Origin of the sequence: Thiomicrospira microaerophila (assembly GCF_000934765.1) — a bacterium.
Classification (GTDB): domain Bacteria; phylum Pseudomonadota; class Gammaproteobacteria; order Thiomicrospirales; family Thiomicrospiraceae; genus Thiomicrospira; species Thiomicrospira microaerophila.
This window is the reverse complement of sequence record NZ_JYNN01000009.1, coordinates 1-57,671: the sequence shown is the minus strand read 5'-3', so window position 1 is coordinate 57,671 and position 57,671 is coordinate 1. Positions and strand designations below refer to the sequence as shown.

Sequence of the window (57,671 nt, the reverse complement as noted above, 5' to 3'; positions counted from 1 at the left end):
GCTAATCGTTGACTTGATGTACGAAGGCGGTATTGCCAACATGAACTACTCTATCTCGAACAACGCCGAGTATGGTGAGTATGTCACTGGCCCACAGGTTATCAACGAAGAAAGCCGCATGGCAATGCGTGAAGCGCTATACAACATCCAAAACGGTGAGTACGCTAAACGCTTTATCCTAGAAGGCATGACTAACTACCCAGAGATGACTGCTAAGCGTCGTATCAACGCTGAGCACCCAATCGAAGTCGTTGGTGAGCAGCTACGTTCAATGATGCCTTGGATTCAAGCGAACAAAATCATTGATAAAGACAAAAACTAAGAGACAAAAACGACCTCTTAGTCTTTTGCTTAGATTGTTGATAAACCCAGCTTCGGCTGGGTTTTTTGTTTAAACCGACGGTGAATAAAGTGATGGACAACAAACTTCAACAAGCGATTGACCAATTACCCGAAATTCTTAAACGTGATTTAGATGAGAACCTGTGTGTTTGTAATCAAATACCCAAAATCAAGGTCATCGAAGCGATTGTGAATGGTGCCGACGCACTGGAGAAGGTAAGACAACAAACCTTTGCTTCCGATGGCAATGGTTGCTGTAAACTGCAAATTAAACACCTGCTGAATGCACTGGTGGATAAACACTAAAAAGGCGAGCAAGCCATTAGCTTACCCGCCTTATCAATAATCACACAGCAAATCAAGCTTAAGAAGGTTATTACAAGCGATTAAACGCGCTCTTGATATCTATCTTCGCTTGCGCTTTAATCGCGGCTAAGCGTGCTTCGATTTCAGCTGTAAGATAGATGCCGGTTAAGGCTTGCTCTAGCTCAGCAACTTGCGAGCGACGCGACTCATCCTCAACCACATCTACCTGACTGACACGCACCAATACCGTGTCACCCATTGGGGTTTGGGCACGCGCCCAGGTTACTTGGTCTAGTTGAGGCTTTTTCGCTTTAAACGCGGCCGCGCTAATTTGAGGCAACAACGTGTCTGTTTGACGTTCTATCCAGCCAACAGTATGCCACTCTACACCTTTGCGATCAATTTTAGATGGATCTGCGCCCGCTTCAATCTCCGCCATCACTTGATCCGCGAGTTCGGCTGATTTTGCCACCGCCGCTTCACGCATCAGACGCGTAGCAATTTGCGGCTCAACCGATTCAAATGTATCTAAAAACGCTGGATTATATTCATTGATACGCACCACCATCGCGGTACCCGAATCAAGTTCAATCACCGCCGAATTTAACCGTGCGTTTAATACATCATCAGAAAAAACCGCATCCAATACTCGGCGTTGGCTAAACCAACTTGGCCCACCATCGCGACCAAACGCGGCTGATGTTTGAATTTCTCCTGTCACTAAACGCACAAGTGGCTCTAGGCTGTCGGGCTGCTCATAAGCCAGTGTATTCACCGATTCAACCAGATTATAGTATTCCGCCTCGGCTTTTTCTAAGCGTAACTGACTAGCGACTTCGGACTCAACATCCTCATACGCTAATATTTGAGGTTGACGAATATCCGTTAAATGAATCAAGTGCCAACCAAAGTCAGTTTGAATCACATCACTGATTTGATTTTTCGCCATAGAGAACACCGCTTGATCAAATTCAGGCACCATCATCCCCGTTTCAAAATAATCTAAATCGCCACCATTCATGGCCGAACCGGGGTCTTGCGAATATTCTTGAGCCAACGCAGCAAACGCTACCCCTTCGGCAAGCTTCGCTTGGATTTCAGCTATTTTTGCCAGGGCTTCATCTTGTTCACCACGAATTAATATATGACTCGCACGACGCATTTCAGGTTGCGTAAACTGCCCGATGTTGAGCTGATAAAAATCACGCTTTTGCGTTTCTGTCACCTCAATATCACCGACCAAATCGCGTACAGAGAAGGTAAGGTAGTCGACCACCACTTTCTCTGGCACCAAAAATAGTTCTTGATTTTTTTGATAAAAATCACGCTTTTGTGCTTCGTCAATCTCGATTTGATCATTAAAAATACGTTGATCTAAACGCAGATAATCCACATAGCGACGTTGGTTTTGCAGCTGATACAAGGTTTCCAGCTCACCTGCGGTAACAAACATGGAGCCTGCTGTTAAATTACGATATTGCTCCTCAAGGAGAAACTGGCGCTGCTCTGTTTCAAACCCTGCAATAGATAACCCATTGCGCATTAACAGCTCTTCATAAACCCTTTGCGAAAAACGGCCATCCTCATAAAACACATCGGCGTTTTGAATTACAGCCGCAAGCTGACCATCTGAAATAATAAGGCCGTTTTTTTGCGCCCATTGTTTAATAATCCGACTTTCAATCAGCGCATCAAGCACTTGCTTGCGAAGCACATCATCTTCAACGATTTGATCAAACATATCACCAAACTGTTGCTGCATTCGCATTCTTTGGCGGTTGTACATTTGCATAAACTCAGTCGCGCTAATCGCCTCGCCATTTACCTCCGCAACGACGACAGTTCGATCACCGGTTGCATACTGATCAATACCCCAAAGTGCAAACGGTACAATTAATACAATAACAATCGCCCATGCCACCCAGCCCTGAACCTTTTCACGAATAGCTAATAACATTCAATACCCTTTTATCAAAATTATTTAATCGCGTTATGATACCAAGCTGTTAGAACGAATGCAGAAATTTTTAATTTAGTTCAAGAAATAGACCCAAATTCGCTTAAAATAAGTCAACTTATTTCTAATTAAATTGAGTAAAATGATGAAAAAAATTCTCTATGTAGATGATGCTAACTCACTTAGACAGCTTGTCGAGATGGTATTAGGCAAGACTTATGCCTTGCAAATCACTGAAAACGGCGCACTTGGTCTTGAAAGGGCGAAAGCAGAACAGTTTGATTTAATTATCTCAGATGTCAATATGCCTGTAATGAATGGCCTTGAAATGCTCGAGGCCATTCGAGGGTTGGACAACTATAGATACACGCCAGTGCTGATGCTTACCACCGAAGCCAGCACGGAAATGAAAGAAAAAGGCAAGGCATTAGGTGCAACAGGCTGGATCATAAAGCCATTTGATCCAGACAAACTAACAAAGCTAGTTGAGCGCGTACTCGGCTAGACAACTAGACGTATCCTACCAGGCCTGGTTGATTGTGTCTTAACAAGAAAATCAGGGCAAGGTGGATACGCACAGCGCTCCAGCTTGCTACATCGTCATAAGTTATGCAAATGGGTCTTGTAACACGAGTGTTTCAGCACGATCGGGTCCAGTTGACAGGATAGCCACAGGTACACCAACCCACTTTTCAATATACTGAATATACGCCTTCGCATTCTCAGGTAACTTTTCCCAACTATCTGCACCGACTGTTGAAGACTGCCAACCGGGTAGTGTTTCGTATACAGGAACACACTGCGCATACTCATCCGCACTGGCTGGCGGCAAATCGATAATTTGACCTTGATACTGATAACCGGTACAGACTTTAATCTCGGCGAGTTCATCCATGACATCAAGCTTGGTCAAGCACAAGCCTGTCAAACTGTTGATTTGCGCCGCACGGCGCATGGCGACAGTGTCAAACCAGCCACAACGACGCTGGCGTCCAGTGGTGGCACCAAATTCAAAACCACGTTGACCCAACTCCTTACCAATCGGATCTCCCTCATCCTCCGCTACACTATAAACCAGCTCGGTTGGGAAAGGCCCCCCGCCTACTCGCGTAGTATAGGCCTTGGTAATACCGAGCACATAATCCAAGTGACAAGGTCCAATACCTGCGCCTGAAGACGCCCCACCTGCGGTCGTGTTGGACGAGGTAACATACGGATAAGTACCGTGATCTATATCAAGCAAAGTACCTTGCGCGCCTTCAAACAAAATACTTTTTCCTTCGCGATTATACTGGGAAATCAATGCAGGAATATCGGCTAACATCGGCACAATTAACTTTGCATAATCCTGACATTTTTGCCAAAGCTGATCAAAATCAACAGGCTCAACCTTATAATAATGTGTTAGAAAATAATTATGATATTCCAATGTTTCAGCGAGAGTTTGCTTGAATTGCACAAGATTTTTTAAGTCACCGGCGCGTAATCCGCGACGCGCGACCTTATCTTCATAAGCCGGCCCGATACCACGTCCGGTGGTACCAATCGCTTTATTACCTCGTGCTATTTCACGCGCTTGATCCAGTGCAACATGGTAATCAAGGATGAGTGGGCAGGCTTCGCTAATTTTTAAACGCGATTGAACAGATACACCATTCGCTTCTAACTGCATCACTTCTTTTTGCAATGCATCCGGCGCTAACACGACACCATTCCCAATAAAACATTCGACATGATCACGTAAAATACCCGAAGGAATTAAATGCAAAACTGTTTTTTTCCCTTCAATCACTAGCGTATGACCCGCATTGTGTCCGCCTTGAAAGCGCACCACGGCCGCGACACGATCGGTCAACAAATCCACAATTTTACCTTTACCCTCATCACCCCATTGAGAGCCTACCACCACAAGATTACGTTTAGACATATTATTTTCTTCTTTGACTTAGTGAGTTTTAACTGTCCAACAGCCGTTTTGTTCGATTAAAACCGCTGCATTAGCTGGTAACGTTTCACCCTCGTAAAAACGCACCACTTGCAAACCTTCTACTCTTAGTTTGTTTATTGTTTCATAGAGTGCCGCGTCTTGGTTCATTGGTGCAAAAACACGACGCAATGCGACACCAGAGAGCGACAAATGATCTAATAAACTACGCAAATCAATGCTAAAACCCGTTGCAGGATGCGCTTCTCCAAAAGCCGCACAGACCTGATCATAACGGCCGCCTTTTGCAATGATCACAGCCGTATCTGTTACGGTATAGCAAGCAAAAATAACTCCGGTATGGTATTGAAAACCACGCAGATCACTTAAATCTAAATGCGGTTCAATCTGCTGCGTGGTCATTAAATAAGCCGTCAGGGTTTCCAGGTTGGTTAGCGCCTGTTCAAGCTCGCTATTAAGCCCACTAAACAGTGGCTTGGCCTTGGTAATGACTTGCTCAGCAGATCCACACAATTCAGGCAGTACTTGAAACGCATTTAAGAATTGACCAAGCTTATCCCCTTGACCCTCTAACCAAGACTGATACTCTGGCAAGGCTTTGCGTTTGAGAATATCAACCAATTCAAGCTGTTCAGCGTCTGATAAACTCGCCAATGTCATCAATTGCTGAACAATTCCTACATGGCCTAAGCTCATTTGCAAGTTAGGGAGATTCATCAGTCGTGCGCAATTGAGCATCATGTCGATAATTTCAATGTCACTCTCAACACCGCTGTGACCAAATAACTCGGCCCCTAACTGTATGGGGCTTCGCGAACCTTTTGCCTTATTGTTACGCGACTTTAAGACCTCGCCGACATAGCATAGACGCAAAATACCGGTTGGTTTAATGCGATTACTGACAATCCGCGCTACCTGAGGCGTCATGTCGGCACGCACGCCCATCATTCGCCCAGTTTCATAATCGGTAAAACGACAGGTATCTAACGCTAACTTACGACCGGTACCGGTTAATAACGAATCAGTAAACTCAGCAATCGGCGGCAATACTTGCTGATAGCCTGATAGCTTAAGTGCATTGAGTAAGCCTTGGCGATAAAATTCAAGCTTTTCAGCTTGCTCAGGAAGAAGGTCTTCAATACCTTCAGGTGTAAACCATATGTCTTGTTGCATTACACTCATCTTTTTGTCAAAGAGCCTTGGGACTAAGCCCAAAGCCATAGGATAATCAGACCTATCATCAAGCTCGCTAATCCGGTTAATCGTAAATGATTTTCTGGGAGTTGGCTGGCTTGTGACATGATCCTTTGCCAAAATTTAGGAAATAAAAACGGCAAAAGGCCTTCAAAAATAAAGACCAATGCAATCGCTGTAATCAGTACCGTTTCCAATCGTGTTTATCTTTTCCAAATTTACCATAAAAAAGGTGGGTTGCCCCACCTTTGATTCAAAACCCAATTAACGCGTTGGATTAAAGTGTTTAAAGAAGTCTGTGTTTGGATCAAGGATAATCATATCAGACTTACTTGAAAACGATTGCTGATAAGCATTTAAACTTTGATAAAAAGAAAAGAACTCTTTATCTACATTATAAGCTTCAGCGAAGATGCTGGCGGCTTGAGCATCGCCCTGACCGCGCGTTTCTTCTGCTTCACGGAAAGCATTTGCAATCGTGACGGTACGCTGTCTATCCGCATCGGCACGGATACGCTCTGCTGCTTCCCCGCCTAATGAGCGTAAATCAGAAGCAACACGTTGACGCTCTGCTTCCATACGACGATAAACCGATTCACTGATATCACGTGGAAGGTCAATTCGCTTCAAACGCACATCCACAATTTCAATACCAAACTGCGCCGCTTCGCGCCCAGCTTGACGAGTTATAATCTGTGCCACTTCTACACGATCACCTGAAATAACATCCTCAACGGTACGACTACCGAACTGTGAACGTAAGCCATCTTTGATGATTTGCGATAAACGTTGGTTGGCTAGATTGTAATCCCCCCCCATCGATGTATAGAAACGTTCGGCGTTTTGTACGCGCCATTTTACATACGAATCGACTTCAAGGTTTTTCAGCTCACCGGTTAGGTATCTTTCTGGCGTCGCATCCATCGTTTGAATACGTTGATCAAACATTCTGACATTGTTGATAAACGGTGTTTTTAAATGCAGGCCTGGTTGTAAATCTGACTTTACAATTTCCCCTAAACGAAACACCACCCCTGTTTCAGCCTCTTTCACTACAAACAATGAGTTTGTGCCGATAAACAGCACGGCGGCTACAAATATTCCTATAAACGCTTTCATATTAACGTATCTCCCTATTGCTTAAGAAGTCGCGAATGTTAGTTTGTGGTTGTGACCCGTCTGCCGGTGCCACTCTGGATGTTGAAGCACCACTATTCACTCTTGACCCTGTCGCCGATGGTGCCGGTGTTTGACCCAGATTAGCATTGAACGGTACATTGGCTTGTGCCCCACCCATCATCTTATCCAAAGGTAAGTACATCAGATTGTTTGAATTTTCAGCCCCCATTAAAACTTTACTGGTATTCGAAAGCACATTGGTCATCGCCTCAAGATACAAGCGTTCACGCATGATTTCAGGTGCTTTTTGATACTCGGTCACCACACTGGTAAAACGGCTAGCTTGACCTTGTGCTTGGGCAACCACTTGATCACGATAAGCGCGCGCTTCTTCTACAATACGTGCGGCTTGACCACGGGCTTCCGGCAAAATACGGTTAGAGTAGGCTTCGGCTTCATTGATTAAACGCTCTCTATCCTCACGCGCCTTGACCACATCGGCAAATGCAGACTGTACCTGCTCAGGTGGCTGAGCATCCTGCAGGTTCACGGTGGTAATAAACAAACCCGCCTGATAGGAATCAAGATTTTTCTGTGTAAGCTCACGCACCATGGCAACCACTTCGTTACGCCCCTGGGTTAACACATAATCCATTGTGTTTTTACCGACAATCTCACGAATCGCACTTTCTGATGCCATTCTTAAGGTGGCATCCGGGTCGCGCACATTAAACAAATACTCTGCCGCTGAGCTAACTCGATATTGAACCGCAATACGGATATCAACAATATTCTCGTCACGCGTCAACATCAACGATTCGGCTAGCACACTGCCTGAACGATTTTGTGCATCGGAACGATAACCAATTTCAGCGGTACGAATCCGATCCACATTAACTTTTTGTACGGATTCAATCGGATAAGGTATATGCCAATGTGGCCCTGGGCCCGTTTCTTGCACATAACCCCCAAAGCGGGTCACGACACCACGCTCAGCGGTATCCACAATATAAATACCGGATAACAACCAAACCACTAGCACAATCAAAAATATTGCGCCTATGCCCTTGTTGCCAATCCCACCACTAAATTTATTGCCCGCACCGCCAAACATTTGCTGCGCTTTTTGCAACAACTCGTCTAAATCTTGATCCTTGCGTTTCTTTGGTCCTCTTGGGCCTCTCGGCTCGCTTGGTCCATCGTTGCGTCCAGAATTCCCACCAGAGCCATTTCCCCATGGGTCTTGTCCAGGTTTTCCCGGTTCATTCCAAGCCATATTTATCTCCAAATAATAAGGTCGAACTATTTTAGGGTGTTAGACTTTAATTGTCATCCCTATTAATTAATTTTATAGCGTTGTACTGCTCTAACTGCAGATTAATTGTGCAGTTAGTCCGCTATAAGGATTCAATACTGATCAACTCAGGCCAGGCTTTCACCTGCTCCCACTGTTGCCGTGTTAATGTCATTTTTACAAGCATGTGTCCTTGCTCATCAAAGGTTTCTTCATCGACTTTACCTAACGCATAAAGCTGCGCACGCTGCTGCCCTGCACTTGAGGGTAGCCCAACGCTTGCCTTAACAAACTGACCCTTAAAAAAAGAGGCCATCGCATCTTTTAACTCATCAATACCCTGGTTTAACTTCGCAGACAACCAAACGCGTTGTGGTATACCTTGATCATCAAAATCGACTTTAGATTCAATTGCAGGATCCAGGCAGTCAATTTTGTTGAACACCAAAAGTTGCGGCACATCTTGCGCCCCGACTTCTTCGATAACCTTTTGCACTTCAAACATCTTCTCTTCACGCAAGGGATCACTCGCATCTACGAGATGAATCAATAATTGCGCTTCACTGGTTTCTTCAAGCGTTGAACGGAAGGCGACAACTAAATCATGTGGAATATGGCGAATAAATCCAACGGTATCAGCCAATATGACCTTGCCCGCGCCAGGCAAATGTACACTGCGCAGAGTCGCATCTAGAGTGGCGAACAACCGGTCTTCGGCATACACCTCCGCTGTTGTCATTTGATTAAATAGCGTGGACTTACCCGCGTTAGTGTAACCTACAATCGTGACCGTTGGCACATCCGATTTTTTTCGACTTCTGCGCCCTAGCGCACGTTGCTGGCGTACTTTATCAATACGTTTAAGCAATTGCTTGATACGCTCTTGAAGTAAGCGACGATCGGACTCGAGTTGGGTTTCGCCCGGTCCACGCATACCAATCCCGCCCTTTTGACGCTCAAGATGGGTCCAGCCGCGAACGAGTCGTGTTGACATGTGACGCAACTGGGCAAGTTCAACCTGTAACTTGCCCTCGTGCGAACGCGCACGCTGAGCAAAGATATCGAGAATTAAACCTACTCGGTCAATCACACGACACTGGGCCAGACGCTCAAGGTTGCGCTCTTGTGCCGGCGTCAGTGCGTGATTAACAATCACCACATCCGCTTGGTGCAACTTAACAGCATCGGCAATATCCTGTGCCTTACCACTGCCGACAAAGTACTTGGCATCAGGACTACTGCGTTTAGTCGTAATCAGTTCACCAATTTCTGCACCCGCTGAATCGACTAATTCATAAAACTCCGCTAAATCTTCACGATTATCTTCACTTTCAAAATCAACGTGTACCAATACCGCACGGTCAAGCGCTTTACGCTCGATACGACCAAATAATTCCATGAATTCAATACGCCTAAAATTTAATCACTGTCTTTTTCTGTGTCAGACGCGCCAAATTCAAATGCTTTTGGATCACGCATCGGCACGATTGTTGAAATAGCATGCTTGTAAACCATTTGCGTGACGTTGCTGCGTAAAAGCACAACAAATTGATCAAATGAGTCCACACGACCTTGTAGCTTAACACCATTTACTAAATAGATGGATACATTAATACGCTCTTTGCGCAGGGCGTTTAAATAGGGGTCTTGAATTGGCAGCGCCTTTGCTGGTTTGGCTTTTTCCATTTTACTTTCCTTATTATTCTAATGGTATTTTATAGCGAAAGATGGTGGGGCAAAGCCCACGAAGTCAAAAGCATAACATAGCCATGATTTTGATGTTTAATATTTTTTCTACTCCCCTAGGTTTAACAGGGATTCGATTGTTGCGAGTTGCTGGGCTTGTGACAATACAAACGGGTCAATGACCACGACATCTTGCTCTTTTCTTAACCAGGTCAACTGACGTTTAGCTAATTGACGCGTAGCAACCAGTGACTTCTCGAAGGCCGTGCGCTGATCATACTCACCCCTTAAATAGTCCCACACTTGACGGTAACCAACGCAACGAATAGAAGGCAAGTCGGCATGCAAACCAGGCTGGCTGTACAACAACGCGACCTCATTAATAAAGTCCTGCGCAAACATCTGCTCAAGGCGCTGAGCGATTCGCTGATGCAAACGCTGACGGTCCTGCGGAATCAATGCCAGCTTACAAAGCTTCACATCCCAGCCCGCTTTAACCTGCCTAGCTTGCAGGACAGACAGCGGCTCACCGGTCAGGTGATAGATCTCCAATGCTCGAATCAAACGCTGTGGGTCATTTGCATGAATACGCTGCGCCGATTGCGGATCAACGCATGCAAGGCGATCATGCATCGCTTGTGAATCCCGCTGATAATCCAACATCAACCTCGCCCGAAGCGCATCATCGGCTGAAGGCAAATCCGCCAGCCCCTGTTGCAAAGCGTGAAAGTACATCATCGTCCCACCCACCAAGACAGGCAAACGCCCGCGCTGATGAATCTGTGCGACCAACGCTTTACAATCAGCCACAAAATCAGCGGCCGAGTAACGTTGATCCGGATCAAGGATATCGATCAAATGGTGCGGCACTTGCACTAACTCTTGCTCACTCGGCTTCGCCGTGCCGATATCCATTCCTCGATAAATCAGCGCCGAATCGACACTGATTATTTCTAGGGGATAACGTTGCGCCAATGCCAACGCCAAACCCGTTTTACCACTCGCTGTTGGCCCCATAATAGCCAACACCTTTTTATCCTTGACCCACTGAGAAAAATCCACTTTATTGCCCTCGCATGAATAAGCTATCTAACTGCTTCATCGACAAGCCGACCCAGGTCGGTCGACCATGATTACATTGCGACGAAGCAGGCGTTTGCTCCATATCACGTAATAGTTGATTCATCTCAGCCAAACTTAGTTGACGATGAGCGCGCACAGCACCATGACATGCCATTGTTGAAAGCCGCGCGTTGATCTGTGATTCAATCCGCTCACTGTCTTGATGCTGTCGCCAATCTGCCAATACGTCTTTAATTAATTGTGCAATATCGGCCTTAGCCAATAAGGTAGGCACAGCGCTGACTTTTAACTGCTGTGGGCCAAGTGCTTCCAGCTCAAACCCGAGCTTTTCCAACCAGGCCTGATGCGTTTCCCAGGCGCGCATATCGGCGAGGTCAAGTGTTAAACTAATTGGCACCAACAAAGGTTGCGCAATCAAACGCTGATTTTGCCATTGTGTTTTCATACGCTCATACACGATACGCTCATGTGCGGCATGCATATCAACCAACACCAAGCCCTGCTCATTTTCAGCCAGAATATACACACCATGCAGTTGCATCTTTGCAAAACCTAATGGCGGAATAGCATTTGATGTTGACGCTAAGCGCGTATCCGAGCCATCCGCATACGCCTGCAACAAAGGCTCATTAATGCTTGGCACATCGGACAAGGGTAGTTCAACGGGCTGCTGAAAGGCAAAAAATGCCTGAGACTCACGCGGTGATGGCTTATGCGGCGCCAGAAACGAGGTCGAAACCGACTTACCCTGCCTATGTTGATCCGGCCGTTCAAACACCGATGCCGGGCTTTCACGCATGGCATCGGCTTGTGTAATTGGGCGCGCGACCACATCGCGCACCGAACGACGAATAAAGTCATACACAAAGCGACTATCCGCAAAGCGCACTTCATATTTTGCAGGATGTACGTTCACATCCACCTTCTCAAAGGGTAAACTCAAAAACAGCACATAGGCGGGATGGCGTCCATTATAGAGCACATCGGCATAGGCTTGCTTTAAAGCATGGAATAATAAGCGATCTCGTACAATCCGCCCATTCACAAAGATATATTGCATATCGTTTTGCGAGCGATTAAACGTCGGTAACGCTAACCAGCCTTCCAGCTTTACATCTTGCGCCTCAAACTCAACATGCATACTCTGTGTAACAAAATCATCACCCAGCAATCGCCCCAGTCTTTTTATCTGCGCCTCACGGGTGACCGCCGCCTCAACCTGACGCACCGTTTTATGATTATGCACCAACTGTATAGCAACTTCCATTCGACTCAACATCGCACGCCTAACCAGCTCATCAATATGATTAAACTCGGTGCGCGGCGCACGCAAAAACTTTTTACGTGCTGGTGTGTTAAAAAAGAGATCGTCGACTTTGACGCGTGTACCGAGTTTACCCGCAACAGGTTCTAAGGCTGACCAGCGCTCACCACTATCAGACTTAATGCGCCAAGCATTCGCACTCACATCTTGACGACTGATTAATTCAAAACGTGAAACCGAGCTAATACTGGCCAAGGCTTCGCCACGAAAGCCTAAGCTTGCCACCGCACTCAACTCTTGATAACAAGTGATCTTACTGGTTGCATGCCGGCTAACAGCAAGCAACATTTGATCGGCTGCAATGCCCTTGCCGTTATCGGTTACCTGGATAGACTTTTCGCCGCCCTCCTCAACCGCAATTAAAATCTCTGTTGCACCGGAGTCCAAGGCATTTTCCAACAACTCCTTAACAACAGACACAGGCCGTTCGACCACTTCACCTGCCGCAATTTGGTTAGCTAGCGCTTCGGATAAACGTTGAATAGGGCGCGTTGGTAATACAGAATTTAAAGACATAGAACCCAGCTAGTTAAAGTAAAAGAGGCGCTATTTTATCAAAGCATGTTGCTTTTGGTGAACCTAATCCCATTGATTAGCGCGCAGCAACCGTTAGCAAACTCTGTTTAACCGGTATCTTCAACTCACGTCCAACATACAACTGATTAGGATTGCGAAGATTATTCGCCTCCATTAATGCCTTCACGGAGACCTTATTCTCTAGCGCAATCGCCGATAAGGTATCACCTGGCTTGACCTTGTATATTTTTTCATACTGCACCATCATTTTCTCAGTCACCGGCACGCGCAACTGTCTACCAACGTGCAACTGATTAGGATTGGTCATATTATTGAGCCGCATTAACTCTCGCATTGACACACCATAAGACTGTGCAATATCCGACAGCGTGTCGCCGCGGCGCACATCGACATTGACATACAAGGTCTCACCCCAACGTGGTGCATGACCGGTTCGCTCAATAAATGTAGCTAACCCTTGTGTAACACTCTGCGCAAAGGTTTGATGAAACACCGGATCTTGCAAGCGTTTTTCCTCATAAGGGTTAGAGATAAACGCGGCCTCTACTAACATCGAGGGCATATCAATTGAGCGCAAAACAGCAAACTCCGCCGATTGCACCGTGGTTTTATGCAATGTCAAATTATTAGACTCCATCTGCGCTAACACTGTCGAACCAAGCTTTCGACTCGCACGCAAGTTCGCTTCACGCGTTAAATCTGTTAACACCGTTGCCACATCGACATCGCGCCCAGCAAGTTGCACTACACCCAACGCCGCGTTTTCACGTTGCGCCAATTTTCGTGCCATGACACTACTCGCGCCTCGGTTAGATAACACATAAATAGAGCCGCCTCTTGGTGAACTGCTAGAGTAGGCATCCGCATGCACTGAAATAAAAATATCAGCATTATGACGCCTTGCGATCGCAATACGTTCTTGCAAATTTAAATACACATCCGTGTCACGCGTCAAGATCGCACGCATATTGGGCTGCGCATCGATTTCTTGCTTTAATCTTTTCGATAAAGCCAATACCACGTCTTTTTCATATACACCTGTTGGGCCAATGGCACCGACATCACGCCCACCGTGTCCAGGGTCAATCGCAATAATAAAAGACTTATCGGCGATAAAATCGCGGTTTGCATCCAACATCGACTCGGTTGTTTTATTTTTTACTGACTTGGTCGGCATCACGGACGCGGGCGCAGACGCTTTAGCTTGCACCAACTCCCTAACCGGTGCGGGTGAGGAAGCAGGAGCTGGCGCAGCTGGCGCCACAGGCTCCGCGCGTGCCGTCACAACAACAGAGCGCTGTGACTTCGGTGCCGATTCGGCCGCCTGTGCAGTACGCGCCCCTTGCACTGGCGCTTGACCTGGCTGGGCTTGTGCTAACATCGGCTGTGTTAAATCAATCACTAAACGCTCTGGCCTATGGCCATTTTTAGCCAAGGTAAAATAACGGTATTGATAAGCCGCGCGCAAATCCAACACGACGCGGGTTCGATGCTGATCCGTTGACAGCCGAATACCCGCAAGACGGGGATCTTGAAAAAACTGATTTCTAAACGATACAGTGTTTCGTGCATTATAAAAATCTACCACTAATCGCTCAGGGTTAGACAAGCGCTGCACTTCAAAACGATCATTATTTTTAATTTCAAAAACAATGCGCGTTTGATCGGGTGTTTGCCCTAAGCGAATGCTTGACAACTCCGCATTAGAAGCCAATGCATACTGACCGACCAACAAGAGCAAGGCCACGGATAGAATGCGAAAATAGTGAACAAATGAAAATACGGGACTCATAGCCTGTTCCACTTTTTATAAGTGAGTTTATGACGCTGTGTATACACATACCCAGGAGCCTGTCAAACCCCGGGCCGTTACAAGCGGCTTTTGATTCAATTGTAGAACATTACCAGCCCTGTTTGCAAGAAAATTTTATTCAATCACAACAACTTGCAAAAACATTCTAGAAACTTTCTAAGCTAGATTTGTTTCAGAATGACGCGCGCCATCCACCTCTGCACAACACGTGGACAGCACCGACCCCAATGTTTTGGCATGCGCCGATAAAGCCGTCAATGTCAACACCCTTCCCGAGCCACTCGGTTCGATACATAATAAAATATCGGCCGATGGCAAAAAACCTTGAGCCTTATTTGGCCACTCAACCAATAAAAGATGCGGCGCAGACAAGAGATCACGTACCCCTAGATAGGCCAACTCTTCCGGTTCAGCTAAACGATATAAATCCAGGTGATAAATGGTCACACCCTGAGCAGGATAAGCCTCAATTAAGGTATAGGTTGGGCTTTTTACACGCTGATTTGGCAAAAATGTTTGAATAAACGCACGCGACAAACAGGTCTTCCCCATCCCTAAATTACCTTGCAAATAAACAACCAGGCCTGGCTGAAATAAAGCGAGGGTTTGAACAGCTTGCGCAAACCTTTTCCCAAATAAAATAGTTGCATCTTCATCTAGCAAGCACCAAGATTTGCTAAAATGCTGTTCATGACACATTTACCTTCTCCTTATTCCAAAAATTTGCTCAGTCAAAAAATTAAGCAATGGGCTCACACATTGGGTTTTGCCGACTGCGGCATCACACACACCGATCTCAGTGCTTATGAAGCCGGTTATTTTAACTGGCTCAGTCAAGAGTTTCACGGTGAAATGCACTATATGCAAGCGCACGGCACCAAACGTACACGGCCTAATGAGCTAATCCCTGGCACACACAGCGTGATTAGCCTTCGAATGAACTACCTAGAGCCGACAGCACACTCCCCCCTTGAGCCGCTTCATACGAACGAGAAAGCCTATATTTCAAGGTATGCACTCGGACGTGATTACCACAAGGTGATACGTCAAAACCTAAAACACCTCATCCATTCAATTCAACGTGAAGTGCCCGAGGCCACGTGCCGTGCGTTTGTCGACAGCGCACCGGTCTTAGAACGCCCACTCGCTGAGCAAGCGGGACTCGGCTTTATTGGCAAGAATAGTTTAATCATTCACCCCAGAGCAGGCTCATGGTTTTTTCTGGCAGAGATTTATACAAATCTTAAACTAGAACAAGATAGTGCATTTGAAAAACAAGGCTGCGGGCCTTGTCGCGCCTGCATTGAGGAATGCCCAACACAAGCGATTGTCGCTGACGGCATCGTCGATGCACGACGTTGCATTTCTTACTTAACAATTGAAAATAAAGGCCCGATTCCTATTGCGTTTAGACAGGCCATCGGTAATCGAATTTATGGTTGCGATGACTGTCAGTTGGTTTGCCCGTGGAATCGATTCAGTCAACCCAATCAACAACCCGACTTCAAACCCCGACATCAACTAGACAACATCAGCCTAATTGAATTATTAGACTGGAATGAAACACAGTTCAACCAACGCTTTGAAGGCTCTCCTATACGTCGAATAGGCTACCCTAGCTGGGTGAGAAACCTCGCTATCGCATTGGGCAACAGCCAAGCAGAACCAAACAAAATTAACTTACTTGAGCAAAAAAAAGGCATCAATGCCCTCGTTGACGAACACCTTGCATGGGCCATTGAGCAGCAAACACAAAAACAGCCGCCGGCCCCTATTCAGCCACGCAACCTCGCCTTTGATACGGCAACAATCAAGCCCTTCAAAGTAAAAAAATACTACCTACCCAAATCTAATCCAACGCATAGGTAACCCGGATGTTTAGCGATCTTGCGTTACAACGCGGAGGCAAACATCACATCCGCATCAACCAGCACAATGACATTATCTTGGTAATGCGCAACACCCTGAATATAAGCGGAGCGCCCCTCACGGTTTTCGGCCATCATATCCACGCAGGACTCAGGAATGTCTTTTACCTCATGTACCATGTCGACCATTAGACCTACCGAACGCTCATCATCAACTTCAATAATAACAATACGCGAATCGTCATCCACTTCTTTTGAACCCAAATTATAAATGCGTCTTGCATCCACAACCGTTACAATAACGCCGCGTACATTAATCACGCCAATGACCTGGGAGTTACACCCTGGTACTTGGCGAATTTGACCCACACGCAAGACTTCGCGTATTTTTTTACATTAATACCATAAACCTCTGTGCCTAGCTTAAAAAGCACACAGCGCACACTGGCGGCTGAATAACCATTTTCATCTAAGTCATTCATGCCACGTGAAGCAGATAGTGAACTCATCATTACTGAAACCTCTCAATCAAACCGGGCAAATCTAAAATAAGTGCAATACTCCCATTGCCCGTTATTGTTGCCCCCGCATATCCCTGAATTTTTTGCAACATGACACCCAAAGGTTTAATCACAACCTCCTCTTGACCATTGACCTGTTCAACAACAAGCCCAACACGTTGATTACCAATCGATACAATCACCACTTTATCCCCCTTGCGATTATCACGATACACGCCGGGGGTCAGCCAATCTGATAGAAAAAACAAGGGCACACTTTTTTTGCGTAATCGAACCATGGTTTGACCATCAATCGTATTGGTATTAGCCTCTTCAAAATCAAAAATTTCTTGCACACTGGTAAGAGGAATCGCATAACTATCCTTAGCAAAGGAGACCATAAGTGTTGGTAAAATGGCCAAGGTTAATGGCACGCGAATACGAATGCGTGTACCTTCGCCCACAGCAGAATCTATATCAATACTGCCATTAAGCTTGGTAATCATGTTTTTAACAACATCCATGCCTACGCCACGGCCTGACAAATCACTCACCTGCTCAGCCGTAGAAAAGCCTGCACCCATAATTAGCATGAACGCTTGTTTATCTTCAAGCTGATTGGCCGTCGCCTCATCCATCATGCCTTTTTCCACCGCCTTTCGACGCAAAACATCGGGATCCATGCCTTTACCATCATCCGTAATGGATAGCAAAATGTGATCACCCTCCTGCTCAGCCGCTAACACAATCCGTCCAACACGCGCCTTACCCTGATCGGCGCGGACATCCGGCATCTCAATACCATGATCAACGGAGTTGCGCACCAAATGGACTAGAGGGTCGGCTAAAGCTTCAACCAAGCCCTTGTCTAAATCCGTTTCTTCACCCACCAGCTCTAACTCAATATCCTTACCAAGCTTACGTGCCAGGTCTCTGACAACACGCGGGAAACGACCAAATACTTTTTTAACCGGTTGCATGCGTGTTTTCATAACCGAAGCTTGCAAATCCGTGGTAACGTGATCGAGATTGCCTACCGCATTGGCTATATCTTCTTGAGTGGCATCGGCAGAGCGCAAAGTAAGCAAACGGTTGCGCACCAACACAAGCTCACCCACCAGGTTCATAATCGCATCTAAATGACGTGTATCCACACGCACCGTTGCCTCACCAGCGGCTTTGGACGCCGCCGCAGGCGGTGTTGATTCGGGTTTGACAGACGGCGCGGGTTTAGCAGGAGCCGGTTTGGGCACCGCTACGACGTGCTCTTTTGGCGCAGGCGGCGGATCATCAGCAGGCATGGAAACCTCGCCCAGCAACATATCGCGCTGATTGAGCAAGGCTTCAAATTCATCATCACTGATCTCACCATCGGGATCCACCCCCTCAGGCAAGGTCAACACCGGCGTCTCTTCGTTTAGTGTATGCTCGCCCAACAACATGTCGCGCTGATTGAGCAAGGCTTCAAACTCATCATCACTAATTTCACCATCGGGATCCACCCCCTCAGGCAGTTGCAGTACAACCGGCGCCTCGTCCGAGGCGCCGGTTGTATCATCAGGCTCGTCTACCGGCACGGAGGTGCCTTTAACGATCGCATCCAGTTGCGCTAGCAACACAGGATCAATATCATCGAACTCGCGAATGCCATCATTAAGCTCCCCCACAATCCGACTCACCTGATCAAAAGCACGCAGAATAACGTCCGCCACATCGGCATCATAAGCAATATCTTGATTACGGATTTTATCAAACACATTCTCAGCACGATGACACACCTGCACTAATGGATTAACACCCAAAAAGCCGGCACCGCCCTTAACAGTATGGAATCCACGAAAAATAGTATTTAAAAGATTAGAATCATCTGGAGAATTTTCAAGATCGACCAGCTGTTCATTTAACTGATCAAGTAACTCGGTTGCTTCGACTAAAAAGTCCTGTAATATTTCCTCATCCACGCTGATATCCTCATGGCAAACACTAAATAATAATAGCGTTACTAAAGCAAGGCCTGTGCCAGCAACCGATTTTACCCCCGCAATAAAAGACGGAAGATTAAGTAAAAACTAGTATAAAATATTAAATAAACACATTAAAAGCCAAGGTCGGCAAGCAAATCATCTACATCATCTTGTGTTTGTGCTGTTTTATTTTTATCACGCGCCGTTGAAGCCGGCCCCACACCTTTCATATCCTCTGCCTGCTGATCGACCTGACGAGGGGGCAAGGCCTCTAAATTATGACCCGCACGCTGCACCAAGTCCAATAGGCTATGTTCAAATGCCCCCACCACGACCAACATCCGCTTTAACACTTGACCTGTTAAATCTTGAAAAGACTGGGCTTGCATAATTTCATTGAGCTGCTGACTAACAAGAGAGAGGGACTCATCCAATATCGCCGCATGCTTAGGTTTCAACTTATCTCTCAAACCCTCAAGACTATCTAAGGCTTGACCCATAGACTCAGCGGCCGTTAAGGTTGTATCAACAGCCTGTTCGGTTGAAGATAAAACATAATGAATACGTTCATTCAAGTCAGGCAAATCATGCTTAACTTGCTGCATCAGTTCCATATCATCGACTTCTTTTAACGACTCATGCAGGTTGCGCGTCATTTGCCCGAGTGACTGATAGAGCGATTGCTCATTACTCTGTGTAATTTGAGTCAGCAGCTGCGCAGCCTGCACTTCATTACCTGCTTGCAATGCCGCCAGCAGATCGGCCACATCCTGTTGTTTTATTTGACTGATTATCGACATGGACTCACCCATAGATTTGATTAATGTATTTTTACTAAATCGGCTAAGATTTAGCCACCACGCCTTTCAAAGATTTTTTGAATCTTGGCATTTAACGTCGCCGCTGTAAAGGGTTTCACGATATAACCATCCACACCCGCTTGAGCCGCCTCTAAAATCTGACTGCGCTTCGCTTCAGCGGTAATGAGTAAAAACGGAGTATCTTTTAACTTTTCATCAGCGCGCACATTTTTAAGTAACTGCAAGCCTGTCATTTGCGGCATATTCCAATCACTCACAATAAAATCATACTTGCCCGTCTGCACCATAGGCCAAGCGGTAGCACCATCATCCGCTTCATCAAAATAACTAAAACCCAACTCTTTAAGCAAGTTTTTGACTATACGACGCATAGTAGAAAAGTCATCTACCACCAAAATCTTCATATCTCTATTTATACTCATACCCTTATCCCTGAATAACATTTATCAACATAGCTTGCTATTTTAACACGTATTCTCACTTAGAAACGAAACCCTTAAGATGAAGATTACAACCAATCACTCATTCGCGCCCTAAGACGCTTAATCGCCTGGCTATGAATTTGACTGACCCGCGACTCAGACACCTCCAAGACCAAGCCTATCTCCTTAAGATTCAACTCTTCATCATAGTAAAGCGCCATAACCAGCGCCTCTTTCTCCGGCAACTCCGCAATCAATTGCGCTAAATTCTCTTTAAAACCGGCCTCGGTCAACATAGCCAAAGGCGAGGCACCATGCCCATCAATTTGCCCTTCAGAAAGAAAATCTGAATCAGGCTCATCAATCGACATAAGATGAGCACAGTTCGTATCCATCAGAATATGATGGTACTCCTCCAGGGTAAGCCCCATCGCCTCAGCTACCTCGCTATCGCGTGCCTCTCGCCCTAAACGGGATTCCACCTGGTGTATTGCTTCGCTGACCTCCCGGGACTTACGATGCACAGAACGTGGCGTCCAATCACCTTTACGAATTTCATCCAGCATCGCACCACGTATACGTATACCAGCGTAAGTCTCAAAACTAGCGCCTTGGTCAGCGCTATACTTTTGCAGTGCCTCAATCAAACCAATCACACCCGCTTGAATAAGATCTTCAACAAATACACTATCAGGCAATCGCCCCTTTAAATGGTAGGCAATTTTTTTAACCAAGGGCAAATGCTGCTCAACAGCTGAACCGGCACGATTACAATTTGATTGCACTTGGTTATATAAATGGGTGCCCCTCATTAATTATTCACTCCGCGGCTCTTTAGATCGATTAAACAACTTTTCCACAAAAAATTGTAAATAGCCATTCACGCCGGTAGGCAAAGGCCATGTTTGTAACTTTTTAGCCATCGCACCAAAGGCTTGCGCCGATGGGCTTGACGGATGCAACAAGGTGACAGGTTTTTGTTTTTGTACAGCATCGCGCAAGGCATTATCAAAAGGCACTGTGCCAAAAAAATCAATACGCACCTGTAAAAACTGCTCACACACACGCGCAAACTTTTCATACAGACGCTGACTGTGTGCCGGTGATCGACTCATGTTAGAGACCAAACGAAAACGCGTAATTTTATAATCACGACTCAATACCTTTATCAATGCATAGGCATCCGTAATGGAGGCCGGCTCATCACACACCACCACAATGACCTCCTGTGCCGCGCGACAATAACTCACCACACTATCGGCAATCCCTGCCGCCGTATCCACAATTAACACATCCAGATCATCTGATAACGCAGAGAAAGCATTAATAATGCCAGCATTCTCCAAAGCGCTTAATTGTGACATGCGTTTAACACCGGATGCCGCCGGTATAATGCGGATACCGGCAGGTCCCTCAACAATCACTTCGGCCAGTGTTTTTTCACCATCTAGCACATGTGATAAGTTATAACGCGTCTGTAAACCTAGCATAATATCCACATTCGCCAAACTCATATCGGCATCCATCAAGAGCACACGACCGCCAAGCTGGCTCAAGCAGATCGCTAAATTCACCGATAAATTCGTTTTGCCCACGCCCCCCTTTCCACTGGCCACCGTGACAACACGAACAGGTTTAGAGGCCGTATTTAGCGCTTCAGGCCGCGCTTGAGCTTGCGTAGTCGCAGACGGTTTTTTGGCACCTTGCATCGCACGTAGGCCAGCGGCTTGATCATTGACCATGTACCCACTCCTTTAACATCCCCATACGATAAAGCTGATCATCAATCGCAATCGGATTTTGCTGTCCAAGCATCACCGCGCGATCTATCAACTCTGCAGGCTGCATCTTCTGCAAGTCTTCAGGCACACGTTGCCCCACCGAAACATACACCATAGGCAAGTGCGACTCAATCAATACACTGATCACATTACCTAGCTGCAATGCTTCATCCAACTTGGTTAAAATACAGCCCTTTAATATCACTTTACCAAATGAGTTTACAATATCTCGCATCACATTCAGCTGTGTAGCGGCGGATAATACAAGATAATTTCGTACCTTATCCGCTCCAGCATGACCCGAGGTTAACTGTTGAGACAGCTGTAAGTCGCGCTGACTCATCCCCGCCGTATCAATTAATACCAAACGTTTTTTGCTCAATGCATCCAACAAGGCATAGAGTTCACCTTGCGTGTTCGCCACATAAACAGGTACACCGATTAAATCAGCAAAGGTACGCAACTGCTCTTGCGCACCAATTTTATAACAATCCGTTGTAATCAAGGCTAATTCATTCGCACCATAACGCATCACAAAGCGACTCGCGATTTTGGCAATCGTTGTGGTTTTACCAACACCTGTCGGCCCAACTAGTGCAATAATGCCGCCTGACTCTATAATATCGCGCTCGACCTTTGGGATAATACCTTCCATGTCTTGCAAAATAAATGACCAGGCCTGGTCAGCACCTTGCTCTACATTCTGTACTAGCTGTTGACACAGTTCCCAACTTAACCCCAGCCGCATTAATCTTTTTAATAAATCAACCTTATGAGGCTCTGCCAGTTCATTTTGCCCCCAGGCCAAACCCGAAAGCTGCTGCTCAAGTAATTTCTTTACCGCCTGAATCTCCGAAGACATACGCTCAAGATCAGCCTGGTGGTGATGCGCCGACGCAGCAGTTGGCGGTTCAACTGGCGGCACAAAGCGACGCGTCAATGCCGAGGCTGTCACACTATCTGCCTCTGCCGCCACCACCACTTCCACACCCTGTGCGACGGTTCTGGACGACATAATGATTGCATCTGCACCTTGTTCTTCACGCACTTTCGCCATCGCGAGCCGCATAGTAGGCGCAATATATCGTTTCATTTTCAAGCCGAAACTCCTATCGGACTAGTTATTTCCCACATTTGCCACTACACTAATTTGTCTATTTTCCGGTACTTCAGAGTAAGCCAATATATGCAGACTAGCTAAACTGTATTTAAACAATCGCGCTAACTGCGCGCGTATTTGTGGTGCCACCAACAACACCGCTGGTTGACCTTCCATTTCGAGTTTTTGGGCCTGTTCTTTTAAGGTACCATGTAAACGCTCGGCCAAACCTGGCTCAATCGCCAATTGTCCATCAGGCGCACCTTGCGTAGCCTGAATCAGCAACTGCTCCAAAGAAGGTTCGAGTGTAATCACCTTCAACTCACCATTAATACCCACAATATCTTGCACGATTGAACGACCCAAGGCCGCACGGACATGCATCACCAATTGAGCCGGGTCACGGGTTTGCGATGCCTTTTCTGATAAAGCCTCGACAATAGAGCGCATGTCACGAATAGAAACCTTTTCGTCCAATAAACTCTGCAGCACCTTTACCAGCGCCGCTAATGAGAGTTGATCAGGGATCAACTCATCCACCAATTTAGGTGATGTTTTCTTGAGTTTATCGAGCAATTGCTGGGTTTCATCAAACCCCAGTAAATCAGGCGCATAATCCTGTATCACCTGACTCACATGCGTTGCAATCACCGTGCTCGCATCAACCACCGTGTAACCTAATGCTTGGGCTTGGTCTCGATCCGTCGGATTAATCCACACTGCGTCTAAACCAAAGGTAGGGTCTTTCGTCGGTGTACCGGCAATATCGCCATATACACTCCCAGGGTTAATCGCCATTTCACGCTCGGGCGTGACTTCAGATTCACCCGAAGGCACCCCCATCAGCATGATTCTATACTGATTTGGCTTTAAGTCCAAATTATCGCGAATATGCACTGGCGGCACAAGAAAACCCAACTCCTGAGACACCTTGCGCCGCACGCCACGAATACGCTCTAGCAACTGGCCATTTTGACTGGTATCCACCATTGGAATCAAGCGATAACCGACCTCCAAACCCAATACATCGACCTGCTGAACATCGTCCCAACTCAACTCCGCCGGCTTGGTATCCTGCGGCGCATCTGGCTTAATTTGGGTCTTTTCTTTGACAGCCTGTTTTTGTTGATTTTTGAAGATAAAATAAGCACCCAACCCAGCTAAGATAGCAAAAGACAAGAAGGCTAAATTAGGCATACCCGGAATCACACCCATGACGCCTACAATCGCCGCCGTCACACCGAGTGCCTGCGGGCTAGAAAACATCTGGTTTTCTAGCTGCTGCCCCATATCCTCTTGATCACCCGATACGCGCGTCACGATAATCGCGGTGGCCGACGACAAAAGCAAGGCGGGAATTTGTGCCACCAAGCCATCCCCTATGGTTAATAGGGTATAAATTTCAACCGCCTCACCAAAACTCAAACCATGCTGACCCACACCAATCGCAAACCCACCGACAATATTAATCAGCAAAATAATAATACCGGCAATCGCATCCCCACGCACAAACTTACTGGCACCATCCATCGAACCATAAAAGTCAGCCTCCGCCGTAATTTCCTTACGTCGCTCTTGCGCCTGCTCTTGCGTAATCAGACCGGCGTTCAAATCCGCGTCTATCGCCATTTGCTTACCCGGCATCGAATCCAACGTGAAGCGCGCACTTACCTCCGCTACGCGGCCTGCGCCTTTGGTGACAACTACAAAGTTAATAATAACCAAGATAGCAAACACCACCAAACCAACCGCATAGTTGCCGCCAATAACAAATTCACCAAAGGCTTCAATCACTTTACCGGCCGCATCACCACCATTATGACCTTCAAGCAAAATAACCCGCGTTGAAGCAATATTAAGTGATAAACGAAATAAGGTCGCAATCAAAATCACCGTTGGAAATACAGCAAAATCCAACACGCGCCGCGCATAGACCGTGACCATAAGAATCACTAACGACAACACAATGTTAAACGTAAAAAAGATATCAAGCAAAATCGCAGGCAAGGGTATAGTTATCATACCGAGCAACGACAAAATCGCAATCGGTGCACCTAACCCGCGCTTAAACCACTGCTTTAAAATCTGGTATAACTGCTTAAAATCCATGAATAAATGCTATGCTTTTCATTAAGGCTCAGTTTTTAAGTTAGCTGGAATATCAAGCTTTGATACATCCAACGATTGTTTTTTATTATCACGCAACGCAAATACATAAGCCAACACCGCCGCCACGGCTTTAAACAACGCATGCGGAATAGGCTGCTCAGCCTCGGAATTATAGTACAAAGCACGCGCTAATTGCGGTGCTTCGACAATCGGGATATGATTATCACGGGCGGCCGTTCTAATTTGGGCCGCCATAAAGTCGATACCTAACGCCAGCACAATCGGCGCATCCATGGTATCGGGATCATATTTCAATGCCACTGAATAATGGGTTGGGTTCGTAATAACCACATCCGCATCCGGTACACGCTGCATCATGCGCCTCTGCGACATCTCCCGCTGAATTTGACGAATACGGGCCTTAACTTCCGGATTACCTTCTTGCTGTTTATACTCCTCTTTTACTTCCTGCTTGGTCATTTTCAGTTTTTCAGTATGTTGATAAACCTGAAAAGGGACATCAATGATAGCGATCACAATCAATGCCAGACTAACCAAAATAAAAGCCTCAATAATAATTTTCGCCGAATGCGCCAACGCAACATGCAATGACTGCGCGCCAATGGATACCACCTCTGCAAAGGTGTACCACAAAAATGCCACCGCCACCGCTAAAACCAAACCAAACTTACCCAGCGCCTTGAGCAGTTCCATCAGTGCCTGCATCGAGACCATACGCTTCAGCCCTTTAGCAGGATTCAACTTACTGAACTTCGGCGCCATCGCTTGGGTACTAAAGTTAAAACCGCCCAACAACGATGAGCCAACAATCGCTACAAACGCCATTAACAACAAAAATGGCAATATCATCATAATCGAGGCGACCACAATACCAAGGCTATTGTCCAGCATTTTCTTAGTATCATAGGCATGATCACGCTCTAAACTGAGCCCACCAATCATAATCATTTCAAACGAGGCAATCATTTGCGGGCCAAAGAAATACAAAAACAACGCACCAGAAATGACCATTAAAAAAGTGGTCAACTCTTTCGAGCGCGCAATATCCCCCTTCTCTCTGGCCTCACGGAGCTTTTTCTCGGAGGGTTCTTCGGATTTTTCTTGGCCGTCTTCGCTCTCTGCCATCTAAGCATCCTCTATGGGTTTAATTGCAACATATGAATGCGATTAAACGCGCGCATCAACAACTCTTCTAAATGCGGCAATAACATTGGTGTAGTAAAAATCAGCATCACCAAGCCCGCCATTAGCGTAATAGGGAAGCCCACAGCAAAGATATTGAGCGCAGGCGCGGCGCGCGTGATCACACCAAATGAAATATTGATCAACAATAAAGCCGTAATCGCTGGCAACGCAATCAAGACTCCAGCGCTAAACATCGTACTTCCAAACTGGGCAACCAACTGCATGCTTTCAGCGGTCAAAAAATGACTGCCGACGGGCAATAGATAAAAGCTCTCCACCACCGCATAGATCACCATAATGTGACCATCCAGTGCCAGGAACAACAAGGTAGCCATAATCGTAAAGTATTGAGATACGACCGGTGCATTTACGCCCGTAGCCGGATCCACCATTGAGGCAAAAGCCAAGCCCATCGCCATCGCAATCATATGGCCGGCGAGCACAAAAGCTTGAAACACCACCAAAAAAATAACCCCCATCGCCAAACCAATTAAAACTTGCTGCATCATATACAACAAACCTTGCCAGGTAAATGGGTCAACGGGCGGTGGCAAGGGTAACAAAGGCGCGACGGCCAAGGTAATCACCAGGGTTAATATCAAGCGTGACCTGACAGGCACGCCCTTCATACCAAATAACGGAATAATCGATAACATGGTGCCAATGCGTACAAACGGCCAAAAATACAAGCCTATCAACTGTAAATATTCGTGATAGGTAAAAGACACAACTAGCCTATTAGATTGGGAATATTCATATACAACTCAATGGTATAAGAAAGAAAAGTAGTCAACATCCAAGGGCCCGCTATGATTAAAGCAGCGCCAACTATCACTAGCTTTGGAATAAAACTTAAAGTCATTTCGTTAATTTGCGTTGCCGCCTGAAACATACCGATTAACAAACCCACCGCTAACGCTGGAATGAGTAAAGGCGCCGCAAGCAATGCCACAACCTCTAGCATGCTTTGACCCAAGGTCAATACCTGTCCTGGTGTCATATTAGGTTCCTCCTACAACCACAAAACTATTAGCTAACGTGCCGATCACCAGCGCCCAACCATCAATCAAAACAAATAACATAATTTTAAACGGCAACGAAATAATCATCGGCGATAACATCATCATCCCCATGGCCATTAATAAACTGGCGATCACGAGATCAATAATCAAAAACGGAATAAAAATCATAAACCCAATTTGGAATGCCGTCTTTAGTTCACTAGTCATAAATGCGGGCACTAAAATCCGTAACGGCACTTCAGTTGGCTCCAATAGCTCCACGCCGGCCATTTCAGCAAACATCGCCAAATCGGTTTCACGCGTTTGCTCAATCATAAATTGATGCATCGGTACCATAGCGGTTTCGACGGCTTGGCGAAAATCCATTTGCTCCTCAAGATAAGGGTCAATAGCCGTTTGATAAATGCGATCCAGCACGGGTGACATAATAAACAAGGTCAAGAACAACGCCAAACCAATCAAAACTTGGGTTGAAGGTGTTTGCATAGTACCCAACGCTTGGCGCAATAACGCCAACACCACGATAATGCGCAAAAATGAAGTGGTCGCGATGAGCGCCGCTGGCAACAGGGTCAAGCCTGTCATCAACAGCAAAATCTGCAACGTTAGCGTGTAATCTTGATTACCATCCGCATCTGTTTCCACCGTAAACGCCGGAATACCAGGCATGGCATAAGCCGACAAGGGCGATAACCCGACGGCTAAAAATAAAAAAAACTTAACGATCTTCACGCGTCATTCTTTGTGTCATAGCGGCCTGCAGTCGTTTGGCGAAAGATTCTGCCATCGTTTGACCTGATGGGCCCGGCTGGGTATCGGTATCATCAAGGTTAATGGGGGTCTCTAGGCGATGTAACGTTGAAATACGACTGCTTGTTACACCAATCAATAGCTGCTCCCGCCCCACTTGCACCAGCATAATACGCTCACGCTGCCCGACAGATAACGCACCCAGTACACTTAACTGCCCCTCCGCCACACTAGCAAATCGTCCAAAACGACGCAATAGCCAAGCGCCGACAAATATAATTAACAATACCAACGTGAGTGAAACCAAAATTTGACCAAGATAGTCCGAAGGCTTAATTAACGCCCCGCCACTCAAGGGCGCGGGCGTATCCGCCAACGCCCATGCTGATCCAGCCATCAAAAACGCGGCAACAGCCGATCGCAACCATCCTATCACGCTAAACACCCCATTTATCTGAGTTTTTTAATACGTTCTTGCGGACTAATCACATCCGTTAAACGCACGCCAAATTTATCATTGACCACCACCACCTCACCGTGGGCAATCAATGTACCGTTGACTAACAAATCCAGCGGCTCTCCGGCTAATCGATCCATCTCGATCACCGAGCCTTGCGTATAAGAAAGCAAACTTCGAATAGGCACCTTCGTGCGCCCAATTTCCAGTTGCAAGGTCACAGGAATATCAAGCAACACATCCAAGTCAACCTTTTTGCCATCGCCTTGTGTATAGTTTAGCGACTCAAACGCGGCCGCTTTCGCATTAGGCGGTGGTGCTTTTTTAGTCGCTTGCGCCTGATCTTTTAAGGCCGCGCCCCAAGGGTCTTCTTCATCGCCACCCCCGCCTTCGGCTTCGGCTTGCTCACTCAATGCGGCCGCCCAAGGATCGTCTTCCCCACCTTCCGACTCGGCCTGCTCCTTGAGCGCATCCCCCCAGGCATCTAACTCATCTTGCTCACTCATTAAACCAATCCCTCGTGTTATCTATGATTCTATCTGTGTAGGCAGGATGATGAACTATTTCTTGTAGCTTAATGGCTTTTTTATTGTTACTCACGCCCACCTTTCCTCGCGCAATCGGAATATCCTCGACCTTCAGCGACACTTGCTTAGGCATCTCAATCGGAATAATATCGCCTTTTTCCATCTGCAATATATCCTGCATCATCATGGTTATCTCGGTTAAGCTCACGCTCATTGAGACCTCAATATTCTTCGCCTCTTCACGCAGTGTTTTTGACCAGTGCGTATCGCCATCACCCTGAAGATTCTGCATGCCTTCTTCAAGCTTCTCACGCACGGGCTCAAGCATCGCATAAGGCATCACAATATCTATGCGCCCCTCGACACCCTCAAAACGCACATTGATCGGGCTAATCACAATCATATCGGTTGCATCCACAATGGCTGCAAACTTCGGATTCATCTCCGAATGCATATAGTCCACCTCAATATCCATCACAGGTGCCCAAGCTTTGCGCAAGGTTTCATTCGCGATATCGAGAATACTTCTAATCATGCTCATTTCAACCGGTGTATAGTCTCGCCCCTCAATTTTAAAGGGTAATAAACCGGTGCCGCCGAAATAAATATCGACCGCCGTAAAAATCAACTTTGAATCCAGCGTAAACAAAGAAACCCCATTCAGGGGTTCAATACGATAAATATTTAGACTAGTAGGCACAAATAAGTTGCGCAGATAATCAATCATTTTAATGATTTTGACCTCACCGGCCGCCACCTCAACAGTAGACAAAATCATTTCATTGAAGTGACGTTGAAACCCGCGTGCAAAACGTTCGTTGATGATATCCAACGCGGGCAAACGCCCACGAATAATACGTTCTTGATTCGTAAAGTCAAAGGTTTTGGCGACACCCGAATCGGCTAAATCATCATTTTCAGCCTCAACATCCCCATCCCCCATTCCTCGCAGGAGCGCATCAACCTCATCCTGACTTAGGATATCATCCATTAATTAACCTAACTACTGTGTTACAAAACGGGTAATAAAAATATTAGCAATCAAGTCAGGGAAAATGCCATTCTCTTCGGCGACTTTTTTGGTGGCCTCAAGAATGCGCTGTCTAACGACTTCCTGCCCATCATCCGCACTAATTTCTGTATAAGTAACCTGTCTCAATAGCATTTGAATATCATTTTGTAAAATCGGACGCAAATGCTCCATATCCTCCATTACTTCAGGATAACGTGACATAATATTTAGGTCAACCGCAATAAAGCGCGCTCGCCCTTCACCACGAAAATTCACAACAAACTTCATTTCCATATAGGCGGGTGGCGTTCCGGCACGTGGCTGTGCATACTGCTTAAAAGTTGGCGAGTACTGCATCACCTCTTGCTCTGGATTTTTAGGTTTATCAGCCCCATCTCCCGAGGTCAACATCAATGTTGCCATTACGGCAACCCCCACCAGTAAAAGAATGATCACCACCAACAGGGCAATAATTAAACCTTTACCGCCGCCTTTTTTCTCATCTTGTTCCACTTTTTCTTCTTTTGCCATGCTTAACTTCCTATTCGTTATTTTAGATTTTGACCAAAAACATCTCAATAACTGAAACGCCACCTTTAACTTTAGGCTATTTTAATCGAAAGGCACAAAGATTTGAGGCTGTGTTTCATTATTTACCATTAAAAAACCCCATTTTATTCTGTGACGTACATCAACAGAACAAAACAGGGCAAGATGAAGAGAGAGATAAGAAGGGGTTTTACTACTTCACAACATCACTCAACGCACGCTGTGCCACTTCAAGTTGCGCCAACGAATTTGAAATTTTCTGCAAGGACTCACTCACACGCTGGGCTTGCGCTTGCGTCGTTTCAACACGCTCTTGACCGTTCTCCATCACTTGCACCGCACTGCGTGCACGCTGCTGAAGCCCTTCAATAATGGCCTGAATCTCGGTTGTTGCCTGCTGTGTTTTACCAGCCAAAATACGTACCTCATCAGCCACAACCGCAAAGCCACGTCCATGCTCACCCGCACGCGCCGCCTCAATGGCCGCATTTAATGCCAACAAATTGGTCTGTTCAGCAATATCACGAATTAACACCAACACCGTACCGATATTACTACTATCCGACTCCAACTGCTTAATCACACTGGTTGCACGCGTCACTTCATCCGTCAGGCCACCCACTTCGGTAATGACTTTTTGCACAGAGCCTGTTCCCTCTTGCGTGCCTTTACTCATATCCTTCACCGCCATCTCAACCTGTTCAGACAGTGTCACAATTTGACTCATATCCAGGGCTTGTGTTGCCGATTTTGAAGAGGAGAGTTGCTGCGCATTCATCATCTCCTCTTGTGCGGACTCGAGCGCTTGATTTAATTGCGTCACCTGCTTCTCTAAGTCTTGCGCACGCGCCTGATAACTTGCCAACTCCTGCTGAGCTTCACGCAAGGCTTGTTGCGCACCATCCAACTCTTTTTGACGATGGTCGAGCGCTTTCTGCGCCTCTCTTTGTGCCTCTTTGAGCAAACTATTAATCGCACGCACCAGCTTTGGATCTGTGTTTTGTGCCGCAACTAACTGATCAAAACGCTTGTCATCTGACATGGACTTAATTTCATCAACCAACTCCGACTGATCACACACTCCAGATTTATTACACCAAACCAAATACACCAACGAACTCGCGATCACCGCCGTCACACCTGCAGCGATAATGATATAACCGACCATCGACCCCGTTGACATGCCGGTATCGGCTTGCGCAACCCACGGCAGCGCGCCCAACACCATCATCAAAAACGATACATTTTTTTTCATCTCTCTCTCCTAAGCATAAAAATCAATTAAATTATTACTTTGTTCTTGTGTTATAAGCTGCGCATCCCCTTCAACCTCTTCAGAGGCATGCGCATCGGCTCCGCCTGATAAAGCCTGTTCTCGTGACTGATCAAATACCGCGTCTTCCTGGACATCAATATGATCAAACCCAATCCCCGCTTCAGAAAGCATTTCTTTTAAACGCGGAATGGCCGCCTCCAGTGCTTCCCGGGTGCTAAGGTGATGCGCACTCATTGATACACTGACCATCTGATCACGATCGATGTGCAATTTTAACTGGATTGGGCCTAACTTTTCTGGATTTAAACTAATTTGTGCTAACTGAATATTATGATTCGCCATAAACACCACACGCTTGCCCATCGCCTCATTCCATTTCTGATGATTCAATGGATAATGCACAGAAGCCAAACTCGGCACTGACGAACGGCCAGACTTTAATGTGCTATCAACAAGCAAGGCACTGTCAGTGGCCAAAGGGCTTTTTTCAGCCTCGCCCTCACCCAATGTCTTCACTTGTGTATGCATCACTTGCTGGCCCAAGATCGTTGCTTGTTGCTGCGCCTGTTGGGCCACCATGGCTAAATGGGACGTCATGCCTGAAGCGGTGCTTGTTTTTTGCACATCCGATTGGAGTGCTTGTGCGATAAAGCCATCGGCCATGGTTTGACTATTTTGTAAACCGGTTACCGCCGCCGATACCGCCGCCGATACCGCCGCACTCACTGTCGGTGTCGCTGCCACCTGCCCAAGGACAGTGCGCGGTGGCAGCATCGCCGCCGACACAGGGCTTAAGGCGACTGAACGCGAATCCGAAGCCGCTGAACTCAACACACCCTCGAACCCCTGCGCCACAACCAGGCCAGGTTGTGGAACAACAGGCGAGGTTAAGGCCGAGGATGCGTTTTCTTCAACCGGCAAGGGCGCCACTCCATCATCGAGCCCCTGCGCCGTAACCAGGCCAGATTGTGGAACGACAGGCGAGGTTAATGCCGAGGATGCGTTTTCTTCAACCGGCAAGGGCGCCACCCCATCATCGAGCCCCTGCGCCGTAACCAGGCCGGGTTGTGGAATAACAGGCGAGGTTAATGCCGAGGATGCGTTTTCTTCAACCGACAAGGGCGCCACCCCATCATCGAGCCCCTGCGCCGTAACCAGGCCGGGTTGTGGAATAACAGGCGAGGTTAATGCCGAGGATGCGTTTTCTTCAACCGACAAGGGCGCCACCCCATCATCGAGCCCCTGCGCCGTAACCAGGCCGGGTTGTGGAACAACAGGCGGAGTTAATCGCGGCGGTTCATTCGCTTCTACCGCAGGCATTAACGGTACATTTAGCGCATTGTCGTTCAAGTCACTTACTAAATCAGACGCCGACCACACCGCAAAGGAATCGTTTCCCGCCATCACCGACGGCGTATCAACCTTAGCCTCTAAGCCCTGCGCCGCCACCAGGCCTGGTTGTGGCGTAGGTGAAAAATGAAACGCCTCGGTAGCTAAACCCTGTGATGAAAACCAATCCGATAACGTTTCAGCTAGATTATCGCTAGCGACCGAATCGCGCATCAAAACCGATGGGGTTGCCCCCCCTAAATCGACATCGCCCCCCCCTTCTCGAACCCATGCTTGCTTGTCATCCAAGCTGGGACCAGAGGAGAGAGAAGCCGCATGACCCTGATTCGCGACATAATGCGCAAACACCAGCGCATAGGACTCCGCTGAAAGATCCGTCGTGCCTGTTAAATATTCGCCCATGAAGGCCACATCATGCTTAGGTCTATTGATTTGCTGGGTTAATACGTCCATTACACTTCACAAAATAAGAGGTTATCTTTATTATTCAAGCTAAAGCAATAGTTATGCCTAAAATAACCCAGACATTTCATAAAGTTCACGCGCCCTCGCTTGTCTATTGATTCCCCAGCACTTTTTTCTCAGTCGGCTGTATGAATAACTACAGCGCTCCTTCGAAAAAAGCACTGGGAAACCAATATCCTGCGCGATCATCACGCGAATTTATAAAATATCCGGGATAATATTTAATCAATTAACGTCTGAAATTTTGTGCCGCAAGATCATCCAGCATTTTTTGCTCTACACGATTTTCGGCATACACCACCTGCTTTTCCACCTTCTGATATAATTTCTGCATAGCTTGGAGCCGAACGCGTTTTTCCAACCACTGCTCACGCGCCTGCTCACACAGGGTCTGCTGTGATTCTAACTGCTTCTGCTGCCCCTCAATCGCCTGATTCAAGCGATTAATAAAGGCCTGTGTCGTGCTCAATTGAATCGGCAACATCGTGCCACTGGCGGTGAGTCTTGCCATATAATCTTGACGGTAACTTTTTAAATCCTCAATCTGCTGTGCGGTCATATCACGATTTGTACTCAGCTGTTTAAGTGTAAGCTGGGCCTTATCCAGCTCCTGCTCCGCTAAATCTACCAACAGTTTCAGACGCACTAAACGGCTCACCTAATCCCCACCCCCGCGCTAAGCCAGCGCTTTATTTAACGCCATCAGGCTTTGCGTAAAGTCAAAACGCTCATCAATCGATTGACTTAAAAAAGCCATCAACTGTGGGTGCTTGGCAATCGCGGCATCCACCTCTGGATTCGCGCCACGACGATAGGCACCGACACTAATCAAATCTTGATTTTGCTGATACAGTGAATACAGTTTTTTAAACAACTGCGCCTTTGCATACTGTTCCTTAGAAATAAGTTCAATCATCACACGACTAATCGACGATTCAATATCAATCGCCGGATAACGTCCTGAGTCGGCAATAGCACGCGACAGCACGATATGGCCATCCAATACACCACGCGCTGAATCCACAACAGGATCAGACTGGTCATCGCCCTCAGCCAACACCGTATAAATCGCCGTAATCGAACCCGAGCCCTCTCGCCCATTACCTGCACGCTCAACCAGCTGCGGCAACTTAGCAAAGACAGAAGGCGGGTAACCTTTACTGGCCGGCGGCTCCCCAATCGCCAATGCGATTTCGCGCTGAGCTTGTGCAAAGCGGGTAAGCGAATCCATCAACAAGAGTACATTCAAGCCTTGATCACGGAAATATTCAGCAATAGCTGTCGCCAACATCGCACCATGCATACGCATAAGAGGCGGATCATCCGCTGGCGTCGCCACGACCACAGCACGCTTCAACCCCTCGACACCCAAATTATGACGCACAAAATCATTGACCTCTCGCCCACGCTCGCCAATCAACCCCACCACCACAATATCGGCACTGGTATAGCGTGTCATCATCCCCAGCAACACGCTTTTACCCACCCCTGTGCCTGCCATTAACCCCAAACGCTGGCCCTGACCCAATGTCAGCAAGGCATTAATCGCCTTCACACCGACATCCAAAGGCTTCGTAATAGGCTGACGATGTAACGGATTGATTCGCGTGCCCGCTAATGACACCGCCCCGTCAGCCACTAGCCCACCCTTACCATCCAACGGTTGTCCACGACCATCAATCACCCGCCCCAACATCGAAAAGCCAACGTCAATCTTTACCCCACCGCTCAAAGGTATGACACGCGCATTCGGTGCTAGTCCATGGGTTTCGCCTACCGGCATCAAAAATAAACGGTCATTATTAAACCCAACAACCTCCGCAATTACCGCTTCACCACCCGGATGCAATACCTTACAGCGTCCGCCTATCGGGGCATAGGTACCAACCACCTCTAACGTCATCCCCACCATACGCACCAACCGACCCTCAACCACTAAACCTGGGGGCGTAGGTAAGTGCTGATGTACAAATTCAAGGCGTTCGACAAGGGATTGATTTAAGGAAGTTGGTAACGACATACTAACTAGGCGTTGATGGGCTTGAATTTAAGACAGGCTCATCGACATGATCTTCAGTCTCCCCCGGTTCGAGCTGCGCGGCAACCAACTGGCCCGTTTGAGACAATAACGCATCCAGCCGCTCACGCCAACGGTAATGCACAACCGAGTTGAGTTTTTTAACCTTACACTCACCCAGCTGGAGCTGAGGATTGGCTTTCAGCACCCAGTGCGCAGAGGGTGGCGCTTGATAATATTGAATAAATTCCAAATCATCCGGATGCAACTCCACATCAACCTGAGCTTGATCATCCGGCAGCAATGCCACGGCCTGTTCAATAAAACGCAACACTTTGGTTTTATCAAGCGCAATCGCTTGCTCCGTGATCTTCTCTGCCAAGGCTAAAGCAATCTGCGCAACCTGCTCAAATACGCGTGTTTCGATATAGGCTTGCGGCCTCACCAAAGCCGCCAACACCTGCTCCATATTCGCCACTTTCGGCGCTAACGCCTCCGCCGCTTGCTGCTGTGCCTTTTCAATACCTAAAGCCTGACCTGTTTCAAACCCAGCTTGATAACCTGCCTCATAACCCTGCTGCTTAGCTTCCTCATAAGCTTCTCGCTTTAAAATCGCCGTTTGCTGGGCTAACTTTGGCTGAATTTCCTGCTTAATCTTTTCAAGCACATCCGCCCTAACAGAATCCAACTGATTTTTGGCATCCTGCTCCAAATCAAGAAACTGCCATTTATGAATTTCTGGCACACTCACCTTTTCCGCTGACAACACCTTCGTAATCGCGGGACGTTCAGCATCGGTCGAGGCACCCGGCTTTTTTAACATAAATTATACAAATTCCTCACCGCCACCCGGCATCATCACCTTACCGTCATCCGCAAGACGACGCACAATTTGAATCACTTGACGCTGCGCATCCTCTACATCACTCAGCTTCACCGGTCCGCCTGACTCCAAATCATCACGCATAATATCGGCCTGGCGCTGTGACATATTGCCCAAAAACTTCTCCTTGAGCTCCGCATCCGCACCCTTAATAGCCAAAATCAATATATCGCCGGGCACATCCGCCAAGATAGCCTGAATACCCCGGTTATCAATACCAATAATGTCATCAAACACAAACATTTTTTCCTGGATAGCCTTACTGACATCCTCATGCTCAACGGCAATTTCATCTAACAGCTTCACATCCAATCCACCGCCGACAAAGTTAAGAATTTCAGCCGCACGCTTATCGCCACCAATCGAGGCTAGCTTTCCGCCTTTTCCATCGCTGGTACCGGCCTCTAACACCCTGTTCAAATCAAATAACGCACGCGGCTGAATCGTGCTCAGGGTGGCAATACGATACACCACCTCAGCTTGGAAGCGCCCAGGAATCCCTCGCAAAATTTCGGCGGCCATATCCGGATCAAAGTAAGACAAAATAATCGCTACAACCTGAGGGTGCTCATTACGCAACATATTAGAAATGGTATTAGGGTGCATCCACTTCATCGCCTCCAAGCCTTTGACCTGATCACCGAGCATCGCCGCATCCAGCAGATAGCCACCCCCTTCACCCAGTGCATCCGTCATTAAGCTTTGCGCATACTCGTTCGCATCCACGCCCAACGCATCTTCACCCACCAAGCTCAAAAAGGACTTCATAACATGGCGCACATCACGATGCCCAACATTATCGACGCCCGTCATCGCCGTACCCAGCTGCTGGACTTCTCGTGGATTAAGGTGTTTCAATACAGAGCTGGCCGCATCCTTACCCACCGCCATCAACAAAATAGCCGCCTTATCGTACCCTGACAATTTAGGTTCATCACCCAGTTCTTCCAGCAATGCTTCAGCCATCATCCCCCTCCTGCATCCACTGCTTAATAATCATCGACGCCAACTTAGGATCGCTTTGAACGAGCGCTTTTACTTTTTCAAACAACTCGGCTTCTTCAGAGTTAGCACTCCCCTGCGCCTCTTCAGAGACCTGTGCTTGCAACTCTTCATTCATTTTATCTAAGGCTTTAGAAATTTCATCGCCATCGCGAAGTTCATCCTCATCCTCTTCTACATCATCAGGATACTCAAGATAAGCCTCTTCTTTTTTGGTTAAATCACGCAACATCGGCTTCACAACCGCGAAGAAAATAATCAAAATAGCCAGCGCCGCCAATACCTGCTTCATGATATCCCAAAACCAGGGTTCCTGCCAAAAGGGCGTAGCCTCAAAAAAATCTTCATCCGGCTCAACAAATGAAGCATTAATCAGCGTCAGCGTATCGCCGCGCGCCTCATCCAAGCCCACCGTATCAATAATCAAGCGCCGAAAACTCAACAATTCCTCTTCGCTCAACGCCTGACGTTGAAGCACCCCTTCCACTAAACTCATTTTATCATCTAACACAACTGCAACTGATAAACGACGAATATTGCCGACCGACCCCTTGATATGACTAATCGTTCGATCAATCTCAAAGTTACGTGTCCGACGTTCAGACATACTTTTAAGATTAGGGTCATCTTGTGCCCCGGTATAACCCTCCTCAGGCGCTAACCCTGCACGCGGCGGCTGATTGGTCAGCGCGCCCGGAATACCTATCGGCCCCTGATTACGATTTAACTCTCTTATTTCCTGCTCTGAACGCACTGCTGATGGATCAGGCTCAAACAATTCACGCGTTTGCTCCTGCTGTGTAAAATCAATTTCAGCGGTCACTTGCGCGCGCACCTTGCCCGCCCCGCCGACTACCGGCGCTATTAAACTTACCACTCGACTCGTCAAGGTTTCCTCAACGGTTCGCGTATACTCGAGTTGGCGCATATTCATTTGTAACTGCGCCGTTTGATTATTATTTGACAGCAGATTACCCAGCTGATCGACAACCGTAACGTCACGCGGATTAAGATTAGGAATACTGGCCGCAACAAGATGCACAATCGCCGCCACGGCTTGATCATCGAGCGTACGCCCTGAGCGCAACTTAATCACCACCGACGCCGTAGGCGCCTCTTGTTTGCGCACAAAAACAGAGCGTTTGGGCAATCCCAGCATCACACGCGCCGACTCAACCTGATTCAGCGAAGACACCGACTTGGCCAACTCACCTTCAAGCGCGCGATGATACTGGGTGGTCTCACGAAACTGCGAAATACCAAACCCCTGTTCACGATCAAGTAACTGATAGCCTGTTTCTGCTTGTTTAGGATAACCCTCTGAAGCCAACTGCAGTCGCAACGCATGCACCCGATCCGACGGCACCATCACCGAACCACTGTTCATATCCAGCTTATAATCAACCCGCTGCGCATCCAATAAACGCGCGACTTCGTTCATATCAGCCGTTTCCATGCTACCGAACAACAAGGTATATTGAGTGGATTGTGACCAGAGTAAAATACCAATCGCCAACGCGACCGAGGCAGATAAGCCAATGATAATGCCAATTTGGCGTGCAACAGGAAGGGAGGTAAGATTTTCAACCAGTGTAGAAACAATTGAGGCGTTGCTTCGCGTATTTAATTTATTATTTAATGACGCAGATTCAGCCATACCACACTCAATTAAAATTAACTAAATCACCCAATACAATGCCGTCGCATTATATTGGCATATTCATCACATCCTTATAGGCCTCCACCAGCTTATTTCTTACTTGAGTCATCGCTTGAAAGGAAAGGCTGGCTTTTTGTGCCTGCAACATCACCTCGGTTAAATCCGCACCCTCATCACCACGCTCAAACGCTTCTTTAAGCTCGCGTGATTTATGCTGCTGATTATTAACCGCCTCAACGGATTGCTTCATCAGATCCGCAAAGCCTTCCGCTTTGCTCTGACCGTTTTGTACCGCATCGACCGATGCCACAGGCTGATTTTGAGCCTGCGCACTCAACGCGCGCATCTGAAGCATTAACGATTGTGTATCAATTTTATCCATTAGAATAAACTCAAATAAAAATTCAGCGAAATTATTATCGCATATTTTAGAAAACAATTTACGAACGATTAAACATAAAACGCAAGTTCGCGTCCTCAAATGCGCATTTCGCTCCTCGAACACCCAGCCTAAAGCAGAGGTTATGCCAACTTTTACACATCGACCCCTTGATCTTTCAAACGTGCCAATTTATACCGAAGCGTACGAGGACTCAAATTCAAATCTTCAGCCGTTTTTTGCCGATGGCCATTGTTTTTCTTTAAGGCCGCTAAAATCAACGCCGTTTCCCTCGCTTTCAAATCCATATTCGCCTCTGAGGGCGGCACCAACACCGCCTCTTGCTTCTCAATCTGGGGCGTTGGCGATTCGGCAATCGCCCTCTCCCAAGCATGCGCAAAACCATCATCAAACATAATATGCGCGGCCTCAATCTGCTCACCTGTCATCATGACCAAGGCACGCTGAATCACATTATCCAGCTCACGAATATTGCCCGGCCAAGCATAAGACTTTAAACACGCAAATGCCTCATCACTCAACCTCGGCTTTTCACAACGCGCAATACTATGGCGATATAACAGTTTATTGGCAATATGCTCAATATCTTTAGGTCGATCGCGCAACGCAGGCAAATGTATCGGAAACACATTCAACCGATAAAATAAATCCTCACGAAAATCGCCACGCGATATCGCTTGCTTCATATTGACATTCGATGCACTTAATACGCGGATATCCAAGGTCACCGTCTGCATCGACCCAATTCGCTCCACCTCGCGCTCCTGCAACACACGCAGCAACTTAGCTTGCAAATCAGGCTTCATCTCCCCAATCTCATCCAAAAAAATAGTGCCCTTATTCGCCTGCTCAAATTTTCCCGGCATCGCTTTCATCGCCCCGGTAAAGGCCCCCTTCTCATAACCAAACAACACCGCCTCTAACATATTATCCGGAATAGCCGCACAGTTAATCGCCACAAAAGGCTGATCCTTACGTTCAGATTGTTGATGAATATAACGTGCCAACACCTCCTTACCCGTACCACTTTCGCCGGTAATCATCACATTAGCGGTGGTTTTTGCCACCCGATTTGCCATATTCTTAATCTGCACACTCGCGGCATCGGCTACTACAAAATCATCCTCAAGCGATGCATCACGATTAAAATACGCGCGTGCTTTTTGCACCAGCACATCCGCCTCAAAAGGCTTCACCATATAATCGACCGCACCCGCCTTCATCGCATCAACAGCCTGCTCTATGGTGCCATACGCCGTCATCAACACAATTGGTAAATAAGGCTTCAAGGCACGAATGCGCGTCATTAAACTATAGCCATCCATCCCATCCATACGGATATCCGAAAAGACCATCGCAATATCATCATCCAATGCCACCAGCGCCTCTTCAGCCGAACTCACCGCCATCACGTCTAAATCATTCAAGGTTAAAATATCAACCAACGCCTCTTGCAAATCTGGATCATCTTCGACTACTAAAATTTTAGCTACACTCACGGTCCTCTCCCTTTTGAGTTGTTAACGGCAAACGGATTCCAAAGCGTGCACCCTCACCCACTTTCGAATTCACCCAGCACTGACCACCATGTGCTTCAGCAATCGTGCGCACCACCGCTAGCCCTAAACCCGTGCCCTTCGCTCGACTCGTATAAAAAGGTTCAAATATTTTCTCTTGAATCGCCGCCTCAATACCCGGACCCTGATCCGCGACAATTAAATTCACCCAATCCGCACCATCCAACTGCACATAAATTCGAATCTTAGCACGAGCACGCACCACATCAATCGCATTCACAATTAAATTTTGCAACGCCGTCATCAATGAATCATAGTCACCGCGCACCCACAACGCCTGCTCAACCGGTGTCAACACCAACTCGCTATCCGTTGTCGCCAAATGCTGCTCGACGGCCAACGCCACCTCACGCAATAACGCTGACACCTCCACGCAACCTGCACCAATACTCCCGCCCTTAGCATACTGCAACATATCACGCACCAACCCCTCAAGGTGTTTCAAATTCAACAACACCTTATGCGTAAACTTATGGCGCTTATCCTCATCCATCGTTTGAGTCGATAATTGCGACACATACAACAGCGCCGCCGCCAAGGGCGTGCGTATTTGATGCGCTAAAGAGGCGGCCATCTCCCCCATCGAACGCAAGCGCTGATGACGATTAATATGATCCTGTAACTGGCGCGCATCCGTGACATCCTGAATCAATAAAATCTTCCCCAGCGTCACATCCAACGTCACATGCGATAACTGAAAAATTTTACCATCATACGCCACCAACTCCTGCGCATCATTACGGCTGGCAAAAACCGCCTCAATCACCACGGGCCAACGTGCGTTTAACGCATCTTCCCCCAAAATAGCCTGCGCACTCGGATTCATTTCAACAATACAATCCTCATCATTCAACACAATCACACCCGCAGGCAATAACGTCAACAAACGCGCTAAACGATCCGCCACCCGGCGCTTTTCATGATCACTTTTTTCCAACTGCAGCTGTAAATGTGCCACCTGCTCCTGCAAAGCTTCATAAGCCTGGGTCAACTGATTCGACGTCTCATTAAACAGCGCAAACGCCCGCTCTAACTCCAGCAACCTATCTTTTTCATGCGGCTTTAATGCCGGCAACTTAGTGATAGAGGGCATATTTTTTCATCTTCTCAATTAACGTCGTACGATTGAGTTTAAGCAACTTCGCTGTTTGCGACACATTATCCTCACAGCGCTTGAGTGCAGCCGCAATCAACGCGACCTCAACATCCTGCAAATAACGCTTCAACCCCTCGTTAGCCTCCAGATCAAAACCCTCCACCGCAACCACCGATGCCGCTGAAGCGCTCCACCCCTCCGCAAAGCCCCAGCAATCCGATAGCGCCTCAAAATCCCCCGCATCATTAAACAACAAACACGAGGCCGAGGCAGGATCAAGCCAGTCACTCGAATAACGTGCCGGTAAATCGCTTAACAGTACCACCCGTCCATGCCAACTATCGCCCAGCAGCGTGACCAAACGCGCTAAATCATCCAGATTGTCTGGCCAACCATCATGCTCAAGACGCGCCAACGCATCTAATGCTAAACTAGGCGGTGTAGATGACTGAGGAAAACAGGCCAGATAACATGCACAAAACAAACACTCAATATCATCAAGCCGCTCAGACAAAGCCGGAACGCGCAACACATTCAATCCCGACAAACGAGGCGTCACTGGCATAATATCTAACCAGGCCTGGTCAGAAAAAGAAGCGGTCGTCACACCCAACACACAGCGCACATCAACCATAACAGATTGATTCGCCCCAAAGGGCACATACCGCCCTTGCGCAATCGCATCGAACAACTTAGTACGTACGGACGACGGCAAACACTCAATGCCATCAAGAAACAGTGTACCGCCTCTGGCCATCTCCAGCCGCCCTAATCCAGCACAAATCGCGCCGGAAAAAGCGCCCTCGACATGCCCAAACAGTGTCGTCTCTGCCAAGGAAGGCTCAAGCGTCGCACAATCTAAATGAATAAAAGGCGCACCCAGCGCACCCCTTTGCTGGTGCATCTCAAACGCCACTGACAACTTACCCGTTGCCCGCTCACCCAACAACACCCACGGCCCTGAATGCGCCATCGCATCATCAAGCTGCTGCCTAAACTGAGTAATAGCTACACTTGTCCCCTCAAGGACTGAAAAAAAGAATGAAGACATAGATCATAAACGTGCCAAAAAATAATGGCACGATTATAGCGTCAAAAACCTGACAGGTGTCAAAATATTGTCACTCAATACCCTTAACCACGACCGGATAACCTGGCACTTAAAAAGCAATATCTCTCGGGCTTACCCTCGCCTTAATAAGCTGGCATTAACTAGAGTCTGCTAAAAACTAGAGTCTGCCAAAAAAAATAAGTTATTTTTTTAAAACAAAAATACTTGCTTTTGTGGTATATTTTTTTGTTCGCTGATTTTTTGAGCGGACTCTAAATAGTTGCAGATTTATACTTATTTTACAAGCTTTTCTTGTGCAAAGCTTTCAATAAAACAATCTTAAAAAACACCACATTTAATAAGCTTTCTTACACATAAAACTCAAGAATGGTTCGAATCTTATTAACCCGCATTCCATCTTTCTTCCCCATTTCTTTTACCAACCTAAACCAAGCTAGGTGTTCGGGTTGACCTAGATCACCATACACTTCACTAAACACACTAATTTGGCGTTCAGTTAATCGAGCATTCCATAAAAATGTCAAATCACTTTCTTTGGGATAACTACCAAGTAGATCCCAGTCAATGAGGATAGGCTGATCGTTACTAAATAAAATGTTCGAACGCCACAAATCGTTGTGGCATAAAACACAGGGCAGGTATTGAATAGATTGCTCCAGCATGCGCTCAACTTGAATCACTATCTGCTCAAATTCTTTTGAATCCACTACTTTTTGCAATCGTTTCCAGTATTCATCAAGCGCAATACGATAATGACTGATAACGTTTGATTGATCGGCATTTGCCGCATAGTTAATACGCCCACAACCTTGTGTTGGTATACTGGTATGAAGATCTTTTAAGGCTAGCGCAAGTCGTACAATTTTATTATCTTCGATTTTGTTACTGAATTCGACACCGTCAATATATTGTTCAATCATGCATTTTTCATCATGATAAATCAGCTCACAAACATAGGGTTTATCTTGCAACAACCTACGCGCTCGCATGGCGGTTTTTAACTGCTCTTGGCTATAAATCGGCACCCGAAAAATATAAAACAAACCATCTTCAATTCGCTTAAAGCGAATAACCAGATGACCAAAACCAATTTTATAATCCAGCGCTGTGATCAACCAATCAAGTCTTTGCTGAATAACATATTTAAAGTGCGCATTAACCTGCTGCAAGAAATAATCAAACTGCGTTTGAGTTATGTCGTCTATCTTGTAATTTTCAATATTGATAAACGGCAAGGTATCAAATTGATAACTTTGTGTAGTCACTAGAATCTCCATCATTCGTTTAACCCGTTGATCGCACAAAACTGAGGCGGGCTTTGGCGTCTTTGACAATTTTGTTGAGAAGTCGGCGGCGGCGGAAGGCTTTGTTTTGCGCGCGTTGTTGCGCGGTGGATACCAGCTGTTTCATGAGCCCTTTGCGCAAAAAAGGCAGGCCGATGGCCAGCAGTAAAATAGGTTTATGCCACCAGGCAAGGTGCTCGCTAAACAAACTGTCATCCGCAGCAACAAACGGGATGGCTTCGCCTGGATGGCCTTGTCGCCCTGAGCGCCCAAACAGTTGCCAGTCGATACGCGCGGACTCATGGGGTTCGAGCATCAGGACTTTGAGTCCTCCTTGGGCGAGCACCTCATCGGGTACTTTGATATCGGTGCCTCGACCTGCCATGTTGGTGGCTACGGTAATGCGCCCCGCTTCACCGGCTTGGGCGATAATGTCGGCTTCGCGCGCGAGTTGTTTGGCATTGAGCACATCAAAGTTGAGCTGTTCAGCCGCCAGCATCTCAGCTAGCTTTTCACTATCTGAGATGCGTTTGGTGCCAATTAATACGGGCAGGCCTTGTTGGTGAAAAGCCTTGACCTGCTCAATCAGGGCGTGCCACTTTTTAGCTTGGCTGGTAAACACGCGGAATCCTTGCACTTTAAGCTGGGATTTTTTTCGTGGCGGCACGCTCATCACCTGCACTTTGTAGTTGTGGTAGAGTTCTTGGTGGATATTTTGTAGGGTACCGGATGCGCCTGTGAGGTGATGGTAGTGTTTGAAGAAGTTTTGAAAACTCATTTTTTCTAAGGTTTTACTGGGGTCGGTTAGTTCTACACCGGCTCGGGCTTCAACCGATTGGTGTAATCCGTAACTCCATGAGCGCCCCGGCATAGTGCGCCCTGTGCTTTCATCAACAATCACCACTTTGCCTTCTTCAATGACATAGTGCTGATCAAGCTTGAAATGGTCGCGTGCCATAATGGCTTGATACATGAGGTCGTGGCGCCGATCTTTACTATGCCAGAGTCTGGGTAGACTGTCGGTGTGAGCTTCGAGTAGCTGTTCCCCCAGCTTGGTGAATTTGAGGTCGTTGTTTTCGGTATCGAGCTTGTAGTGCCGCTTAGGCTGGAGCAAATCGGCGATATCTTTGGCGATCATGACGGCTTGTTTGAGCAGTTCATTACGCTCGGGCATGGAGATAATCAGCGGCGTCGTGGCATCATCAATGAGGATGCTGTCGGCTTCATCCACCACCACCGAGTAGAGTCCGCGCATATAAAATTCAGGCAGCGTGGATTTGAGTGCGCTTAAGCTTAACCCAAGACGCGAAGGTGAACCACCGAATTGAATTTTATCATGCAAAAAATCAGCAAGCAGTTGTTTGGCGGTGCTATACACAATCGGGGCTTGATAAGCGGCTTTTTTTTCTTCCGGTGCCATCTCTTGGTTTACCGCTATCGCACTTACGCCACAGGCGACAAACAGCGGTTGCATGAGTTGGGCATCTCGTTGAGCTAGATAGTCGTTGGCGGTAATCACATGGCAGGGTTTTTCCAACCAGGCCTGCATGATGGCTAACATCGCAATCGTGAGAGTTTTGCCTTCACCGGGTGCCAGTTGTACCATGTGGCCTTCAAACATCGCTAGCAGACTAATCAGCTGTACATCATAGGGGGCCATACCGAGTGATTGTTGACTGAGGTGACGTAATATATTCAGCGCCAAATACAGTTGCTCAGGGTGCTCGGCTAGCTTGTGTTTGCGCGCTAGGCTTTTGACCTGTGCTAAATCTTGCTCAAACGCACCGGGTGTTTTCCAGCGGCTTAGGCAGGCATTATGCATGGCATTAATCTGGTGAATATCTCGCCAGTAGCGGGCTAATACGCGACCCTTAAAGAGTGCAAACCACCCTACTTGCAGTTTTGACCAGATCGCAAAGGGCATCGGCGGGATCGGCTTGGGTTCGGAGTAATAAAAGGCGTCCATAATTAGGTTGTCAACACGCTAAAATTCAAAACGTTTTTGAAGCAATTGCATCGCGGTTTGCTTGATTTGCCAGTAGAGGGGCTTCCAAGGTAAAGAAAGCTTGAGTACACCAGTTTTGCCATCCATGGATCCCGTTTGTTGCATCGCCATCATGGCATGAATTTCAAAAAAGGGTTCAACCGCGACCACATGGCCCGCTTCATTTCGGGTGGTCATAATCCGACCACCACCATCCCAACCTAAGGCCATCGAGGGCAGCTCTTGTTTTTGAAAGGGGATAAACTGAATACGTGCGGTCTCCCAGGTGTGCGCTGTGTTACCCCGAATACGGATTTGGGCTTGTTCAAGCTCTGTTTGAAAGAGGTTGGAGGCCATTTCTTGGGTCACCACGGCGACAAAACGCAGATCACTGGGGTTGATCACCTCACCGACCCATTCGCCGCGACTAAAAAAGGATTGACGGCGCTCGTTAAGTTGATTGGATACCCAAATGCCATCATGTGGCGCTCGAACCTCGAGTTGGCTCAGTCGAAACGCCAGCTCGTCGATACGGTTGGATAGGGCTGTCTCGCGCTGTTGCAGGGGTAGAATGTAGCCTGCGGACGCTTGGAGTGCGCTGCGCAGCATCCAGCGGGTTTCTTCTAGCTGGGCTTGGGCAATCGCTTGATCTTGAATCAGCTCTTCGTCTTCAAAGCGCACCAGCACTTGGCCCGCTTGCACAAACTCGCCATCACGCACGCGGATTTCCATCAATCGCCCACCACTTTGTGCATAGACGAGGGTGTGGTTCACCGATTGAATCACACCCGGGGCTTTGAGTGAATAGGGCATCGGCAAAAATAAAAACGAGCCGAACAAGAGCGCTAAGGCGCCCATCGACATCAACCAAGCACGCGAACGATTGGTTTGGAGTTTGGAGCTGGTGAGCAGGTATTGGAACAGTTTTTTGAGCGGAATGAGCAGCCAAATAAACAGCATAATCACCGCCATGATCAAGGCCAGCCCTATCCATATATCGAGCACGTAAATCATAATAACGAGCATGATCAAAAAGCGATAAATATAGCTGAGTATGCCATAGGCGGTGAGCCAAATGCCTTCGGAAAAGGATAAGGCAGGACTTTCGGCTTTGGGTGTTCCAAGCAGCCATTTGTCAAAATAAAACAGCCATTGCTGATTGGCTTTTTGATAGAGGTTGGGAATATCGATAATATCCGACAGAATGTAGTAGGCATCAAAACGCAACAACGGGTTACCGTTAAACAGAATACTCGATACCGATCCTATCACCATAATATTAAACGCCAAGCTATTGAGTGTACCGGGCGCGGTATGGGCCCAAATGAGGGCGGCGACGGCGGCAAAAAAAAGTTCGACATACATCCCCGCGGCCCCGACCATGGCACGATGCCAACGATTGCGCATCGCCCAGCTAGCGCTGGCGTCCATGTAGGGCAACGGGGTAAACACGATAAACATAATGCCCATTGTATGGACATTGCCTCCATACTTTTTACAGACAATCGCGTGCCCTAGCTCGTGAAAAATCTTTAACACAAACATGGAGACATACAGCCAAATGAGATTATCTAGCGCAAGGATCCCCTGCCCTTGCACCCACAGCTGGTCAAAGTTTTCTACGGCCGATTTGCCACCCAGTAAGATCACAAGTAACCAAATGACAAATGCGCTCACACCGAACAGGGGCAAGAGTACACGGGTAAAGCGATTTAAAAATTCATTGGGGTTCCATATTGGAATGCGCAAATACAGCGGTGCCATTAATTTGCTTAGATGTTCGCGCGTGCGCTGTTTCTCAAAGCGCTCAAAAATGAGTTCGTGATCCGCATCAGAGCGGTAAAACAATAAATTGGAATGGTGTAGCTGGGAGAGCAGTTGAATGACATCTTCTTGCCCCGGTGCCTCTTCAGGAAAACGCTCTACAAAGCTGAGCCATATCTCCTCAACGCTACGCTTGGTGTTAAGCTCACTGGCGAACTGGTAGGCAATGGGTCTGAGCCGGTAGTACTTCTCTGAACAGGCATCTTGTAGCACATACCACTCTTCACCACGATAAATTTGTTTGTGGACACGCACGGTCGGTAGCAGCGCTAACTTGAGCGGTGCGACTTGGTACCAGGATTCGCTAAAGGTTGAGGCCATTGCTTACCACCATAAAATCAAACGTAAACGGTCAACCATCTTATGCCCTAGCACCCAGAAGGCACGGGCATCTCCCACATCAATTTTGGCCACACCGGTCATACCCGGACGCCACCAGTCATCGACCCCCTCAATCAGTTGTGCTTTGACTTCAAAATGCGCGCCCTTTGGGCCTTTAACACGCGCCATGGGTAGAATATGGGTCACTTGTATTTTGTGGGTGATATTAGGCTGACTGACCAAAGCAAATTCACCCGTGGAACCTATCTGAATATAGTCTATATCTTCTTGGGGCACTTCGATGACCAGATAGAGACCCTCAACGCGCGCGATGCGATAGAGTATTTGGCCTTTTCTTACCGGTGAGCCTAATAGGTCTTTACGCTCGCCCTCGACGATTGCACCGGCAAACGGGGCTTTAATATCGGCTTGGCTAAGCTGAAAGTTAAGGCGGTCTAAGCGTGCTTGCATTTGACGTACCCGCGCCATCGCAATTTCCGTTTCAACAAGGTTAAAGCTGGCGCGCGCGCGATCGACTTCGGCTTGGTTTCTTTGCAGCTCGGCTTGCATTTCGGTAAGTTGTAATAAGATATCTTGGGTATCTATTTGCGCCAGCAGCGTCCCCTGCTCAACCTCGTCACCCGAGGTGGCATAGACGTGTGAGAGTTGACCATCAAAGGGTGCGCTGACTAATTGGGTGCTGTCGGTGATTAACTGGGTGACCCCTGTTATACGATGAGGCAAGGTGCCAAAGGTGCCCCACAAAATAAAGCTCATTAAAATAATGCTAATGACTTTAGACCACACATAGCGCCGGCCAAGTAAGAGGCGTAAGAAAGACTGGCTGGCTCGAAACGCTTTGATGAACCAAAAGTCTTTTGCTTTTTTAAATTCAATCAGCGTCTCAGAGAGTAAACCTGTCACAAAACACACTGCGTCCAGTAATTCTTTTGAGAAGGCTTTGGTCTGGCTAATCAAGCTGATCACGGCGACCACCTCACCCCGCTGGTCATAAATCGGAAAACTAAATAGCTGGTGGGCATCTAAATGGGCCTTGAGCTGTTGATGCGCGAGGGTAATCAAACTGGGGTTGTATTGGTCTGCTGGGTAATTAATCGGCGTGCGTTGATCCACCGCTTCCTCAAGCGCGGCTTCGTAGAGTTTTATGATGTCGGTTTTTTTTTCAAATTTATCATAGTGGCTCAGCGTTTTGATACGAACATAATCACCTTCTTGCCAGCCTAACACCGCTTGATCTATCTCTTGTGTATGCCCAACTAATCCATTAACCAGCGAATAGCAGGCGGATTGAAAGTTTTTCGCCGCCTGTACTTCGACCAATAAGGAAAGTAAGTTGACGATTTGATCTCGATCGGAGCCGGTTTGTTGCAGGTTAAGCTTGGTTTTACCTTCTAATGCCGCCATATCGGCGATCAGTTGTGCGCGTAACAAAATTTCACTTAAACGGGGCTGATTGTCTTTGGGAATAGTCAGCAACATCAAGGTCGGTTGTGCACTGACCAGTTTGAACACCAAAAACAAGGCGCCGTTGAGCGCCGATACCGGTTCGGACACAGCAAACCCATTTTGCCAAGCACGTTCTAATAGCGGATGAATCCAAGGTTGTTGCCATAACACCGTGGGATTGTCGAGCATCAAGGGGCTGTTGATATCGGGTTTGAGGCGCCAGTCTGCCTCTGTTTGGGTTGGCTGACTTTGCTCAAAGAGTAGCGCGCTTTGGGCTAGGCATAGCGGGACAATGTTGTCGATATAGCCCGCCCAAAACGTCTCGTCTAATCCGTCGAGTGCCTGCGCTCTGAGGGCGCGCAAATTTTCAATTAACCCTTTTACATCTACTTTCATTTATTTCTCAATTCTTCAAATTCAACCCAATGCGCCGCATCGCTGATGCGTTACAAAGCTAATTCTTCTTGCCAGTCATCAAATGGATCAAATGTTGGGCCTGTAGTGGCTTGAACAGGCATGGATATCCAGCCTATTCTTGGCGAGCTTACCACATTTGAACTCGCTAACACCGAAAGACTTTGTTGTGCCGCCACCGGTGTAGCCAGTGGGCTGGATAACGCCGAGGTGAGTCCTGTCGGCATCACGCTCACGGTGGCACGCGGTTGTGCAAATGAAGGTGACAAAATAGATTCTTCTAATTGTCGCTCAAATACCGTCGCGCGTTCTTCATCCGCCTGCGAGCCTCTTACTTCGCTCATCGGTTCGAGTGTTTGTCGAATTTCACGCGATAAACTCGGCGAGGCAAGACGCTGCTCCATTAAGCTAGGTAAAGCATTGGCTTGACTTGCTGAGCTGGATTGGCTAGAGCGTAAATCGCTTTGTTCACTTACCTGGGTCGTGTTTGTGGATGCTTGGGGTTGTGCTGTTTGCACAAAGACCACAACAGGGTTACGCAAGGTATCAAATTGTGCCAGCGTCAACTTCAGTGGCGACGCATCTAGGGCCGCCGCATGAATATTTTGACTTAAGAAATACACCGATACATCTTTACTCGTTCCGGTTGTGATAAAACGCTCACTACCGGCCGCATTCAACACCATCGCGGCTGTCTTGTCTGACAAACTGGTGAGTGAAATATGATTAGACTGCACTTTAATCAAACGAGACTCTAGCGCACTAAAACCATCACGCATACTGACGTCTGCGCTGTAAGAGAAAGGTTGAGCCGAGAAGTATGTAACATCAGCGGTAACGTTATTTGCAGGCGTTGATAATACACTAACAATGCTATTTTGTGCATGTAAGGAAACATGAGATTGCGGTGCTTGAATTTGACTTACACCTAAATCTCCCCCCGTGGCCTGATAGTGGATACGATTCACGCCATCACCTCGTACAAGTACATCTTGGTGCATGGTAATGGTTGTCGCATTCACGTTCAGTTGACTAGCACTCAACTGCTGAGTTGCTGACTGGGTGAGCGCACCTTTTACAGCTAGGTTTAATTCACTCGCGTTTAGCTGACCCTCACGCGCCCAGTCCAGCCCCGTGCGATTATTTAAAGTTAAGGTGTGATTAGTGAGAGATACACCTAAACTGGCCACATCCGTATTCAATATCGATGCCTGTTCGTGTGCGCTCAGGTTAATCAAAAGCTGCTGTGCTTTAATTACACTATTATTAAGTGTTTCAGCCCCTGTCGCGTTGATTGACAAGCTATTCGCAATCTGTAAATCTGTCTCAAACATCAGCCGTTTTGTCGCACTCAAGGCGGCTGAGTGTGTGGTAAATTTTTCACTCACACGCACATCACCACTGGCGTTCACACTTGCATGGCTTGTGGTAACCAAGTCTTTAATCACGATATCACCACCTTGCGCGATATAGAGACCATGCTGCCCTAATTCAGCACTCAAGTTTTGTACGCGCGTTTGAAGGTGTTGAGCTGCACTGCCTACACCCAAGGCTTGGACATTCAAGTTTTGGGCCTCAAGATGCGTAGCATCGGTCATTTGTGCTAGGATGCGACCATTCGTTAAATGAATGTCCGCGGTGTGTGCGTTGAGTGAACCCAGCGTAAGGTTTCCTTGACTGAGATTTACCCGGGCATTCCCAGTAATATCGGCACCTGCTAAGTGCAGTGTTTGCGCTTGTGACAGGTGGAGTGAGCCTGTTTGGGTCGTAACATTAAGTGTATTGAGCGCTGTTTTAAGTACCGCTGTGGTACTGGCTATGCCTCCGGCGATATTCAATGTTGCACTGTCAGCAACAATATGCGGCGATGAACCCGCATTCACATTTAAAGATCCACTTAAAACGGAGAACTGAACGCTGCCTGCATTATGGGCGATGAGCCCCATTTGAGCGGCATCGCTTAAGGATGTCATGCTTGCATCCGCATTAAACTGCGTCACCCCGATGCTTAGTGTGTCAAGCATCACATCGGCGGCCTGGGTAATATAGATGCCTGTGGCGCGATGGCCGTCACTGATCGCACTCAGCGTCGAAGCTCGCGTCGAAAGCACCTGTGAACTCGTTCCGATTGCGTCGGCGGCATAGATTCTAAGGTGACTAGCATTCAACGATGCCCCGCCTGCCGCACTGAGCACCGAACCTTGCTGGGCAACAAGGCTAATATGCGCTGCGTTGAGCTGACTAGCTAAAATGTTGTTGTGGGCTTGGACACGTAAACTGCTATTTTGTGCACTATGGCTAGTACCAGCCTGCATCACGACATCACCCGCATGCCCAATCAAGCTGATCGTGCCCCCCTTGCCTGTCGTCAAATTAGCATTAATCGACATATTATTAGCCGCAGTTAAACTGAGATGGCCATTATTCGCATTTATCGCTGAGTTGACGACTATATCAGATCCCACACCCTTTGCATCAAGACGAATGTGCCCGTCTTCTTGCGCACTTATACCAGCGCCGCTACCCCCAACTGTGATTTGACCATCCGTACTAACTAATACAATGTGTCCGCCCTTCGTTGTCACTAAACCGGATTGCATCCTATCCGTGATCGACTGTGATGTACCTTCAGCCACCGTCACACTGACATCTCCAACCGAAATAGCATTAACGTCGGTTATGTAAATACCGCTACTGGTCGATGCTGTTGTGTGTGCACTTAGGCTGGCTACATCGGTCGTTAAGTGACGATCTGCCTGGCCTATATGATTAGCGGCTTGCACTCTTAACTGACCGGCAGTCACATTTTCACCCTTAATGAGTCCACTCGTTACACCACCTAAATCCGCTATTAAACTCACATTTTGAGCTTTCACACTCGCCAGCACGATGTCTTGTTTGGCATAGAGACGCACATTATTGTCTTTTGACTCAATTTTATGATCATTATGCATGTGAATATCAGCCGCTAAGGCAGCTAAACTAACACTATTTTCGCTATTTATATCGGCTTTTAGCGCGATGCCTTGTGCCGCCGTTAGCGTAATGGGTCCGCCTAGTGACTGTATAGCGGCGTTGACCGTGAGGTGTCCGCTCTGGGTCGTCAATACCAGCGCACCTTGGGATGTCATCACGCCATTTAATCCCTCACCTTGCAGGGTTAAGTCAGTCAAACCAGTCGCTTCCACGCGATTCACACTAAAGTCTGCCAGATGATCAATCGATAAATCGCCTGTCTGTGTGACATAAAAGTGACCTGTTTGAGCAAGCGCCGCTAGATTAACAACACGCGTATGTATACGCTGATCATCATGACCTATCGACTGCTGGGCTTCAAGTCGCAAATTATGCGCATAAACATTCACCTGCTCTGTCTGGCTTGCATGGGTAATGGATCCAGCATCCGCTATCACACGCACTGAACCCCATTGCGCTTGCTCGGCTTGCGATACTTGGTTGCGATCAGTGGCTGCGCGCGCATCAAGCAGGCTTAACTGTACGTCAGTGGCGGCATGATATCGAATATGCCCGGCATCCGTTTGTGCTAACGCCTGGTTGTCCATGATAATCGCACCCGTCAGTGTGACTAGATCAATGGTGCCTGATAAGCTAATTAGGTCACCCTGCGCATTTTGGTATATCGCTGCATTTGCTTGTAAACTAATGTGTCCAGTACCTGCCTTCACAGCGCCATTGAGAACAATAGATTGTCCTGAGCCCTGTGCAGTGGTTAAGCGAATATGGCCGCTGTCGGATTTAATCGCATACCCTATCGCGTCGACGTCATTTAGCGTTAATGATTCTGCCGCATGCAATAAAATTGCGCCTCCCTCCGTGACGATGCCAGACTGAGACTGTACAAACATGGCGGACACAGAATCATCACTAAAGGTGTGTGCACTTAACTCAACCGTATCAATGCTCAAGGCGGTTGCATCTTGAATAAACATGGCGCCATCGGTACTCTTAACAGTTAATTTATTAACCTGAGTTTGAAGGGCATTTAAATACGTACCTACACCTTGCTTTACATCGATCATCAAACCATCAGCCAAGACACTGGCATGTTCGTCAGATCCAAACTGATCCACAATCATTCCTGTATGCGCTACCAAGGCCACATGACCCGATCCTGCATTCACAATACCCAAATTAATTGTGTGATGGGCATCTAGAACAATGTTTCCGCCAGATGTCGTTATTTGAGTATTGCTGTCAAGTGTAATATCACCAGTACGTGCCTTAATAAAAATACTGCCCGTACCTTCTTCAAGCATACCTGAAGGCTTCGCAGACAGGTCGTTTTTAATAATAACGTCATCGGCTGCGATCACAATGACACCTTCATCTTGGGCAAGAATTCCAACCTGCGATGCGTCTGTAACGGTGTGCGTACTAGCATTGAGCCCAATACGTTGAATGTCTGCAGAGGACGTACGCTCAATCGTCAACGTACCCGCTGCTTGAATGTAAAGTCCATTTTTTCCTGTCAGCCCACTCAGTAGCTCCACATCAATCTCTAGTGCGTTATCAATCAAACCTGAATGACCAACACCGGTTACAGCCTGCAACGACAGTGACTGGGCTACAATGTCAATATGCGCATCACCTGCATCCAAAATACGATCTGCAATCAGACTTACTTGGGCTTGCCCAGCATTTAAACTGGAAACATGCACTGTTTGATTGGCTAGATAACGAATATGCCCGTTGTACGTTAAGGTTTGATGGCCGTCTAACATAAAAATCGATTCGCCTGCCTGAGCATCAAGAGTTTGACCCTGCGCTTGCAACACAATATCTGCATTTTGCACCAGATTTTGTGACGCATCGATTGTCATGCTACCTGTCTCTGTTATCAGATTTGAGTTCAACACGATATCATTATCGATACCCGCTGTTTTTAGCAGAACATTGTCTGTCGCTTGTATACCTACGCCCGTTGTTCCTTTTGCATCAACGACAATAGAGCCGGATTGGTTATAGAGCACAAGATGTCCTTTTGATAACAAACCCGACTGACCAACATCTTTTGAACCATCAACCGTTAACTCACCCTCTTTGTCGATATATTGCGTGACGATATCGGCTAGTTCAATGATGGCGATATCATGCGATTGGGTTATAAATAGCCCCCCTGACCCCACTTGTGCTGCTATTTTTTCAACTTGTGTTTGAATGGCGTGTGTGCTTGTTCCAAACCCGTTGGTTGCGCCATTCACATTGACCCTTAGGGTGTTTGCGACAAGGTTAGTTTGCGCGACTTGCCCTTCAATATGGTTCGCAATCAAACTGATATGCCCTTTGAGTGCACTATGGGTTGCTAACAATAGATCGCCGTCGATCTGGTAGCGAATATGCCCCTCATCTGATACGACCTGGGCGCCGAGTTCGGCTCTGGCATTACCGCCTGCTTGAATATTGATATCACCAAGCTTTGTTGTAACCTGAACGCCAGCCGCTTGAACGATATCTTGATGGGCAATCAGTGATAAGTGTCCTGCATCTAGGTCGAGATCACCCTGTATACGTAGTGACCCTGAAAGCACCTCAAGGCGCACATTTGAGGCACCGCTAACACTCAACGCAGGGTGGCTAGCTTGAACAGCATGCATTTCAAGATCCCCTTCAAGCACTGATAACACAAAAGCACCATCTTGATTCAACTGGATACCGGACTGTTGATAATTCAGTGTCTTCGGCAACTGCGCCGTGATGTCGATACGCTGCACCGATAGCGCTAAACTATCTACTAGCAATCCATTTTGCTCAGTGATAAAAGCACCCTTTTGTCCTGAGACAATGCTCATACGCGCGACAGACGTATTCAATGTATTGGCACTTGATCCAATAGCTTCACCGGCATGTAAAATTAAATCTGCCGAAGAAAGTAGACTCTGTGACCCTTGATCTGCTATCACATCCGCTGCAAAAATAGCGATCGTGCCACGACCTGCCTGAATAAAATCGGTTATGACAGACCCAAGATGAGCTTCTAGGCGTATATCACCCTGCTCTGTAAGAATTTTGCTTCCCTTAGCCATAATAATATCGCGTTCAGCTAATAAATCTATAGTAGCACTATCGGCTTGAACAACAATACGCGCATGTTGCTGGATATCCTGCCCTGCAGACAAACTGATATGACCTGTAACACTTTGTAGCTCGGCATGTGCTAGTAAGTCAGAAGCACTTCCACCTGCCTGAATCAATAAGTTACCACTTGCCTGTACGGCCAGACCGTTATCATTACCATCATAAAGCGTAATCGTACCTTGAGTAGTCGTCAATACGATATGACCACTAGCCCCCATAGCAATAAGATCACTTTGTGCCGCATCACTTACGGTTGAGTCGGTCACAAGACCTGTGGTTAAAACGCGGTTGACCTCAATGCTTACCTCGTTGATTTCAACAGCATTGGCTTCTAATAGGTAAATACCGCCGTTTTTCGCGGCTGCGCTTAGCGTGCCGACATTCAATTCAAGATGGTTGATGCTTTCACCTATCGCGGTACCCGCGTTGAGGCGTAAGGCTTTAGCCTGGATGTCTTGGTTTTGGTCGTTGGTGTCTTGGTTTTCTCCGATTAAGCCGTCGGCATCGAGGATGCTGCCCGCTGTGGCGGTGAGGCTGACGGTGGCTTGTTCTGTTTTGATTTGACCTACTGTGATGTTGTTTTGTGCGAGTAGACGGATGTGGCCATGCTCACCAGTGCTGGTGAATAGACTGCTGGCGGCCATGGTAATGTTGCCGGTTTTGGCTTCGAGGTCTATCGTGCCGTTGCTTTGTGCCGTGCTCGCGGTGCGGATGTCGGCGTCGGCTTTGAATTCAATGCCTTGGGCGGCGATCAGGCTGATATTGCCTGCATGACTGGTGAGGCTGTGGCCTAGGGT

At 47.3% G+C, this 57,671-nt stretch carries 49 protein-coding genes (1 of these 49 running past the window's edge); 4 read left to right on the top strand and 45 right to left on the bottom strand.

Annotated elements, in window-relative coordinates; translation table 11 throughout:
* Together ilvC and NA59_RS05225 are read left to right on the top strand one after the other, a co-directional pair.
* Positions 1 to 322: the 3' portion of a ketol-acid reductoisomerase gene (gene ilvC / locus NA59_RS05230; protein ID WP_044409077.1), read on the top strand. Its footprint begins 695 nt before the window's first position; the window shows 322 of its 1,017 coding nt (coding positions 696-1,017); the start codon falls outside the window, past its left edge; the stop codon is at positions 320 to 322.
* A 92-nt stretch (positions 323 to 414) separates the two neighbouring features.
* A complete protein-coding gene (locus NA59_RS05225) occupies positions 415 to 648 on the top strand; it encodes a (2Fe-2S)-binding protein (RefSeq protein WP_044409074.1) in 234 nt (77 codons plus the stop codon).
* A gap of 70 nt (positions 649 to 718) precedes the next feature.
* Here NA59_RS05225 and NA59_RS05220 read toward each other — a convergent pair whose 3' ends face one another.
* Positions 719 to 2,605: a SurA N-terminal domain-containing protein gene (locus tag NA59_RS05220; protein ID WP_044409071.1), complete on the bottom strand. Its 1,887-nt coding sequence runs from the start codon at positions 2,603 to 2,605 to the stop codon at positions 719 to 721.
* A 142-nt stretch (positions 2,606 to 2,747) separates the two neighbouring features.
* On the opposite strand from NA59_RS05220, the gene NA59_RS05215 reads away from it, so the two are divergent.
* The gene (locus NA59_RS05215) at positions 2,748 to 3,110 is read left to right on the top strand and encodes a response regulator (protein WP_322785778.1); all 363 of its coding nucleotides are present in this window, start codon (positions 2,748 to 2,750) and stop codon (positions 3,108 to 3,110) included.
* Between the two features lie 102 nt (positions 3,111 to 3,212).
* Here NA59_RS05215 and NA59_RS05210 read toward each other — a convergent pair whose 3' ends face one another.
* The 11 genes from NA59_RS05210 to tsaE all read right to left on the bottom strand — a co-directional run bounded on the left by NA59_RS05210 (position 3,213) and on the right by tsaE (position 15,299).
* Positions 3,213 to 4,532, bottom strand: a complete 1,320-nt coding sequence (locus NA59_RS05210; RefSeq protein ID WP_044409065.1) for an adenylosuccinate synthase — start codon at positions 4,530 to 4,532, stop codon at positions 3,213 to 3,215.
* 18 nt (positions 4,533 to 4,550) lie between these two features.
* A complete protein-coding gene (locus tag NA59_RS05205; RefSeq protein WP_044409061.1) occupies positions 4,551 to 5,723 on the bottom strand; it encodes an ATP phosphoribosyltransferase regulatory subunit in 1,173 nt (390 codons plus the stop codon).
* Positions 5,724 to 5,755: 32 nt separating this feature from the next.
* Positions 5,756 to 5,941: a DUF2065 domain-containing protein gene (locus NA59_RS05200; protein ID WP_044409058.1), complete on the bottom strand. Its 186-nt coding sequence runs from the start codon at positions 5,939 to 5,941 to the stop codon at positions 5,756 to 5,758.
* 67 nt (positions 5,942 to 6,008) lie between these two features.
* Positions 6,009 to 6,863 carry a protease modulator HflC gene (gene hflC, locus NA59_RS05195; protein ID WP_044409055.1) on the bottom strand — a complete coding sequence of 285 codons (855 nt, stop codon included), beginning with the start codon at positions 6,861 to 6,863 and terminating at the stop codon, positions 6,009 to 6,011.
* 1 nt (position 6,864) lies between these two features.
* Entirely contained in the window at positions 6,865 to 8,139 is a 1,275-nt protein-coding gene (gene hflK / locus NA59_RS05190) for an FtsH protease activity modulator HflK (RefSeq protein ID WP_044409052.1), read from the bottom strand.
* 121 nt (positions 8,140 to 8,260) lie between these two features.
* Positions 8,261 to 9,556, bottom strand: coding sequence for a ribosome rescue GTPase HflX (hflX, locus tag NA59_RS05185; protein WP_044409049.1), 1,296 nt, complete (start codon positions 9,554 to 9,556; stop codon positions 8,261 to 8,263).
* Positions 9,557 to 9,576: 20 nt separating this feature from the next.
* Positions 9,577 to 9,843, bottom strand: coding sequence for an RNA chaperone Hfq (hfq, locus tag NA59_RS05180; protein WP_044409046.1), 267 nt, complete (start codon positions 9,841 to 9,843; stop codon positions 9,577 to 9,579).
* A 108-nt stretch (positions 9,844 to 9,951) separates the two neighbouring features.
* Entirely contained in the window at positions 9,952 to 10,872 is a 921-nt protein-coding gene (miaA, locus tag NA59_RS05175; RefSeq protein ID WP_269763832.1) for a tRNA (adenosine(37)-N6)-dimethylallyltransferase MiaA, read from the bottom strand.
* Between the two features lie 34 nt (positions 10,873 to 10,906).
* The gene (gene mutL / locus NA59_RS05170) at positions 10,907 to 12,766 is read right to left on the bottom strand and encodes a DNA mismatch repair endonuclease MutL (protein ID WP_044409043.1); all 1,860 of its coding nucleotides are present in this window, start codon (positions 12,764 to 12,766) and stop codon (positions 10,907 to 10,909) included.
* Between the two features lie 76 nt (positions 12,767 to 12,842).
* The gene (locus NA59_RS05165; RefSeq protein WP_044409040.1) at positions 12,843 to 14,579 is read right to left on the bottom strand and encodes an N-acetylmuramoyl-L-alanine amidase; all 1,737 of its coding nucleotides are present in this window, start codon (positions 14,577 to 14,579) and stop codon (positions 12,843 to 12,845) included.
* 177 nt (positions 14,580 to 14,756) lie between these two features.
* The gene (gene tsaE, locus NA59_RS05160) at positions 14,757 to 15,299 is read right to left on the bottom strand and encodes a tRNA (adenosine(37)-N6)-threonylcarbamoyltransferase complex ATPase subunit type 1 TsaE (RefSeq protein WP_044409037.1); all 543 of its coding nucleotides are present in this window, start codon (positions 15,297 to 15,299) and stop codon (positions 14,757 to 14,759) included.
* Between tsaE and queG the strand changes: the two genes are divergently transcribed.
* Entirely contained in the window at positions 15,282 to 16,469 is a 1,188-nt protein-coding gene (queG, locus tag NA59_RS05155) for a tRNA epoxyqueuosine(34) reductase QueG (protein WP_052501474.1), read from the top strand. The two genes, tsaE and queG, sit on opposite strands and share 18 nt — an antisense overlap.
* Before the next feature lie 23 nt (positions 16,470 to 16,492).
* On the opposite strand, the gene NA59_RS05150 is transcribed toward queG, so the two are convergent.
* The 33 genes from NA59_RS05150 to NA59_RS04995 form a co-directional block, all read right to left on the bottom strand.
* Positions 16,493 to 16,837 (bottom strand): chemotaxis protein CheW, encoded by a 345-nt coding sequence (locus NA59_RS05150; RefSeq protein ID WP_232504033.1) that lies wholly within the window; start codon positions 16,835 to 16,837, stop codon positions 16,493 to 16,495.
* Positions 16,786 to 16,980, bottom strand: coding sequence for a hypothetical protein (locus tag NA59_RS15505; protein ID WP_232504038.1), 195 nt, complete (start codon positions 16,978 to 16,980; stop codon positions 16,786 to 16,788). The genes NA59_RS05150 and NA59_RS15505 overlap by 52 nt, the downstream gene beginning before the upstream one ends.
* A complete protein-coding gene (locus NA59_RS05145) occupies positions 16,980 to 18,929 on the bottom strand; it encodes a chemotaxis protein CheA (protein ID WP_044409031.1) in 1,950 nt (649 codons plus the stop codon). Before NA59_RS05145 ends, NA59_RS15505 begins: the two co-directional genes overlap by 1 nt.
* A gap of 134 nt (positions 18,930 to 19,063) precedes the next feature.
* Positions 19,064 to 19,732, bottom strand: a complete 669-nt coding sequence (locus NA59_RS05140; RefSeq protein ID WP_044409028.1) for a protein phosphatase CheZ — start codon at positions 19,730 to 19,732, stop codon at positions 19,064 to 19,066.
* A 50-nt stretch (positions 19,733 to 19,782) separates the two neighbouring features.
* Entirely contained in the window at positions 19,783 to 20,175 is a 393-nt protein-coding gene (locus NA59_RS05135) for a chemotaxis response regulator CheY (protein WP_083944969.1), read from the bottom strand.
* Between the two features lie 86 nt (positions 20,176 to 20,261).
* Positions 20,262 to 20,987: an RNA polymerase sigma factor FliA gene (locus NA59_RS05130; RefSeq protein ID WP_044409022.1), complete on the bottom strand. Its 726-nt coding sequence runs from the start codon at positions 20,985 to 20,987 to the stop codon at positions 20,262 to 20,264.
* A 3-nt stretch (positions 20,988 to 20,990) separates the two neighbouring features.
* Positions 20,991 to 21,917 (bottom strand): MinD/ParA family protein, encoded by a 927-nt coding sequence (locus NA59_RS05125; RefSeq protein ID WP_044409020.1) that lies wholly within the window; start codon positions 21,915 to 21,917, stop codon positions 20,991 to 20,993.
* Positions 21,907 to 23,049, bottom strand: coding sequence for a flagellar biosynthesis protein FlhF (gene flhF / locus NA59_RS05120; RefSeq protein ID WP_232504036.1), 1,143 nt, complete (start codon positions 23,047 to 23,049; stop codon positions 21,907 to 21,909). Before flhF ends, NA59_RS05125 begins: the two co-directional genes overlap by 11 nt.
* Before the next feature lie 24 nt (positions 23,050 to 23,073).
* Entirely contained in the window at positions 23,074 to 25,164 is a 2,091-nt protein-coding gene (gene flhA, locus NA59_RS05115) for a flagellar biosynthesis protein FlhA (protein WP_044409014.1), read from the bottom strand.
* A gap of 21 nt (positions 25,165 to 25,185) precedes the next feature.
* Complete coding sequence (gene flhB / locus NA59_RS05110; protein ID WP_044409010.1) at positions 25,186 to 26,310, bottom strand: flagellar biosynthesis protein FlhB; 1,125 nt, start codon at positions 26,308 to 26,310, stop codon at positions 25,186 to 25,188.
* Positions 26,311 to 26,321: 11 nt separating this feature from the next.
* Positions 26,322 to 27,098, bottom strand: a complete 777-nt coding sequence (gene fliR, locus NA59_RS05105) for a flagellar biosynthetic protein FliR (protein WP_044409006.1) — start codon at positions 27,096 to 27,098, stop codon at positions 26,322 to 26,324.
* Between the two features lie 2 nt (positions 27,099 to 27,100).
* Positions 27,101 to 27,370, bottom strand: a complete 270-nt coding sequence (fliQ, locus tag NA59_RS05100; RefSeq protein ID WP_044409003.1) for a flagellar biosynthesis protein FliQ — start codon at positions 27,368 to 27,370, stop codon at positions 27,101 to 27,103.
* A gap of 1 nt (position 27,371) precedes the next feature.
* A complete protein-coding gene (gene fliP / locus NA59_RS05095; RefSeq protein WP_083944974.1) occupies positions 27,372 to 28,061 on the bottom strand; it encodes a flagellar type III secretion system pore protein FliP in 690 nt (229 codons plus the stop codon).
* A gap of 49 nt (positions 28,062 to 28,110) precedes the next feature.
* A complete protein-coding gene (gene fliO / locus NA59_RS05090; protein WP_052501473.1) occupies positions 28,111 to 28,578 on the bottom strand; it encodes a flagellar biosynthetic protein FliO in 468 nt (155 codons plus the stop codon).
* A 14-nt stretch (positions 28,579 to 28,592) separates the two neighbouring features.
* On the bottom strand, positions 28,593 to 29,105 hold the full coding sequence (gene fliN / locus NA59_RS05085; protein WP_044409000.1) for a flagellar motor switch protein FliN: 513 nt from the start codon (positions 29,103 to 29,105) through the stop codon (positions 28,593 to 28,595).
* Positions 29,098 to 30,117 carry a flagellar motor switch protein FliM gene (gene fliM, locus NA59_RS05080; RefSeq protein ID WP_044408998.1) on the bottom strand — a complete coding sequence of 340 codons (1,020 nt, stop codon included), beginning with the start codon at positions 30,115 to 30,117 and terminating at the stop codon, positions 29,098 to 29,100. Before fliM ends, fliN begins: the two co-directional genes overlap by 8 nt.
* 12 nt (positions 30,118 to 30,129) lie before the next feature.
* Entirely contained in the window at positions 30,130 to 30,669 is a 540-nt protein-coding gene (locus tag NA59_RS05075) for a flagellar basal body-associated FliL family protein (protein ID WP_044408995.1), read from the bottom strand.
* A 211-nt stretch (positions 30,670 to 30,880) separates the two neighbouring features.
* Positions 30,881 to 31,942, bottom strand: a complete 1,062-nt coding sequence (locus NA59_RS15685; protein WP_044408993.1) for a methyl-accepting chemotaxis protein — start codon at positions 31,940 to 31,942, stop codon at positions 30,881 to 30,883.
* Between the two features lie 9 nt (positions 31,943 to 31,951).
* On the bottom strand, positions 31,952 to 33,766 hold the full coding sequence (locus NA59_RS05065; RefSeq protein WP_044408990.1) for a flagellar hook-length control protein FliK: 1,815 nt from the start codon (positions 33,764 to 33,766) through the stop codon (positions 31,952 to 31,954).
* 241 nt (positions 33,767 to 34,007) lie between these two features.
* Positions 34,008 to 34,436 carry a flagellar export protein FliJ gene (gene fliJ / locus NA59_RS05060; RefSeq protein ID WP_083944968.1) on the bottom strand — a complete coding sequence of 143 codons (429 nt, stop codon included), beginning with the start codon at positions 34,434 to 34,436 and terminating at the stop codon, positions 34,008 to 34,010.
* 18 nt (positions 34,437 to 34,454) lie between these two features.
* Positions 34,455 to 35,798 (bottom strand): flagellar protein export ATPase FliI, encoded by a 1,344-nt coding sequence (fliI, locus tag NA59_RS05055; RefSeq protein ID WP_044408985.1) that lies wholly within the window; start codon positions 35,796 to 35,798, stop codon positions 34,455 to 34,457.
* Between the two features lies 1 nt (position 35,799).
* Positions 35,800 to 36,618 (bottom strand): FliH/SctL family protein, encoded by an 819-nt coding sequence (locus NA59_RS05050; RefSeq protein ID WP_044408982.1) that lies wholly within the window; start codon positions 36,616 to 36,618, stop codon positions 35,800 to 35,802.
* A 3-nt stretch (positions 36,619 to 36,621) separates the two neighbouring features.
* Positions 36,622 to 37,644 carry a flagellar motor switch protein FliG gene (fliG, locus tag NA59_RS05045; RefSeq protein ID WP_044408978.1) on the bottom strand — a complete coding sequence of 341 codons (1,023 nt, stop codon included), beginning with the start codon at positions 37,642 to 37,644 and terminating at the stop codon, positions 36,622 to 36,624.
* The gene (fliF, locus tag NA59_RS05040) at positions 37,637 to 39,337 is read right to left on the bottom strand and encodes a flagellar basal-body MS-ring/collar protein FliF (RefSeq protein ID WP_044408975.1); all 1,701 of its coding nucleotides are present in this window, start codon (positions 39,335 to 39,337) and stop codon (positions 37,637 to 37,639) included. The genes fliG and fliF overlap by 8 nt, the downstream gene beginning before the upstream one ends.
* Positions 39,338 to 39,386: 49 nt before the next feature.
* Entirely contained in the window at positions 39,387 to 39,722 is a 336-nt protein-coding gene (fliE, locus tag NA59_RS05035; protein WP_044409159.1) for a flagellar hook-basal body complex protein FliE, read from the bottom strand.
* Between the two features lie 152 nt (positions 39,723 to 39,874).
* Positions 39,875 to 41,239, bottom strand: a complete 1,365-nt coding sequence (locus tag NA59_RS05030; protein ID WP_044408966.1) for a sigma-54-dependent transcriptional regulator — start codon at positions 41,237 to 41,239, stop codon at positions 39,875 to 39,877.
* Entirely contained in the window at positions 41,226 to 42,410 is a 1,185-nt protein-coding gene (locus NA59_RS05025) for a sensor histidine kinase (protein ID WP_044408961.1), read from the bottom strand. Before NA59_RS05025 ends, NA59_RS05030 begins: the two co-directional genes overlap by 14 nt.
* Positions 42,394 to 43,464 (bottom strand): sigma-54-dependent transcriptional regulator, encoded by a 1,071-nt coding sequence (locus NA59_RS05020; protein ID WP_044408958.1) that lies wholly within the window; start codon positions 43,462 to 43,464, stop codon positions 42,394 to 42,396. Before NA59_RS05020 ends, NA59_RS05025 begins: the two co-directional genes overlap by 17 nt.
* A 368-nt stretch (positions 43,465 to 43,832) precedes the next feature.
* Positions 43,833 to 44,750 (bottom strand): aminoglycoside phosphotransferase family protein, encoded by a 918-nt coding sequence (locus tag NA59_RS05015; protein WP_044408955.1) that lies wholly within the window; start codon positions 44,748 to 44,750, stop codon positions 43,833 to 43,835.
* A 19-nt stretch (positions 44,751 to 44,769) separates the two neighbouring features.
* Positions 44,770 to 46,734, bottom strand: a complete 1,965-nt coding sequence (locus tag NA59_RS05010; protein ID WP_083944964.1) for a preprotein translocase subunit SecA — start codon at positions 46,732 to 46,734, stop codon at positions 44,770 to 44,772.
* 18 nt (positions 46,735 to 46,752) lie between these two features.
* The gene (locus NA59_RS05005) at positions 46,753 to 48,897 is read right to left on the bottom strand and encodes a PqqD family peptide modification chaperone (RefSeq protein ID WP_044408951.1); all 2,145 of its coding nucleotides are present in this window, start codon (positions 48,895 to 48,897) and stop codon (positions 46,753 to 46,755) included.
* Positions 48,898 to 48,900: 3 nt separating this feature from the next.
* Positions 48,901 to 50,760: an efflux RND transporter periplasmic adaptor subunit gene (locus NA59_RS05000; protein WP_044408948.1), complete on the bottom strand. Its 1,860-nt coding sequence runs from the start codon at positions 50,758 to 50,760 to the stop codon at positions 48,901 to 48,903.
* A gap of 50 nt (positions 50,761 to 50,810) precedes the next feature.
* On the bottom strand, positions 50,811 to 57,671 hold a 6,861-nt coding region (locus tag NA59_RS04995; protein WP_044408945.1), incomplete at its 5' end, for a beta strand repeat-containing protein.

Bases quoted from the DNA above. Each gene is read 5' to 3' on its own strand.
- NA59_RS05225 (WP_044409074.1), top strand. From the start codon at position 415: ATGGACAACAAACTTCAACAAGCGATTGACCAATTACCCGAAATTCTT.
- NA59_RS05220 (WP_044409071.1), bottom strand. From the start codon at position 2,605: ATGTTATTAGCTATTCGTGAAAAGGTTCAGGGCTGGGTGGCATGGGCG.
- NA59_RS05215 (WP_322785778.1), top strand. From the start codon at position 2,748: ATGATGAAAAAAATTCTCTATGTAGATGATGCTAACTCACTTAGACAG.
- NA59_RS05210 (WP_044409065.1), bottom strand. From the start codon at position 4,532: ATGTCTAAACGTAATCTTGTGGTGGTAGGCTCTCAATGGGGTGATGAG.
- NA59_RS05205 (WP_044409061.1), bottom strand. From the start codon at position 5,723: ATGCAACAAGACATATGGTTTACACCTGAAGGTATTGAAGACCTTCTT.
- hflC (WP_044409055.1), bottom strand. From the start codon at position 6,863: ATGAAAGCGTTTATAGGAATATTTGTAGCCGCCGTGCTGTTTATCGGC.
- hflK (WP_044409052.1), bottom strand. From the start codon at position 8,139: ATGGCTTGGAATGAACCGGGAAAACCTGGACAAGACCCATGGGGAAAT.
- hflX (WP_044409049.1), bottom strand. From the start codon at position 9,556: ATGGAATTATTTGGTCGTATCGAGCGTAAAGCGCTTGACCGTGCGGTA.
- hfq (WP_044409046.1), bottom strand. From the start codon at position 9,843: ATGGAAAAAGCCAAACCAGCAAAGGCGCTGCCAATTCAAGACCCCTAT.
- mutL (WP_044409043.1), bottom strand. From the start codon at position 12,766: ATGTCTTTAAATTCTGTATTACCAACGCGCCCTATTCAACGTTTATCC.
- NA59_RS05165 (WP_044409040.1), bottom strand. From the start codon at position 14,579: ATGAGTCCCGTATTTTCATTTGTTCACTATTTTCGCATTCTATCCGTG.
- queG (WP_052501474.1), top strand. From the start codon at position 15,282: ATGCTGTTCATGACACATTTACCTTCTCCTTATTCCAAAAATTTGCTC.
- tsaE (WP_044409037.1), bottom strand. From the start codon at position 15,299: ATGTGTCATGAACAGCATTTTAGCAAATCTTGGTGCTTGCTAGATGAA.
- NA59_RS15505 (WP_232504038.1), bottom strand. From the start codon at position 16,980: ATGATGAGTTCACTATCTGCTTCACGTGGCATGAATGACTTAGATGAA.
- NA59_RS05140 (WP_044409028.1), bottom strand. From the start codon at position 19,732: ATGTCGATAATCAGTCAAATAAAACAACAGGATGTGGCCGATCTGCTG.
- NA59_RS05135 (WP_083944969.1), bottom strand. From the start codon at position 20,175: ATGAGTATAAATAGAGATATGAAGATTTTGGTGGTAGATGACTTTTCT.
- NA59_RS05130 (WP_044409022.1), bottom strand. From the start codon at position 20,987: ATGAGGGGCACCCATTTATATAACCAAGTGCAATCAAATTGTAATCGT.
- NA59_RS05125 (WP_044409020.1), bottom strand. From the start codon at position 21,917: ATGGTCAATGATCAAGCCGCTGGCCTACGTGCGATGCAAGGTGCCAAA.
- flhF (WP_232504036.1), bottom strand. From the start codon at position 23,049: ATGAAACGATATATTGCGCCTACTATGCGGCTCGCGATGGCGAAAGTG.
- flhA (WP_044409014.1), bottom strand. From the start codon at position 25,164: ATGGATTTTAAGCAGTTATACCAGATTTTAAAGCAGTGGTTTAAGCGC.
- flhB (WP_044409010.1), bottom strand. From the start codon at position 26,310: ATGGCAGAGAGCGAAGACGGCCAAGAAAAATCCGAAGAACCCTCCGAG.
- fliQ (WP_044409003.1), bottom strand. From the start codon at position 27,370: ATGACACCAGGACAGGTATTGACCTTGGGTCAAAGCATGCTAGAGGTT.
- fliP (WP_083944974.1), bottom strand. From the start codon at position 28,061: ATGCCTGGTATTCCGGCGTTTACGGTGGAAACAGATGCGGATGGTAAT.
- fliN (WP_044409000.1), bottom strand. From the start codon at position 29,105: ATGAGTGAGCAAGATGAGTTAGATGCCTGGGGGGATGCGCTCAAGGAG.
- fliM (WP_044408998.1), bottom strand. From the start codon at position 30,117: ATGGATGATATCCTAAGTCAGGATGAGGTTGATGCGCTCCTGCGAGGA.
- NA59_RS05075 (WP_044408995.1), bottom strand. From the start codon at position 30,669: ATGGCAAAAGAAGAAAAAGTGGAACAAGATGAGAAAAAAGGCGGCGGT.
- NA59_RS15685 (WP_044408993.1), bottom strand. From the start codon at position 31,942: ATGAAAAAAAATGTATCGTTTTTGATGATGGTGTTGGGCGCGCTGCCG.
- NA59_RS05065 (WP_044408990.1), bottom strand. From the start codon at position 33,766: ATGGACGTATTAACCCAGCAAATCAATAGACCTAAGCATGATGTGGCC.
- fliI (WP_044408985.1), bottom strand. From the start codon at position 35,798: ATGTCGTTACCAACTTCCTTAAATCAATCCCTTGTCGAACGCCTTGAA.
- NA59_RS05050 (WP_044408982.1), bottom strand. From the start codon at position 36,618: ATGTTAAAAAAGCCGGGTGCCTCGACCGATGCTGAACGTCCCGCGATT.
- fliG (WP_044408978.1), bottom strand. From the start codon at position 37,644: ATGGCTGAAGCATTGCTGGAAGAACTGGGTGATGAACCTAAATTGTCA.
- fliF (WP_044408975.1), bottom strand. From the start codon at position 39,337: ATGGCTGAATCTGCGTCATTAAATAATAAATTAAATACGCGAAGCAAC.
- fliE (WP_044409159.1), bottom strand. From the start codon at position 39,722: ATGGATAAAATTGATACACAATCGTTAATGCTTCAGATGCGCGCGTTG.
- NA59_RS05025 (WP_044408961.1), bottom strand. From the start codon at position 42,410: ATGCCCTCTATCACTAAGTTGCCGGCATTAAAGCCGCATGAAAAAGAT.
- NA59_RS05020 (WP_044408958.1), bottom strand. From the start codon at position 43,464: ATGTCTTCATTCTTTTTTTCAGTCCTTGAGGGGACAAGTGTAGCTATT.
- NA59_RS05010 (WP_083944964.1), bottom strand. From the start codon at position 46,734: ATGGACGCCTTTTATTACTCCGAACCCAAGCCGATCCCGCCGATGCCC.
- NA59_RS05005 (WP_044408951.1), bottom strand. From the start codon at position 48,897: ATGGCCTCAACCTTTAGCGAATCCTGGTACCAAGTCGCACCGCTCAAG.
- NA59_RS05000 (WP_044408948.1), bottom strand. From the start codon at position 50,760: ATGAAAGTAGATGTAAAAGGGTTAATTGAAAATTTGCGCGCCCTCAGA.